At 73.9% G+C, this 57,061-nt stretch carries 50 protein-coding genes and 2 pseudogenes (1 of these 52 cut by a window edge); 30 read left to right on the top strand and 22 right to left on the bottom strand.

What is annotated here, in order from left to right:
- From AC061S_RS10960 to AC061S_RS10935, 6 genes are all read right to left on the bottom strand, one after another.
- Positions 1-1,682, bottom strand: the 5' portion of a protein-coding gene (locus AC061S_RS10960) for a methyltransferase domain-containing protein (protein ID WP_478685684.1). The gene continues 331 nt to the left of window position 1, outside the view; only the first 1,682 of its 2,013 coding nucleotides appear in the window; it begins with the start codon at positions 1,680-1,682; the stop codon falls past the left edge of the window.
- On the bottom strand, positions 1,679-2,854 hold the full coding sequence (locus AC061S_RS10955; protein WP_478685683.1) for a glycosyltransferase: 1,176 nt from the start codon (positions 2,852-2,854) through the stop codon (positions 1,679-1,681). The genes AC061S_RS10960 and AC061S_RS10955 overlap by 4 nt, the downstream gene beginning before the upstream one ends.
- Entirely contained in the window at positions 2,851-3,756 is a 906-nt protein-coding gene (locus AC061S_RS10950) for an alpha/beta fold hydrolase (RefSeq protein ID WP_478685682.1), read from the bottom strand. The genes AC061S_RS10955 and AC061S_RS10950 overlap by 4 nt, the downstream gene beginning before the upstream one ends.
- Positions 3,757-3,764: 8 nt before the next feature.
- The gene (locus tag AC061S_RS10945) at positions 3,765-4,145 is read right to left on the bottom strand and encodes an acyl carrier protein (protein ID WP_478685681.1); all 381 of its coding nucleotides are present in this window, start codon (positions 4,143-4,145) and stop codon (positions 3,765-3,767) included.
- A complete protein-coding gene (locus AC061S_RS10940) occupies positions 4,135-8,745 on the bottom strand; it encodes a beta-ketoacyl synthase N-terminal-like domain-containing protein (RefSeq protein ID WP_478685680.1) in 4,611 nt (1,536 codons plus the stop codon). The genes AC061S_RS10945 and AC061S_RS10940 overlap by 11 nt, the downstream gene beginning before the upstream one ends.
- Positions 8,746-8,878: 133 nt before the next feature.
- Positions 8,879-16,555: an SDR family NAD(P)-dependent oxidoreductase gene (locus AC061S_RS10935; protein WP_478685679.1), complete on the bottom strand. Its 7,677-nt coding sequence runs from the start codon at positions 16,553-16,555 to the stop codon at positions 8,879-8,881.
- Between the two features lie 504 nt (positions 16,556-17,059).
- On the opposite strand from AC061S_RS10935, the gene AC061S_RS10930 reads away from it, so the two are divergent.
- From AC061S_RS10930 to AC061S_RS10915, 4 genes are all read left to right on the top strand, one after another.
- Positions 17,060-17,953 (top strand): LysR family transcriptional regulator, encoded by an 894-nt coding sequence (locus AC061S_RS10930; protein ID WP_478685678.1) that lies wholly within the window; start codon positions 17,060-17,062, stop codon positions 17,951-17,953.
- A 152-nt stretch (positions 17,954-18,105) separates the two neighbouring features.
- Positions 18,106-19,410 (top strand): putative Ig domain-containing protein, encoded by a 1,305-nt coding sequence (locus AC061S_RS10925; RefSeq protein ID WP_478685677.1) that lies wholly within the window; start codon positions 18,106-18,108, stop codon positions 19,408-19,410.
- A gap of 435 nt (positions 19,411-19,845) precedes the next feature.
- Positions 19,846-21,189, top strand: coding sequence for an adenylosuccinate lyase (gene purB, locus AC061S_RS10920; protein ID WP_478685676.1), 1,344 nt, complete (start codon positions 19,846-19,848; stop codon positions 21,187-21,189).
- On the top strand, positions 21,176-21,592 hold the full coding sequence (locus tag AC061S_RS10915; RefSeq protein ID WP_478685675.1) for a GNAT family N-acetyltransferase: 417 nt from the start codon (positions 21,176-21,178) through the stop codon (positions 21,590-21,592). Before purB ends, AC061S_RS10915 begins: the two co-directional genes overlap by 14 nt.
- Here AC061S_RS10915 and AC061S_RS10910 read toward each other — a convergent pair.
- A complete protein-coding gene (locus AC061S_RS10910; RefSeq protein ID WP_478685674.1) occupies positions 21,540-22,958 on the bottom strand; it encodes an MFS transporter in 1,419 nt (472 codons plus the stop codon). The genes AC061S_RS10915 and AC061S_RS10910 overlap by 53 nt on opposite strands.
- Positions 22,959-23,262: 304 nt before the next feature.
- Between AC061S_RS10910 and AC061S_RS10905 the strand changes: the two genes are divergently transcribed.
- The 6 genes from AC061S_RS10905 to AC061S_RS10880 all read left to right on the top strand — a co-directional run bounded on the left by AC061S_RS10905 (position 23,263) and on the right by AC061S_RS10880 (position 25,320).
- Entirely contained in the window at positions 23,263-23,418 is a 156-nt protein-coding gene (locus AC061S_RS10905) for a DUF6131 family protein (RefSeq protein ID WP_327250797.1), read from the top strand.
- Positions 23,419-23,455: 37 nt separating this feature from the next.
- Positions 23,456-23,692: a DUF6213 family protein gene (locus AC061S_RS10900; RefSeq protein WP_478685673.1), complete on the top strand. Its 237-nt coding sequence runs from the start codon at positions 23,456-23,458 to the stop codon at positions 23,690-23,692.
- A gap of 104 nt (positions 23,693-23,796) precedes the next feature.
- On the top strand, positions 23,797-23,976 hold the full coding sequence (locus AC061S_RS10895) for a CsbD family protein (RefSeq protein WP_478685672.1): 180 nt from the start codon (positions 23,797-23,799) through the stop codon (positions 23,974-23,976).
- A 2-nt stretch (positions 23,977-23,978) separates the two neighbouring features.
- The gene (locus tag AC061S_RS10890; protein ID WP_478685671.1) at positions 23,979-24,356 is read left to right on the top strand and encodes an STAS domain-containing protein; all 378 of its coding nucleotides are present in this window, start codon (positions 23,979-23,981) and stop codon (positions 24,354-24,356) included.
- A 63-nt stretch (positions 24,357-24,419) separates the two neighbouring features.
- On the top strand, positions 24,420-24,785 hold the full coding sequence (locus AC061S_RS10885; protein ID WP_478685670.1) for an STAS domain-containing protein: 366 nt from the start codon (positions 24,420-24,422) through the stop codon (positions 24,783-24,785).
- Between the two features lie 13 nt (positions 24,786-24,798).
- Positions 24,799-25,320 (top strand): ATP-binding protein, encoded by a 522-nt coding sequence (locus tag AC061S_RS10880; protein WP_478685669.1) that lies wholly within the window; start codon positions 24,799-24,801, stop codon positions 25,318-25,320.
- A gap of 69 nt (positions 25,321-25,389) precedes the next feature.
- Here the strand turns inward: AC061S_RS10880 and AC061S_RS10875 are convergent, their stop codons facing one another.
- The 3 genes from AC061S_RS10875 to AC061S_RS10865 all read right to left on the bottom strand — a co-directional run bounded on the left by AC061S_RS10875 (position 25,390) and on the right by AC061S_RS10865 (position 29,196).
- A complete protein-coding gene (locus tag AC061S_RS10875) occupies positions 25,390-26,328 on the bottom strand; it encodes a SigB/SigF/SigG family RNA polymerase sigma factor (RefSeq protein ID WP_478685668.1) in 939 nt (312 codons plus the stop codon).
- 112 nt (positions 26,329-26,440) lie between these two features.
- Positions 26,441-28,942 carry a SpoIIE family protein phosphatase gene (locus AC061S_RS10870; RefSeq protein ID WP_478685667.1) on the bottom strand — a complete coding sequence of 834 codons (2,502 nt, stop codon included), beginning with the start codon at positions 28,940-28,942 and terminating at the stop codon, positions 26,441-26,443.
- 50 nt (positions 28,943-28,992) lie between these two features.
- The gene (locus tag AC061S_RS10865) at positions 28,993-29,196 is read right to left on the bottom strand and encodes a hypothetical protein (RefSeq protein WP_478685666.1); all 204 of its coding nucleotides are present in this window, start codon (positions 29,194-29,196) and stop codon (positions 28,993-28,995) included.
- Positions 29,197-29,500: 304 nt separating this feature from the next.
- On the opposite strand from AC061S_RS10865, the gene AC061S_RS10860 reads away from it, so the two are divergent.
- Positions 29,501-29,854, top strand: coding sequence for a PRC-barrel domain-containing protein (locus AC061S_RS10860; protein WP_478685665.1), 354 nt, complete (start codon positions 29,501-29,503; stop codon positions 29,852-29,854).
- Positions 29,855-29,880: 26 nt separating this feature from the next.
- Here AC061S_RS10860 and AC061S_RS10855 read toward each other — a convergent pair whose 3' ends face one another.
- The gene (locus AC061S_RS10855) at positions 29,881-30,042 is read right to left on the bottom strand and encodes a hypothetical protein (RefSeq protein ID WP_478685664.1); all 162 of its coding nucleotides are present in this window, start codon (positions 30,040-30,042) and stop codon (positions 29,881-29,883) included.
- 54 nt (positions 30,043-30,096) lie between these two features.
- Positions 30,097-30,585 (bottom strand): hypothetical protein, encoded by a 489-nt coding sequence (locus AC061S_RS10850; RefSeq protein WP_478685663.1) that lies wholly within the window; start codon positions 30,583-30,585, stop codon positions 30,097-30,099.
- Positions 30,586-31,463: 878 nt separating this feature from the next.
- Between AC061S_RS10850 and AC061S_RS10845 the strand changes: the two genes are divergently transcribed.
- The 19 genes from AC061S_RS10845 to AC061S_RS10755 all read left to right on the top strand — a co-directional run bounded on the left by AC061S_RS10845 (position 31,464) and on the right by AC061S_RS10755 (position 50,364).
- Positions 31,464-33,239, top strand: a complete 1,776-nt coding sequence (locus AC061S_RS10845) for an enoyl-CoA hydratase-related protein (RefSeq protein ID WP_478685662.1) — start codon at positions 31,464-31,466, stop codon at positions 33,237-33,239.
- Between the two features lie 101 nt (positions 33,240-33,340).
- Positions 33,341-34,429, top strand: coding sequence for an NADH-quinone oxidoreductase subunit B family protein (locus tag AC061S_RS10840; RefSeq protein ID WP_478685661.1), 1,089 nt, complete (start codon positions 33,341-33,343; stop codon positions 34,427-34,429).
- 75 nt (positions 34,430-34,504) lie between these two features.
- Positions 34,505-36,289 (top strand): nickel-dependent hydrogenase large subunit, encoded by a 1,785-nt coding sequence (locus AC061S_RS10835; RefSeq protein ID WP_478685660.1) that lies wholly within the window; start codon positions 34,505-34,507, stop codon positions 36,287-36,289.
- The gene (locus AC061S_RS10830) at positions 36,286-36,831 is read left to right on the top strand and encodes a hypothetical protein (RefSeq protein ID WP_478685659.1); all 546 of its coding nucleotides are present in this window, start codon (positions 36,286-36,288) and stop codon (positions 36,829-36,831) included. Before AC061S_RS10835 ends, AC061S_RS10830 begins: the two co-directional genes overlap by 4 nt.
- Positions 36,828-37,481, top strand: a complete 654-nt coding sequence (locus AC061S_RS10825; RefSeq protein WP_478685658.1) for a DUF5947 family protein — start codon at positions 36,828-36,830, stop codon at positions 37,479-37,481. Before AC061S_RS10830 ends, AC061S_RS10825 begins: the two co-directional genes overlap by 4 nt.
- Entirely contained in the window at positions 37,478-38,170 is a 693-nt protein-coding gene (locus tag AC061S_RS10820) for a DUF6084 family protein (RefSeq protein WP_478685657.1), read from the top strand. Before AC061S_RS10825 ends, AC061S_RS10820 begins: the two co-directional genes overlap by 4 nt.
- Positions 38,167-39,579 carry a hypothetical protein gene (locus tag AC061S_RS10815; protein ID WP_478685656.1) on the top strand — a complete coding sequence of 471 codons (1,413 nt, stop codon included), beginning with the start codon at positions 38,167-38,169 and terminating at the stop codon, positions 39,577-39,579. Before AC061S_RS10820 ends, AC061S_RS10815 begins: the two co-directional genes overlap by 4 nt.
- Positions 39,576-40,136, top strand: a complete 561-nt coding sequence (locus AC061S_RS10810) for a hydrogenase maturation protease (RefSeq protein WP_478685655.1) — start codon at positions 39,576-39,578, stop codon at positions 40,134-40,136. Before AC061S_RS10815 ends, AC061S_RS10810 begins: the two co-directional genes overlap by 4 nt.
- Entirely contained in the window at positions 40,133-40,237 is a 105-nt protein-coding gene (locus AC061S_RS10805; protein ID WP_478685654.1) for a DUF6893 family small protein, read from the top strand. Before AC061S_RS10810 ends, AC061S_RS10805 begins: the two co-directional genes overlap by 4 nt.
- A gap of 116 nt (positions 40,238-40,353) precedes the next feature.
- Complete coding sequence (locus AC061S_RS10800) at positions 40,354-40,758, top strand: hydrogenase maturation nickel metallochaperone HypA/HybF (RefSeq protein WP_478685653.1); 405 nt, start codon at positions 40,354-40,356, stop codon at positions 40,756-40,758.
- Positions 40,759-40,761: 3 nt separating this feature from the next.
- On the top strand, positions 40,762-41,688 hold the full coding sequence (hypB, locus tag AC061S_RS10795; protein WP_478685652.1) for a hydrogenase nickel incorporation protein HypB: 927 nt from the start codon (positions 40,762-40,764) through the stop codon (positions 41,686-41,688).
- Entirely contained in the window at positions 41,688-44,090 is a 2,403-nt protein-coding gene (hypF, locus tag AC061S_RS10790) for a carbamoyltransferase HypF (RefSeq protein WP_478685786.1), read from the top strand. Before hypB ends, hypF begins: the two co-directional genes overlap by 1 nt.
- Entirely contained in the window at positions 44,059-44,355 is a 297-nt protein-coding gene (locus tag AC061S_RS10785) for a HypC/HybG/HupF family hydrogenase formation chaperone (RefSeq protein WP_478685651.1), read from the top strand. Before hypF ends, AC061S_RS10785 begins: the two co-directional genes overlap by 32 nt.
- A complete protein-coding gene (hypD, locus tag AC061S_RS10780) occupies positions 44,352-45,494 on the top strand; it encodes a hydrogenase formation protein HypD (RefSeq protein WP_478685650.1) in 1,143 nt (380 codons plus the stop codon). The genes AC061S_RS10785 and hypD overlap by 4 nt, the downstream gene beginning before the upstream one ends.
- Positions 45,487-46,551 (top strand): hydrogenase expression/formation protein HypE, encoded by a 1,065-nt coding sequence (gene hypE, locus AC061S_RS10775; protein ID WP_478685649.1) that lies wholly within the window; start codon positions 45,487-45,489, stop codon positions 46,549-46,551. Before hypD ends, hypE begins: the two co-directional genes overlap by 8 nt.
- An 82-nt stretch (positions 46,552-46,633) precedes the next feature.
- The gene (locus AC061S_RS10770) at positions 46,634-47,473 is read left to right on the top strand and encodes a class II glutamine amidotransferase (protein ID WP_478685648.1); all 840 of its coding nucleotides are present in this window, start codon (positions 46,634-46,636) and stop codon (positions 47,471-47,473) included.
- A 170-nt stretch (positions 47,474-47,643) separates the two neighbouring features.
- Positions 47,644-48,798, top strand: a complete 1,155-nt coding sequence (locus AC061S_RS10765; protein WP_478685647.1) for a carboxylate-amine ligase — start codon at positions 47,644-47,646, stop codon at positions 48,796-48,798.
- 335 nt (positions 48,799-49,133) lie between these two features.
- Entirely contained in the window at positions 49,134-49,676 is a 543-nt protein-coding gene (locus tag AC061S_RS10760) for a type 1 glutamine amidotransferase domain-containing protein (protein WP_478685646.1), read from the top strand.
- Between the two features lie 244 nt (positions 49,677-49,920).
- Positions 49,921-50,364: a DUF5133 domain-containing protein gene (locus AC061S_RS10755; protein WP_478685645.1), complete on the top strand. Its 444-nt coding sequence runs from the start codon at positions 49,921-49,923 to the stop codon at positions 50,362-50,364.
- 18 nt (positions 50,365-50,382) lie between these two features.
- Here AC061S_RS10755 and AC061S_RS10750 read toward each other — a convergent pair whose 3' ends face one another.
- The 10 genes and pseudogenes from AC061S_RS10750 to AC061S_RS10705 form a co-directional block, all read right to left on the bottom strand.
- On the bottom strand, positions 50,383-50,868 hold the full coding sequence (locus AC061S_RS10750) for a DUF6328 family protein (RefSeq protein ID WP_478685644.1): 486 nt from the start codon (positions 50,866-50,868) through the stop codon (positions 50,383-50,385).
- Between the two features lie 120 nt (positions 50,869-50,988).
- Positions 50,989-51,994: pseudogene (locus AC061S_RS10745) on the bottom strand (glutathione S-transferase family protein).
- Between the two features lie 497 nt (positions 51,995-52,491).
- Positions 52,492-53,490 carry a non-homologous end joining protein Ku gene (gene ku / locus AC061S_RS10740; RefSeq protein WP_478685643.1) on the bottom strand — a complete coding sequence of 333 codons (999 nt, stop codon included), beginning with the start codon at positions 53,488-53,490 and terminating at the stop codon, positions 52,492-52,494.
- 57 nt (positions 53,491-53,547) lie between these two features.
- Positions 53,548-54,129, bottom strand: a complete 582-nt coding sequence (locus tag AC061S_RS10735; RefSeq protein WP_478685642.1) for a DUF2231 domain-containing protein — start codon at positions 54,127-54,129, stop codon at positions 53,548-53,550.
- Positions 54,126-54,311 (bottom strand): hypothetical protein, encoded by a 186-nt coding sequence (locus AC061S_RS10730; RefSeq protein WP_478685641.1) that lies wholly within the window; start codon positions 54,309-54,311, stop codon positions 54,126-54,128. The genes AC061S_RS10735 and AC061S_RS10730 overlap by 4 nt, the downstream gene beginning before the upstream one ends.
- 105 nt (positions 54,312-54,416) lie before the next feature.
- On the bottom strand, positions 54,417-54,821 hold the full coding sequence (locus AC061S_RS10725) for an ATP-binding protein (protein WP_478685640.1): 405 nt from the start codon (positions 54,819-54,821) through the stop codon (positions 54,417-54,419).
- A complete protein-coding gene (locus AC061S_RS10720) occupies positions 54,787-55,359 on the bottom strand; it encodes an STAS domain-containing protein (RefSeq protein ID WP_478685639.1) in 573 nt (190 codons plus the stop codon). The genes AC061S_RS10725 and AC061S_RS10720 overlap by 35 nt, the downstream gene beginning before the upstream one ends.
- A gap of 115 nt (positions 55,360-55,474) precedes the next feature.
- A complete protein-coding gene (locus AC061S_RS10715; protein ID WP_478685638.1) occupies positions 55,475-55,681 on the bottom strand; it encodes a hypothetical protein in 207 nt (68 codons plus the stop codon).
- A 37-nt stretch (positions 55,682-55,718) separates the two neighbouring features.
- Positions 55,719-56,642 (bottom strand): D-alanyl-D-alanine carboxypeptidase family protein, encoded by a 924-nt coding sequence (locus AC061S_RS10710; protein WP_478685637.1) that lies wholly within the window; start codon positions 56,640-56,642, stop codon positions 55,719-55,721.
- A 312-nt stretch (positions 56,643-56,954) separates the two neighbouring features.
- A pseudogene (locus AC061S_RS10705) lies at positions 56,955-57,061 on the bottom strand (IS982 family transposase); the annotation flags it as partial.

The raw sequence follows: 57,061 nt of genomic DNA, 5'->3' as shown, positions 1-57,061 counted from the left end.
AGTGCCTCGCGCAGGTTCGAGGAGGGGATCAGGTGCTGGTGCTGCGGCTGGAACCAGGGCAACCAGGCCGGGCCGAGCAGCCGGGCCATCCGGGACTCGGGGTCGGGGAGTTCGATGGCGAGGTAGCCGCCGGGGGCGAGGACGGCGGCCGCCGTGTCCAGTTCCGTGAGCGGGTCCCGGGTGTGCTCCAGGTAGTGGTACATGCTGACCACCTCGTACTGGCCCGCCAGTTTCACCGCGAACTCCGGGAACTGGCCCTGGTATCCCGTCTCCACCCAGCCGCGCCGCTCGGCCTCGCGGACCCCGTCGCCCATGTCCAGACCGTCGAACCGGGTGTCGGGCCAGACGGCGCGGGCCGCGTTGCAGAAGTGGCCGTGACCGGTGCCGACATCGAGCCAGGACACCGGGTCGGTGTGCGGGCGGAGCATTTCGGCGCGGCCGCGGTAGGCGGCGCCGAGCCGGCCGAAGACGGTGGCCGCGCCCTCGCCGCCGCGGCCGTCGTAGAAGTCGCGGTAGTAGAACTCCAGTCCCTCCGGCGACAGTCGGGGGTTCTGGAAGACGTGCCCGCAGGCTCCGCACTGGTCCAGGGTGAAGCGGCCGGGCTTGCCCTGGAGCAGGTCGGGTACCCGGACCCGGACGGTGAGCCGGCGGGAGCCGCACCAGGGGCAGTCCGGCCGGCGCGGTTCGAGGAACCGGTCGGTTCCGGCGGCCAGGTCGGCCCGGTACGCCTCAGCGGCCTCTGCCCGCACGGCCTCGGCGCGCACGGTGGTCTGCTCCGTGTCCCGTGTGGCGGCCCGGCCGTTCGCGGGAACGGCGGCCCCGGGTCGCGGCGTACGGGTCGTCGCGGCGGCCGTACGCAGGGCCGCGCCGAGGGAGCGCGCCGGCCGGGCGGCCGTGGCCCGGGCCAGGTCGCCCGGGCGCAGGGGTGCGCCGGGCCGGCCCAGGGCGAGGTAGGGCTGGAGCCAGTACAGCCCCGCCGCGGCGGCGCCCCACCGGCCCTGGCGTACGGCGACGCCGGCCAGCAGGGCCAGCCCGGCGAGCTGTGCGGCGGCGAGCGGCCCGGCCGGCAGCCCTTGGGCCCGCAGTTCGGCCGCCCGCGCCGGTCCGCGCGCGCCGGCGGGTGGTCCGCAGCTCAGAGCGGGTGCGATGGCCAGTCCCGTGGCATCGGCGGCGTACTCCTTCACGCGCCGGGTCACCGTCATGAGTTCCGCCGGAGTGGCGGCCGGGCCCGCCGGGTCGATCCCGGCCCGCGCGAGCACCTCCTCGGCGACGAGCACGGCGAACCCGGCCCCGCGTCCCTCGCCGAGCCGGTCCTGCCGGTAGGCGGTCGGGTCGACCAGGCGCAGCAGGCCGAGCACCCGCTCGGTGGGCAGGTCCCCGGGCAGCAGGTCCAGGACCCGCAGTCCCTCCCGGTCGGCGTGCGCGCAGGCGGCGAGGAAGGTGGCCGCGTCGGGCTCGACCCCGCGGGCGGTGAGCAGTCGCCACCCGGCGGCGCGCGGCACCCCGGCGTCCGCGGACGCGGCCATGGGCAGCACCGGGACCGCCCGCAGCCGGCGGGCCGCGCGCACGGTGCCCGCGCCGAGGGCGGCGAGCAGGAGGACGGAGGTCCACCGGACGCGGGACAGGAGCAGGGGAACGGAAAGAGGGATCCGGGCAGGGGAAGGGAGCGGGGAGCGCGTCATAGGAGTTCCTCCAACCGGTCGGCCGCGGCGGCGGCCCCGCCCGCCGCGGCGAATGAGGCCTGGATCCGCCGGGCGCCCCGGCGGTGGCCGGGTTCGTCGAGTACGGCCGTCAGCGCGTCGCGCAGTTCCTCGGCCCGGGTCCTGCCGAACCGCACCCGCACCCCGGCCCCGGCCTCCACGACCTGCCGGGCGACGATCGGCTGGTCGTCGCGGATCGGGGCGACGACCAGCGGCAGCCCGTGCGCGAGGGTCTCGCAGACGGTGTTGTGGCCGCCGTGGCAGACGACCGCGTCCAGGTGCGGCAGCAACTCGAGCTGCGGCACCCGGTCGCGCAGCAGGACGTTTCCGGGGACCGCCCTGATCAGCGGGGCGGGGGCCGCCAGGACCAACTGGACGTCCGAGCCGAGCCGTTCGGCGGCGCCAAGCACCGCCCCGTAGAACCGGCCCCCGGCCTCCTGGTTGAGGGTGCCCAGTGACACGAGCACCCGTCGGCGCTCCGGATCCAGCCGCTCCCAGGGGAATCCGGGAGCGGGCGGGCGGGCCCCGAAGGCGGGACCCACGAAGGCGTAGTGCGGAGGGAACTCAGCCTGTCCTCCAATGAGTTGGCGGCTGGAGAACACCAGGACCAGCCGCTCCGAGAACCGCGGATCCCACGGCGCTCCGGCCGGATCGGGGTCTGCACCGCACTCCGCCAGCAGTCCGGCGATCTGTGCGGCCACCCACTCCCCCACCTTCGGGAAGTCCGCGAAGGGGAGGGTGAGTTCGGCCGAGGTGCTGGCGGAGGTCACCCAGGGCACCCCGAGCCGCCGCGCGGCCACCGGACCGGCCAGGGCCTGCTGATCGGCGACCAGCACGTCCGGCTCGAAGGCGCCGACCGCCCGGACCACGCCCGGGAGCATCGCCTTGGCCAACGGGACCAGGGCCTCTTCCCAGAGGAACCGCAGTGCTGCGACCCCGCGCAGATCGCGCCAGCGGGCGTGCAGCAACGCGTAGTCGCCGCCCGCTTCCGCGCCCGCGGAGAGGATCCGGGCGTGCTCGGGCAGCAGCCGGGACAGCGGCCCGGGCGGGCCGGTCCAGGCGACCTCGTGGCCGCGGGCGGCCAGTTCGGCGCCGACCGCCACCGTCGGATTGACGTGCCCCGCGAGCGGCGGCACCGTGAAGAGCACCCTCATCGGACCAGCGCTCCCGCCCGCGGCCGCGCCGTAACCGCGAGCGCGCCCGCCCCGCCTGTGCCCGTGGCCGTGCCCGTGGCCGTGCCCGTGGCCGCGCCCGATGCCGTGGCATCGAGGTGGGCGAGTACGGCCGCTCGCAGCGCTCCGCTGCTCTCCTTCAGCACGTCGTGCCCGAGGCCCGGGAGGATCTCGACCGCGGTGACGTGCGGGGCGTGGCGGGCCAGTTCCAGGGCGCCCGGCACCAGTTCGGAGTGCTCGCCGCAGACGATCAGGACGGGACAGCGCAGTCCGGCGTAGTCGGCCGGGGTGAAGGTGCGGCTCGCCGCGATGTCGTCGATGAGGGTGGTGCGGTTGAGCAGCTCGTCGGCGATGGCCGTGAGGTTGGCCGCCTTGCGCAGCCGCAGGGTGAGCAGCTCGGCGGGTACCGCGCTGTCCTCCAGGCTGAGGGCGGCCGCCGACAGGGTGTCCACCATGTTGTCCACCCAGGCCCCGCTGAGCGGGGGTTCGAGCAGGGTGAGTCCGGCGACCAGGTCGGGGCGGGCCAGGGCGGCGTGCAGCGCCAGGGTGCCGCCGTAGCTGTTGCCGACCAGGTGCACCGGGCGGCGCCCGAGGCCGAGCGCGCCGGTCAGGGTGAAGAGGTCCCGTACGGCGGTGCGGCTGTCGTAGCCGGTGGCCGGCCGCTCGGTACGGCCGTGGCCGCGCAGATCGTAGAGGAGCACCTCGTGCCCGGCCCGGGCCACCGGGACGGCCAGGGGGCAGTAGAAGGAGGACAGGTTGTCCACGACCAGCCCGTGCAGGAACACCACTACGGGGCGGTCGGCGGCGTCGGGGCCGGCCGTGTGCGCGGTGGCCGGCAGCTGTTGGACGTGGAAGCGGACGGTGCCCGCGGGGACGAAGGCCATGGCGGGGATCAGCCGTCCGATCCGGTCGCGGCGCCGGCGCGGGCGCCGGATGCCGAGGCGTGCGGGAGCGGCGTGCGGGTAAGCGGTGTGGGGGTGAGGGAGGCTCGGGTGAGGGACGCGTGGGTGATCCGGCCGATGTGCGTGACGAGTTCACCCACGGACATGGCGAGGATGCCGTCCATGTCCTTCTCGGACAGGAAGCCCATCAGGTCGACACCGGCGCCGTAGCGGTGGTGGAGGAGTTCGGCGAGGGCGACGAACTCGATGCTCTCCAGGGCGAGGTCCTCGTTGAACGTCGTCTTCATCGTGACCTCGTCCGCGAGGAGGTGCTCGTCACCGACGATCTCCACGAGCATGCCGGTGATCTCGGCGAGGATGTCAGCTGCCATGACTGGTCTCCGTGAGGTGGAAGGGGACGGGGGACGGAGTCGCGGGACGGTCGGTCCAGGCGACGACGTGGCCGGCGTGGTCGAATGGCGCGTCCGCGAGCAAGGTGGTGCGGACCGGGTACGGATGCCCGTCCGGAGAGTGCACCCAGAGCTCCCCGGAGCCCGGGTCGCCGGTGGTCCGCCAGTCGCGCGGGCGGCCTCCGAGTCCGGTCCCGGCGGCCTTGGCGGCCGCCTCCTTGGCGCACCACAGGGCGGTGAGCGCGGCCGGCAGTCCGGTGCCCTCCCGGGCCGCCAGCCTTTCGGCGAGGGCGAGTTCGCCCGGCGCCAGGGCGATCCGGATGAGCGCGTCCGGGTCGGTGGTCACCTGTTCCACGTCGATGCCGACCGGCCGGTCGGGGTGGGCGAGGGCGACCGCGATCCGGTCCTTGTGGGCGATCGTCAGGCGGACTCCCCCGGCCAGGGTTCCCCCGGCGAAGGGCCGCCCGGCCGCGTCGTTGCCGATCGGCACCTCGGCCGGGAAGACCGGCCCGGCTCCGCCGTCCCAGAGGAGGTGGCGCAGTGCGTCCTTGGCGGCGATCCGGCCCAGCAGCCAGGGTGCCCGGGCGCGCGGCGCCAGCCGCTCGTAGGCCGCGCGCTCGGCGGCGCCGAGGTAGCGGCGCATGACCAGCTCCTGCGAGGCGGGGTCGGTCCAGCGGCGCCGGGCCAGGCACCAGCCCTCGGGGCGGGGTTCGCCGATGCCGCAGACCTCCGGGGTGAACTTCATCGGCCAGACCCGCTCGTCGGCGCCGAAGCGGCGGTACGTCCAGCCGTCGATCCGGGCCCATACCCGGCCGTCGGCCCGGAACAGCTCGATGTCGCCGCGCACGGTGACGTCGCGCACCTCCCGGATCCGGGCCGTGGCCCCGACGAGTTCGTACGGGGCGGGCGGCGGCCCGGAGAAGCGGATGCCGTCCACGGTGGCCGGGAACACCAGCCGGTCCACGGGGAGCCGCAACTGCATCCAGTGCCCGAAGAGCTGCCCGGCCGCGTCGAGCAGCGCCCCCGGGTCGGGCAGCGCCCGCAGCACGCCGAGGATGCCGTCCGAGCCGACGGACCGCACCTCGTGCACCCCGGCGAAGCGGGGGCCGTGGAACATCCACCGGTCCCGGTAGAGGGCCTCGGCGCTGACGGGGGCCGGCTGCGGCTCGCGCAGCGGGGTGGGATCGGGGCCGGGCAGGGGCTCGTACCGCGCGCCGAGCAGCACGAACACGTCGGCGTACTCCCCGAGGGTGACGCGCACGCGGCCCGGCCCGGCGGGCCGTACGGTGACCTCCAGGTCGAGGGCCGGCTCCACGGGGAGCCAGCGCAGGGCCCGTACCCGCTCGTAGCCGATGACGGCCAGGCCGGGCGGCGCGTCCCGCAGCGCGGCCTCGGCCGCGAGTTCCAGCATCGTCGTCATGGGGACGACGGGGAAGCGGTCGGAGTCCTCCGTCCACCCGTCGGGCTGAAGGTAGACGCAGTGGTCCCGTACGTAGGGCAGCGTGGCGAGGGAGAGGCGCAGGGTGTGGCTCCGGGGCTGGGTCTCGGTCTGCGCCTCGGTCTGCGCCTCGGTCCGTCCTCCGGCGGGGGCCGCGTCCAGGGCGGAGAGCAGGAACGGGCGGGCTTCCGCGGCCACCGGCGCGGGCGGGGTCGGCGGCGCGGGCCAGGCAAGATCCGAAAGAGACGGCCTAGGCGGGGCGGGGGTGGCCGGGGCGACGGGAGTGGCCGCCGGGGTGGTGGCCTGCGGGAGGAGGCCGGTCAGGGTGGCGCGTGCGGCCTCGCCGAGGCGGACCAGCGGCGAACCCAGGTCCAGGAGCACTCCGCGCCCGGCCGCAGGTGCTGCCGGTGGTTCGATCGCGGCCCGGTCCGGGGCTCCCGTTCCCTCGGGGGTCAGGCGGTCCCAGCGCGGGGCGTGCCCCTCGGTCCACAGGGCGGCGCAGGTGCGCCGCAGGGCGGCCAGGCCGGAGAGCCGGGGCGAGGAGGCCGCCACCGAGAAGTGGGGGCGGTCGCGCAGGGTGTCCTCCACGAAGCCCGGGAGGCTGCCCGGACCGAGCGTGACGAAGCCGCGGACGCCCGCGTCCTCGTACAGCCGGAGCGTCAGCTCGCGGAACCGGACCGGTTCCAGCAGATGGCGGACCACGAGCGCGCGCACCTCCTCCGGCTCCGGGGGGAACGGCGCGCAGGTGGTCGCGGACCAGAGGGGCACGCTCCCCGGCTGGAGCGGCAGTTGGGCGAAGGCGGCGCGGACCTGTCCGAGGTAGGGCTCCCACATCGGGGTGTGGAAGCCCGAGCGGAAGGGGAGTTCCTGGCCGAGGACGCCCTCGGCCTTCAACCGCTCCAGGGCGGTGGCCACGTCGGCGGGAGCCCCGCAGACGACCGACTGGTGGGGGCAGTTGTCGTGGCTGACCACCACCCCGTCCAGTCCGTGCAGCGCCGCCTCCGCCCGCCGGGTGCCGCATCCCAACGCCGCGTAGACCAGGTCCGGGACCTTCACCGAACCGGGCCGCAGCGAGTTCAGGAAGGTGTCGGCCGCGTCCTGCCGGTACATCCCGGCGGCCACCATCGCCGCCCACTCCCCCAGGCTGTGGCCCGCCAGTACGTCGGCCCGGATGCCGAGTTCGGGCAGCGCCCGGGCGAGGAAGCGGCCCGTCGCGATGGCGTCGAGGGCCCGCTCCGTCAGCTCCTCGCCCCTGGTCAGCCGGGGCCGCTCCAGCCCGAGCAGGTCCGCCACGTCGTCCAGCGCCGGGGCGAACTCCGGCTCCAGGCCCGGGAACAGGAAAGCCAGCCGGCCGCCCAGCGGCTCGGGCGTGAACCACACCTCCCCGCGCCCCCGCCATGCCCGGCCGCGCGCCACCACCTTCGCGGCCAGCGCCAGCCGCTGGGGCGTGGGACCGACGACGGCGAGCCGGCAGGGCCCGTCGCCGCCGGACACCGGGGAGCCGGAAGCCAGGAGGCCCGAGAGCTCCGCCGCGTCGGAGGCCGCCAGCAGGAGCACCTCCTCCCGCGCGGGCGTCCCCACCGGCGCGGCCGGAGCGCTCAGGGGCAGGAACCGGCGTACGGGCGGGGCCGGTCGCGCGGGCGCCGACCGACCCGAGGGGGCGGCCCGGCGCGCGGCGCCGGGTGCCTCCTCCAGCACGACGTGCGCGTTGATGCCTCCGAAGCCGAAGGCGTTCACCCCGGCCCGGCGCGGCGCCGGCCCGCGTTCCCACGGCAGGGCCGTCGTCACCGGCCGCATCCGGGTCCGGGCCAGGCCGGGGTGCGGCTCTTCCAGGTGCAGGGTCGGCGGCAGCACCCCCTCGTGCACCGCGAGTGCGGCCTTGATCAGCCCGGCCATGCCGGAGGCCTGCATGGTGTGGCCGAGCATCGACTTCACCGAGCCGAAGCCGATCGCGCTCCCGGCATCGAGGGCGGCATCGAGGCCGGCCTCGAAGCCTGCGTCGAGGCCGGTGTCCGTCCCCGCCCCCGTCCCGACCCCGGTCCCGCCGACTGCGTACGGGCCGAACACCTGGGCCAAGGTGTCCAGTTCGGCGGCATCCCCCACCGGGGTCCCCGTGCCGTGCGCTTCCAGCAGACCCAGCGCGCCGGGTGCCCGCGGGTCGAGACCCGCCTCCCTCCAGGCCCGTTCCAGCGCCCGTACCTGGCCCGCGACCAGCGGGCTCATCAGGCTGGCCGCCCTGCCGTCCCCGGCCACGCCGGTGCCGCGGATCACCGCGTAGATCCGGTCGCCGTCCCGCTCCGCGTCGGCCAGCCGCTTCAGCACCACCACCCCGGTGCCCTCGGACAGCAGGGTTCCGTCGGCGCGCCGGTCGAAGGGGCGGATCCGCTCGCTGGGGCTCAGGGCCCGGAGCTGCGTGAACACGCTCCACAGGGTGGCGATGTGGCAGTGGTGGACCGCTCCGGCGACCACCACGTCGCAGCGCCCGCCCGCCAGCAGTCCCACCGCCTGGTCCACCGCCAGCAGCGAGGACGCGCAGGCCGCGTCCAGGGTGTAGGCCGGTCCGTGGAAGTCGAGCCGGTTGGCGGTCCGGGCCGCCGTGAAGCTCGGCACGAGTCCGATCGAGGCGTCGGGCCGTTCGGGACCCAGGGCCTCCTGGAAGGCGGAGCGCACCGCCGCGATCCGCCGCTCTCCCAGTTCGGGCGCGAGTTCCCGCAAGGTCTGCGCCAACTGGTGTGCGGTGCGCACCCGTTGGTCGAGCCGGGCGGTGGCCACACCCATGAAGCCGCCGCGGCCCAACACGACGCCGATCCGCGACCGGTCGGCGGGCAGGCGGCTCTCGCCACCCGCGTCGGCGATGGCCTCGGCCGTGGCGTGCAGGGCCAGCATCTGGTCCGGTTCGGCCCCTTCCACGGTGGCCGGCATGATGCCGAACCGGGTCGGGTCGAAAGCGGCGAGCCCGTCCACGAAGCCCCCGCGCTTGCAGTAGAACCGGTCGCCGGAGACCGGTCCGGTGGCGCCGGCCGGGTCGTAGTACACCTCGGGGTCCCACCGCCCGGGCGGGACGTCGCCTATGCAGTCCGTACCGGCCAGGAGGTTGCGGCGGTACGCGGCGAGGTCCGCGGCGCCCGGGAACACGGCGCCCATCCCGACGATCGCCGCATCGGTGGGCCGGGGACCTCGATGATGCCGCCGCTGCCCGGATCCCCGGCCCTGACCCCGGTCCCGGTCCCGGTCCCGGCCCTGCCCCTGCCCCTGCCCCTGTCCCTGTCGAGGGCGGTCAGCCACGCCGCTCACTCCCCTCGTGCCCGTCGGCCGCCATCAGGACCACCTGTACGTCGGTCCCGTGCGCGAGTTCGGCGAGGAACGCGGCGCCGCCCGCCTCCGGGTCGATAAGCGGAATGCCCCGGCGGGCGTACGCGCGCGCCAGTTCGGGGCCGACCATCCCGCCCGCCTCCGCGGCCCACGGGCCCCAGTCGACGGACAGCACCCGGCCCGGGAAGCTCTCCGCCCAGCTGTGCGCGAGTCCGTCGAGGGCGTCGTTGGCGGCGGCGTAGTCGGTCTGGCCCCGGTTTCCGTACACGCCCGCCACGCTGCCGAACAGGGCTAGGAAGCGGGGAGCGGGCGCCGCGCCGTGCTCGGCCGCCGCGGCGGCGAGGTGGCGTGCGCCGGTCACCTTCGTGGTGAACACCGCGGCGAAGGCGGCCGGTTGCTTATCGCGGAGCAGGCCGTCGTTCAGGGTTCCGGCTCCGTGCACGATCCCGTCCAGTCGGCCGTGGCGGGCCCGCACGGCGGCCACGACGGCTCGTACCGCCCGCTCGTCCGTGACGTCCGCGCAGTGGTAGCCGACGGACGCGGCCGCGGTCGCGAGGGCCGCCAGGGTGGCCCGTACCTCGCGCTCCGCGAGGATCCGCGAGGCCGCGGCCTCGATCTCCGCAGGGGTGCGCAAGCCGGTGGCGATCAGTGCGGCGCGCAGGGCGACCCGGTCGGTGGCGTGCCCGAACTCATCTGCTTCGGAAGCTGGTTGAGGCGTACGCCCCATCAGCTCTACGTGGCATCCGGTGGCCCGGGCCAGTGCCAGGGCGGTCCGGGCGGTGATCCCGCGAGCCCCGCCGGTGAGCAGCACCACCGAGCCCGCGTCGAGGGGTGGTGTCCCGTTGCCGGGGACGAGCGGTGCGGGTACCGGCCGGAGGGTGACCCGTAGGCCCTCGGCGGTGTAGGCGACGGAGGCGGGGTCGGCGGCCTCGATGGACGCGGGGGCGGCGGTCGGCTCTGCCCGCTCGGCCGGATCGCAGCTCAGCTCGGCGAGGAGCTGCTCCGCGATCCGCTCCGGGTCCTCCTTGGAGTGGATTTCCACGGCGCGGATCAGCCTGCCGGGGTATTCGAGGGAGGCGCTGCGGGCGAAGCCGTGCACTCCCGCGCCGGCGGACTCGCCGCGGGCGGTGACCAGGAGGAGCCGCTGCACCCCGCCGGTGAGGGCCCGACGCAGCCCGGGAAAGCTCTCGGGCAGGACGGGCACCGCTCCCGGCCGCAGGGCGGAGAGTTCGATGACGGCGTCGAACCCGGCGACACCTTCTGTCAGTTGCAGTACGTCCACCCCGCGTGCCCGCAGGGCGCTGGTGAGCGCGGCCCCGACCCCCTGGCCGTCTCCGACGACCCCGACCCTCTGACCCCGTAGGACCTCCGGGTCCCCGGGCGCGGGCGGCAGCGCGTGCGACTCCACCCGGAGGCGGCCGAGTGTGGGCGGGGCCGTGGCCGTGGCCGTGGCCACCGCCGCGGCGGCCGGGGACTCGGGGTGGGCGGTGTGGCCGGAGACCCAGTCCACGATGCCGCGCAGGGTCTTGATCCGGGACAGCTCCTCGATCGCGGACTCGGCGGAGCCGCCCGGATCCTGGGGCAGGCCGATCCGGTCGGCCAGGGCGCCGATGATCTCGACCCGCTTGATGGAGTCGATGGACAGGTCCGCCTCCAGGTCCAGCTCGGGAGCGAGCATGTCCCGCGGGTACCCGGTCCGGGTGTGGACGATCTCCACGATCACGTCCATCACCTCCTCGGCGGACCGCAGCCCCCCACGAGCCGCGTCCCCGCTGCCGGCAACGCCCCCGCTGCCGCTCCCCCCGGTCAGGCCGCCCCCCATGGCCACACCGCCGGGCATCCCGGAGCCCGGGGCCGCACCTCCGGGCATCCCCGAACCGGAGGCCGCAACACCCGGCATCCCCGAACCGGAGGCCACACCGCCGGGCATCCCGTTGCCCGGGGCCACGCCGTCAAGCGCCTCCCCGCCCAGGACCGTCGGCCACGAGCCGGTCCCCCCGACACCGTGTTCCGCGCCCACCGGGGCCTCGCCGTAGGCTCCGGACCAGGCGCCATCGACACCCCCGGACGGGCTTCGGCCGTCCGACCGGGGCTCGGCCCGGAGCGCAGCCGGAGCTGCGCTCCGGAGCATCCCCGGGGCGCCCCCTGCGCCTTCCGTGCCCGCGAGCCCCTGTCCGCCGACCCGGCCATCCGAGGCCGCCCCCACGCCCTGCGGGTCCGTGTGGCCGTGGGCGGCGGCGAGAGGGGAGGGCGGGATCGCGAGGGCCGGACCGGCGACGGCGAGGCCCCTGGGCGGGGCCGGGTCCGGGCCGGTCCAGGTCGGTACCGTCGCCGTCGGCGTGGACGCCAGGTAGCCGATCATGACGTCCCGCTGCGCCTGTACCAGTTCCCGCGAGCCGCGCAGGTACTCCAGGACGGCTTCCTCGCGGCGGTCGGCCGGGGCAGGGGCGGTGCCGTGCCCGTTGCTCGCGAAGCGACCGTTCTCGCGCCCGCCCGCTGGGGCCTCCTCCCGGGCGGGGCGCCCGGCCGGGTCGGTCCCGGCCGGGCTGCCGGCCGGCAGCCAGTGCCCGCCCGCGGCAGGAGCCGGCAGGCTGCCGAAGCCGCCGTTCAGGTGGGCCCCCAGCCGGTCTGCGCCACCGCTCGCGTGGATCCCCAGCCGGTCTGCACCACCGCTCGCGTGGATCGCGAGCGGGTCGGAGCCCCCGTTCGCATGAGCCGTCAGAGGGGTGGAACCCCCCGCCGGGCCGGTGCCGTTCGTCGGCTGCGCCATGTGATGGGCTCCCTTTCCTTCGGATACCGCGACGTGGACCCGGCGGGCCGGGCGGAGGCCGCCGGGGACGGGGTTGCCGTCCCGGGTGCGGACCAGGTGGCCGTCCACCAGCCAGCCCGGGCGGCGCGGAGCGCGCTCGGGGAGCCGGGAGGTGCGGCCGCGGAACAGGGCTTCCGGCGCCACCGGCACGCCCGCCGCGGCCAGTTCGGCCAGGGCCGTGACCAGGCGGAGCAGCCCGTGCTCACCCGGTACGTCCAGCGGCACCACCGTGTGCGGCCGGTCGCGCAGGATGCGGCCGACCAGGCCGGAGAGGACGCGGCCCGGCCCGGCTTCCACGAAGGTCCGTACTCCGGCCGCGTACATGTGCTCGACCTGCTCCACGAACCGGACCGGCTGGGCGACCTGACGGGCCACCAGGTCTCGTACCGCGTCGGCGGTCGTCGGGTACGGGCCGGCCGTCGTGTTCGACCACACCGGAACGGTGGCGTCGGCCAGTTCCGTCCCGGCGAGTTCCTCGGCCAGGGACGCGGCCGCCCCCGCCACGACCTCGCTGTGGAACGCGCAGGCCACGGGGAGCGGGGTCGCCGTCAGGCCCGCCTCCCGGAGGGCGGCCACCGCCTCGGCCACGGCGGCGGACGGCCCCGAAATCACGCACTGGCGGGGTGCGTTGTGGTTCGCGACCACGCACCCGGCCCGTGCGGCGATCTCCCGCACCTCCCCCGGTGCGGCGGTCACCGCCGCCATCGACCCCGGATCCGTCCCGGCGGCCGCGACGATGGCCTCGGCCCGGCGCGCGCTCAGCCGCAGCAGGCTCTCCTGGTCCCACACCCCCGCCGCCCACAGTGCGGTGAGCTCGCCGTACGAGTGCCCGGCCACGCAGTCCGGCCGGACGCCCAGCTCTCCCAGCAGCAGGTGCGCCGCCGAGCCCGCCAGCCCGAGGGCCGGCTGGGCCACCCGGGTGTCGGTGACCGCGGCCCGCTGGGCGGTCCGCCCCTGCGCGGTGAAGGCAGCCGGGGGGAACATCGCGGAGACCACCGCGCTCGGCGCGGGGTCCAGCAGCTCCCGCAGCAGGGGGAAGGCCGCGAACAACTCTCGCAACATGCCAGGGCGTTGGCTGCCCTGGCCGGGGAAGAGGAAGGCCACCTGTCCGGGCGTCGCCGGTTCCTCCCGTACGTGGACCCCCGCGCCCGGGGTGAAGGCCCGCGCCCGCTCCAGCCGGGCCGCCAGCTCGTCCAGGTCTGCGGCCACGACCGCGACCCGTACCGCACCCGTCCCGGCCGCCGCCTCGGCGGCGAGGTCCCGCAGCGCCCACGGACGGCCGGCCGCGTCGTTCTCCTCCAGCCTGGCCGCCAGCCGGGCCATCGCCCGGCCCGCCGCCCGCCGGTCCTCGCCGCGGAAGCAGAACAGCTCGGCCGGCCATTCCTCCAGTCCGTGGCGGGGCTCCTCGGCTCCGGCGTAACCGGTCAGCACCGCGTGGTAGTTCGTACCGCCGAACCCGAACGCGCTCACCCCCGCGATCCGCCGCTCCGCGGGCGCCGGCCACGGCCGGGCTCCGGTGTCGAAGGAGAAGGGGCTGGTCTCCGCGTTCCAGGCCGGGACCGGTGCGTCGAGGTGCAGGGTCGGCGGGCGTACGCCCGAGTGGACCGCCCGGACCGCCTTGATCAGTCCGGCCAGCCCGGCCGCGCACTTGGTGTGCCCGATCTGCGATTTGACCGAACCCAGCGCGCAGACTCCGGGAGCGGCACCCGACTCGGTGAACAGTTCGGTCAGCACCGCCAGTTCGGTGGTGTCGCCGACCACGGTGCCGGTGCCGTGCGCCTCGATCAGGCCGACCTCCGCGGGGCTGATGCCGGCCCGTGCGTAGGCCCGTTCCAGGGCCCTGCGCTGCCCCTCCGGGCGGGGTGCGGTCAGGCCGAGGGAGCGTCCGTCGCTGGCGGCTCCGACCGCCTTGATCACGGCGTACACCCGGTCGCCGTCCCGCTCCGCGTCCGCGAGCCGCTTCAGTACGAGCGCCCCCACCCCCTCCCCGAGGGCGATCCCGTCGGCGGCCGCGTCGAAGGGGCGGCAGCGGCCGCCCGGGGAGAGTGCGCGGACGGAGGAGAACAGCAGGTAGTCGTTGATGCCGTTGTGGACGTCGGCGCCTCCGCACAGCACCATGTCGCTGTCCTTGTCGCGTAGTTGGCGACAGGCGAGGTCGAGTGCGGCCAGCGAGGAGGCGCAGGCGGCGTCGACCGTGCAGTTCGCGCCTCCGAGGTCCAAGCGGTTGGCGACCCGGCCCGCGATGACGTTGGCGAGTACACCGGGGAAGGAGTCCTCGGTGAGTCGCGGGAGGTGTTCGTCCAGTTCGGGCGGGAGTTCGCCCAGGTATCCGGGGTACAGCGCGCGCAGCCCGTACGCCCCCGCCAGCTCGGTCCCGGCTTCCGCGCCGAACACGACCGAGGTCCGGGACCGGTCGAAGTCCCGGTCCTTGCCGTACCCGGCGTCCGCCAGGGCCCGTGCCGAGATCTCCAGGGCGAGCAGTTGGACCGGTTCGATCCCGGCCAGGGAGGCGGGCGGGATGCCGTACGCGAGGGCGTCGAAGGGCATCGGGCCGAGGAAGCCGCCCCAGCGGGACGGGGTGCGTTCGCCGGCCCGCGCCGGGTCGGGGTCGAAGTGGAGCGCCGGGTCCCAGCGTTCGGCCGGCACCTCGGTCACGGCGTCGCTCCCGGCCAGGATACGGGCCCAGTAGGCGGCGAGGTCCGGTGCGCCGGGGTAGGCGCAGGCCATGCCGACGACGGCCACGTCCAGCGGCTCGGGCCGGGAGGCGCCGGCAGCGGCCGCCGTCTCACCCTCGGGCCGCTCCGGACCGGACAGCTCCCGGGCCCGGCGCCGGAGCAGTTCGGTCGCCCCCTCGGTGACGTCGGCGTGCAGGGCGGCGATGGTGGTGGTCCCGGAGCGCAGGGTGGCCGCCTGGCCGAGCATGAACAGCCCCTCGGCGCCCTGGTGTTCCTCGTCCACGGGCTCCAGTCCGGAGCCGTCGGCACCGCGTCGCAGTCCCTTGCTGGCGATCCGGAGCCTTCCCAGGTTGAGCCGCTCCAGCTCCTCCCACACCTCGCGCGGCTCGGCGCCGCCCTCCGCGAGCCGTTTCCGGGTGGCCTCGAAGGTGTCCACGTACGGGGTGACCGCGCAGCGCGTGGCGTGCCCGGGCGCGGTGTGCAGCAGTACGGTGTCGGCGCACTCCAGCGCCGCCCGCTGGAAGCGGGGCCGGACCGCGCCCGCCGCCACCGCCTCCTCGGTGAACAGGTACGCGGTGCCCATGAGAACCCCGATGCGCGCACCCCGTTCGGCGAGCGGAGCCGCGGCGGCGGCGGCCATCGCGGCGGAGCGGGCGTCGTGGATCCCGCCGGCGAACAGCACGTCCAGTGCGGCCGGTTCGGGGCAGGACAGCAGCAGCTCGATCTGCTCCTCCCACAGCGGGAACGAGGCGCGGGGCCCCACGTGGCCTCCGCATTCCATCCCCTCGAACACGAACCGCCGTGCCCCGTCGGCGAGATACCGCTCCAGCAGCCCGGGCGAGGGCACGTGGAGATGGGTCCGGGTCCCGGCGGCCTCCAGCGGGGCCGCCTGCCCCGGGGTGCCGCCCGCGATGATCGCGTACGGCGGACGCACCTCGGCGACGGCCGCCAGCTGCTCGGCCCGCAGTTCGGCCGGGGCGAAGCCGAGCATCCCCACGCCCCAGGGCCGCTCCCCGAGCCGCTCGGCGGTCTCGGCGAGGAGCCGGCGCACCTGCGGCCCCTCCATGACCGCGAGGGCCAGGTAGGGCACCCCGCCCCCGGCGGCCACCGCCTCGGCGAAGGCCGCCTGGTCGCTGACCCGGGTCATCGGCCCCTGCGCCACCGGGAGCGGTCGCCCCGGGCCGTGGCCGCCCCCCAGCGGCCGGGCCCGTACGACGGCCGCCAGATGCCCCGCGACGGCCGACCGGATGCCCTGGAGGATGCCTCCGGCCGTCCGGTAGCGGGCGGCCAGCCGGGCCGCCGAGGCCCCGTCCTGCCCGATCGGGAGCAGGTGCGTGCGCAGGTCCCGGGCACCCAGCAGGGTGGCGACCGGTCCCTGCGGCGGGGTCAGGTCGGGGCGTGCGTAGACCCGGTGGTCCCGCAGGATCCTGGTCTCGGATCCGTCCATGGCCCGTACGGCCGCGGATACTTCGGCGGGCAGCCCGGCCTCCCCCTCGGGTGTGAGGGCCAGTTGTACGTCGACCAGCACCCCGGCGGCTCCGCCCGCGACGGCCGCGGCCGCCGTGTGCGGCCCGATCCCGCCGTACGCCCGGACCGGCAGCCCGAACGCGGGCTCCGCGAGCAGCTGTTGGAGGAGCACGAAGGTGGTGGTCCCGCCCACTCGGCCGCCCGCCTCGTGCCCCTTGGCCACGAGCGCCTCCACCCCGGCGGCCGCCGCGGCCACGGCCTGTGCCGGATCGGTGATCTCGGCCCACACCCTTGGCCGCCCGGCGGCGGCCGCCCAGCCGGCCACCTCGTCCGGGGTGTGGCCCGCGGGGTCGGCGAGCAGCACGGTGTCCACTTCGGCCGGCAGCTCCCCGGGTCCGATCGGGCAGCCCGCGGGCACCCGTACCCCGTAGCGGCCTGCTCCGAGGCGGCGGGCGATCTCGGCCATACCGCGCCGCGCGGAGTCGGCGTCCCGGCCGAGGTCGAGCAGGCCCAGGGCGCCGGCGCGCTCGGCTGCGGTGACGATCCGCGGGTTGGGCTCCTCGAACGGGCTGACCGCGACGACGAGGTCGCGGTCGTCGGCGCGGAGCCGCGCGGTCCGTGGAGCCGGCGGGGGCTGCCGGGGCGGAAGGGCACGCGAGGGCTGGGGGGACGGCTCGGGCTGGGGGGACACGGACGCTCCTCTTCCAGTGCTGTGTGACATGGCGCAGTGCGGGACGGAAGACGGGGGAAGAAGCGGGGAAAGGGGGAAGGCGGTGGCCGGGCCGCCCTCCTGCTGGTGGATCCGAGGTGGGCGGCGCGCGAAACGGCCGGGTGATCCGGCGGGGGCAGGGTTGAGCGGTGGTCAAATTCCCTGGTGCCGGGATGCATCGTGCGGTCGCGGCCCTGCACTGTCAACGGTCATCCGGAGCCGTTCACTTCGCACCGCGGACGGGCCTCACCCATCCGGGCGGCCCCCCGGCCACGCCGTCGGCGCGCCCCCTCCGAGGCCATGGCCTGCGGCGTTGCGCTCGGGCGGCCCGCCCCGGGCCCACCGGCCGGCGTACCGCAGCGGCGCGGGCTCATGCCGCATGGGTATGAGTTGTCACCGGTCCGGCATGAACACCTTTGCGAAGCTTGACGGTTGTTCACCTGACGCAGTCTTACAGGCTCACCCTTGCCCGGTTACCGTCCGGTCATGACCCCCACCCTCGCCCAGCTCCGCTACCTCGTCGCCGTCGCCGACTGCCGTTCCATCACCGGCGCGGCGGCCTCCGTCTTCGTCGCCCAGTCCGCCCTGTCCCGTGCCGTCCAGGCCATGGAGCGCGACCTCGGCGTCGATCTCCTCGCCCGCCGGGGAAGGGGGGTGGACCTCACACCGGAAGGGGCCCGGGTCGTCCGGCTGGCCCGCACCGTGCTCGACGCGGTGGAGGCCATCGACGACATCGGCACTCCCCACGGACTGGGCGCCAGGGCCGCCCTGTCCATGGTCACCACCCCCACCCTGGCCCTCGATCTGGCCTCCGAGCTGGTGCATACCTTCACGGAGCGGCACCCCGGTCTCGACGTCAGACTCCACCAGTACGACAGCCGCGAGGCCGTGGTGCAGGAACTGACGCAGGGCCGGGCCGAGTTGGCACTCGTGGATCTCCCCCTCGACAAGGAGCTCTCCACCCACCACATCCAGGAGCGGGAGGTGGTGCTCATCTCCCCCGTCGGGTCCGCACTGCCCGACCCGTTGCCGTTCCGCGCGCTCGACGGGCTGCCCATGGTGCTGCCCACCCCGGGGACCGGCCGGCGCACCGAGATGGAGGCCATGTTCAGCTGTCTGGGCGTGCGCCCGGTGCCCTGCCTGGAGGTCGACGAACGCCTCGGCTGGGTGACGGGGGTGACCGACGGCCGCGGCTCCCTCATCTGGTACCGCGACGTGGTCGCGCGGGCCTTCGGCAGCCGGGCGGAGATACGTTCCTTCACCCCGCCCCTGCTGCGCCCGGTGGGCATCGCGCACGCCCGGCGGCCGCTGAGCCGCGCGGCCCGCGCCTTCATCGCGCACGCCCGGCACAAGGCACCCGTGCGCGAACCCTCCCGGTGACCGCCCCCGGCCGCGCGGGCCGCGCGTCCCGCGCGGGCCGGCCGAAGGGCACCGCTCGGCAGCCCGGACATGCCCGCCCGGCATTGAACGATGCTCAAACGGGGGGTGATTGACCCTGGCGCCGGAACCTGACACCCCCTCACATGGTGGGCATGTTACGACTACTCCTCACACCCCCGCGGGCAGCCGCCCTCGCCACCGTGACCCTCGCCGCGGTCCTGCCGGCCGCGGCCTGGCTGACCGGACCCGCCGCCGGGCCCGCCGCCGCCACCGCGACCCCTGCGACCGCACCCCTGACCGGCACCGCCGCGGCTCCCGAGCGCCAGTGCACCCTCCCCGGAGGCATGGCCGAGATCAGCGGGCTCGCCATGAGCCGCAAGCACCCCGGCGTCTTCTACGCCGTCAACGACAGCGGGAACACCAACCAGGTCTTCGCCATCGACTGCAGCGGCGCCACCGGCCTGCTCAAGGCCACGTACGCCGTCTCCGGGGTCGCCAACACCGATTGGGAGGGGCTGGCCGTCGGCAAGGACTCCGCGGGCCGCCCCACGATCCTGGTCGGCGACATCGGCGACAACTTCGGCAGCCGCGCCGAGATCACCGTGCACTCCTTCGCCGAGCCCGACCAGCTCGCCAACGCCTCGGTGACCCCCGTGACGTACCGGTTCGCCTACGCCGACGGGAAGCACGACGCCGAATCCCTGCTCGCCGATCCCGTCACCGGCCGGATCCACATCGCGAGCAAACTCATCGGAGCGGCCGGTCAGCTGTACCAGGCCCCGCTGCCTCCGGTGCCCGGGCAACTCGGCTCCCTGACCGCCGTCCGGCCGGGCCCGGTGTTCGCCACCGACGGCGCGTTCTCCCCGTCGGGGGCCTCGTACGCCCTGCGCAGCGGCGGTCCGCTGGGGGCCAACACGGCCTCCGTGTACGACACCGCGGGCACCAAGCTCGCCGACGTGGCCCTGCCCGCGCAGTCGCAGGGCGAGACGGTGACGTACCTCGACTGCACCAGCCTGCTCGTCGGCTCGGAGAACGACACCCAGATCTGGCGCGTCCCGCTGCCCCCGGAGGCCACGCCGGGCTGCGGCGGCACGCCGACACCCACGCCCACCCCCACGCCGACCCCCACGCCCACGTCGACGCCGACCCCCACACCGACTCCGACCCCCACACCGACCCCGACTCCGACCTCGGCCGCGCTGAAGCTGGCCAACCCCGGCCCGCAGTCCTGCAAGTTCAACCAGAGCTGCACCATCCAGCTCACCACCACGGGCGGGAAACCCCCCGTCCGCTACTCCGCCACCGGACTCCCCTGGGGCCTCACCCTCGACGCCGCCACCGGCCGCATCACCGGCAAACCCTGGGCCACCGGAACCCTCCAGATCACCGCCACCGCCACCGACACCACCACGGCCACCGCCACCACCACCTTCCCCCTCACCCTCACCTGGTTCTAAAGGAGCCGGAAACACGATCTCGGCCGCGGCTCCGCCGGTGCCGGAGTCGTCGCGAGCCGGGCCGCACGGGCCGTCCGCCGGGCAGACGCCGAAGACGCGGGCGGCCCGATCCCATCCCGGCGGGCCCCGGGTTCCCGCTGCCGCCGATGGATGCGGCCGTGACGCGGCGGGTCCGGAACGTCGGCCGGCTCCGGGACCGGCCGGTCGGGAAACTCATGGTGGGGCGCCACGGCCAACGCCCACGACAGCCCCAAGGCGGTCGCCGACGAGATCAGCACCAGCAACGACGAGCACGGCGTGGCCGCGGTCCTGGAGCGCCGCCTCCCCCTCTCGCCGGGACCCTCATCCATCCGGTAATAGCCAATCACCCCCTTCATCTATTACCGTACGGGGCGCGGAAACGGTGCGCCCTCGGGCAACGGGAAGGGGTGTGCCTTGATCCAGCGCTATGCGCTGCCGGAGATGGCGGCACTGTGGACCGCGGAGTCCACGTACGAGACGTGGGTCCGGGTCGAAGTGCTGGCCAGCACCGCGCAGGCCGGGCTCGGAGTCGTCCCGGACGGGGCCCTGGCCGACATCCGGCGGGCTCCGGTGCCTCTCGTCGCGCGGATCCGGGAGCTGGAGGCCGACCGCGACCACGAGATCCTCGCGTTCCTGGCCGCCTACACGGAGACGATGCCGGCCCGATCGGCGTGCTGGGTCCATCACGGCATGACCAGCTACGACCTCGTCGACACCGCGCAGGGGTACCTGCTCGCCCGCTCCATGGACCTCGTCCTGGACGCGGCCCGCTCCTTCACCCGGATCCTGACGGACCGCGCCCTGGAGCACTGGGACACCGTGTGCATCGCCCGTACCCACGGGATCCACGCCGAGCCGACCGGCTTCGGACAGAAACTGGCCGTCCACGCCCAGGCCATGAGCCGCTGCCTGACCCGGCTGGCGGATGCCCGTACTGCGGTGGCCGTGGGGACCCTCTCGGGCCCCGTCGGAACCTACTCCCACATCTCCCCGCGAGTGGAGGAGTACGTGTGCGGGGAACTGGGGCTGGGGGTCGAACCGATCCCGACCCAGGTGGTCGCCCGCGACCGGCACGCCGAGCTGCTGTCCGCGCCCGCCGTCACCGGCGCCGTCGTGGAGCAGTTCGCCCTGGAGATGCGGATGCTCCAGCGCACGGAGGTGCGCGAGGTCGACGAGCCCCGCACCAGCGCGTACCAGGGCTCCAGCGCCATGCCGCACAAGCGGAATCCGACGGCCAGCGAGCGGCTGTGCGGACTGGCCCGGGTCCTGCGGGCCAACGCGGGCGCCGCGTACGAGAACATCGCGCTGTGGCACGAACGGGACCTGGCGCACTCCTCGGTGGAGCGGATCGTCCTGCCGGACAGCCTGACGATCGCGCACTATCAGTTGGTCTCGGCCGCGACCCTCATCCGGGGCCTGGAGGTCTTCCCCGAGCGGATGGCCCGCAACATCGACGAGACCCACGGCCTCGTCCACTCCTCCGAGGTGTTCCTCGGCCTCGTCGCCGACGGCGCGGAACGCGAGCACGCGTACCGGCTGGTCCAGGCGGCCGCCGACGAAACCTGGCGTACAAAGATTCCGTTGGCCGACGCCCTGGCGGCCCGCGGGGTCACCGTCCCCGCCGGCCTCCTCGACCCCCGGCGGTTCCTCGCCAACCGGAACCACCTCAAGTCCCGGCTCGAAGAACTCAGCGAACGACTCGACCGACACCTCGGCGAGGAATCCAGCAAGGAGCTGTACCAGCATGTGGAAGTGTGAACAGGTCATCGGCAGCGCCCTCGACGTGGCGGAGGCGGCCGCGCTGTACCGGGCGTCCACCCTCGCCGAACGCCGCCCCGTGGAGGACACCCAGCGATTCACCCGGATGCTGGCCGGCGCCAACCTCGTCATCGTCGCCCGCGACGATGACGGCCGCCTCATCGGCATCTCCCGCTCGATCACCGACGGCGCGTACTCCACGTACCTCAGCGACCTCGCCGTCGACGCGGCGTACCAGGGCAAGGGGGTGGGCAAGGACCTCATCCGGGCCACCCGGGAGGCCGCGCCCCAGGCCAAGCTGATCCTGCTGGCGGCCCCGGCGGCCGTGAACTACTACCCGCACATCGGGTTCACCGCGCACAACTCCGCCTGGACGATGGACGGTCCGGCCGCCCAGGCCTGATCCGCACCCGTACGCGCGCGGCGGGAGCGGGCGGGGCGGGTACGGGCGGGGCGGGTACGGAGTCCAGACGGCGGACGGCGGAGCGCCGCTGGACCACCGACAGGGCCGCGATCCCCGCGCCGAGGGCCAGCCAGCCCGCCGGGCCTGCCGTCATCACCACGCCGGTCAGGAGCAGTGGACCGGCGGACTTCTGAACGGACTGGGCCATGCCCGCCACTCCCAGGTACGAGGCCCGCGCCTCCTCGGGGGCGAGCGAGACCGCCAGTTCCCAGGAACTCACCGACCGCAGCAGCTCCGCCACCGTCACCAGGACCGCCGCGACGAGCAGGACCACCGACGCGGCCAAGGCTCCGGCCCCCGCGGTGAGGGCCAGGAGGGTGCAGCACGCGAGCATCGTCAGCCCGTACACGGAGACGGCCGACGCGGCCCGGCGCGGTTCCTCGAACCTCGCCGACACGCGGAGCTGGAGTACGACGACCAGCACGGTGTTGATGACGAGGAAGGCCGGGACCAAGGCGTGCGGTGCGTCGGTGTGGACCACCAGCCACAGCGGCAGGCCGACGGCCAGGACCGAGTCGTCGAGGTGCATCGGGATGTCCAGCAGGACGAAGCGCAGGTAGCCGCGGTCCCGCCACGGGCTCGGCGCCCGCGTCCGGCCGGTCGGCGCCTCCTCCGGCGCCGCGCCATCCTCCGACGCCGGGCCCTGCGTCGGCGTGCCCCCGGCCGCCACAGCCCCGGTCGTCACAACCCCGGCCTCCGCGCCCCCGGTCGGCACGCCCCCGGTCGCCGCATCGGCGCCCGCATCCCCGCTGCCCGCGGCCACCCGCCCCTCGGCCCGCGGTTCCCGGGTGCGCCGGACCAGCTCGGCGGCCGCGAGGAAGGACAGCGCGTTGGCCAGGATCAGCGCCTGGTACGCCGCCGGGGTCCCGACCGCGAGACCGGCCGCGGCGATGCCCGCGCCCACCGCGTAGCCGGCGTTCGCCGTACTGCGCGACAGCGCCTGATAGGTGCCGCGCCGCTCCCCCGCCACCCGTGTGGCGAAGAGCATCTCCAGCGCCTTGGCCGCCCGGTCGCCGAGGTAGGTGACGGCGACCAGGGGCAGCAGCACGTCGAAGCGGGTGACCACTAGCAGTGCGCCGAGGGTTCCGAGGCGCAGCAGGTGACAGCCGATCAGCAGTGACCGCACCGGGAAGCGGCCCGCCAGGTGTCCCGCCAGGGGCGAGCCGACGATGCCCGCCACGGCCGCGGCGCCCAGCAGGAGTCCGACCCGGCCGGCGTCCAGGCCTATGACGAAGGTGAAGTAGAGGACCGAGGCGGCGGCCCACACGCCCGTGCCGGTGCGGTCGAGGAGCTGGGCGAGCAGCATGATCCGGGCGTCCCGGCCCCCGGGCGGCCGCCGCAACTGCGCCACCAGCCCGGGCCGTCGCGGCTCCTGCCCCGGCCCCGACCGCCCCCGCCACCCCTGCGAACCCTTCCGGATCCCCGTACCGCGCCGCCGCATCCCGTACCTCCGAGCCCCCCGCCAAAGTATCTCGATATCGAGATACCAGCGGAAGCCTGCCCGAGATGAATCTTGACGTCAAGATACTTCAGGTGCGCGACAGAGCCGTCGACGCGCGCATTCCGGCGCCGGATCGGGGCAGAAGCAGCCTGCGAGATGGGAGAACATCATGATTGCGCTTGGCATCGTCCTGTTGATCATCGGCTACCTCCTCGGCATTTCGATCCTGTGGACGCTGGGCATCATCCTGGTCGTCATCGGGGTCGTCCTTTGGGTGCTCGGCTCGGTCGGGCACGCGGTCGGAGGACGGCGCCACTATTGGTAGCGCGGACGCGTACGGACGCTTCCCGGGAGACGGTTCCATGATCCAGATGTCCATACCGCTGATACCCGCGGATGACGGCGTCCTGCTGATCCCCGCCGATCACGTCACCGGCCTCCTGCGCGGCCTCGCGGCCGACTGGCTGGAATCGGAGCACACCGGAGACATGCGCGGCGACGAGCAGACCGTCCGGGACTTGGCGAACGTACTGACCGAACTCGCCGATCAGATCGATGTCGAATGCATCGGGTTCGCTTCGGCCGCTCCACATCCATAGGGCGGCTGCGATTTCGGGCAATTCGCCACATCTTGCAGGCCGACGCCCCCTGACGCATGGTGGCAGCAGCACCACCCGCACCCCCTCAGGAAGGAACGCCGGTCATGGGCAAGGCAAAGGCAAAGGCGAAGCAGGCCAAGGGAAAGCTCAAGGAGAACCTCGGCAGCGCGATGGACGACACGCGCATGCAAGCGGAGGGAAGCACCGAGCGGATGGCCGGTAAGGCCGAGGAAATGGCCTCCCAGGCCAAGGACAAGATGAAGAAGGCCAAGGGACAGCACTGAGGATGCCCGAAGAGCCCGAAGAGTCCGACCCCGCGCAGCCGCCTCCGTCACCCACGGAGGCGGCTGCGCGGGGGACCGTGGTGGTCCGCCTGTCCGGCGAGATGGACATCAGCCGGGTGGACGAGGTGCGCGCCCTGCTGCTCGAAGCGGTGACCCGCGCGGATGGCCCCGCCGACATCGTCGTCGATCTCAGCGGTCTCACCTTCTGTGATTCGACCGGACTGAACCTGCTGCTCCGGGCCCGCCTGCAGGCGCTGGAATCCGGTCACACCCTGCGCCTGGCCGCGCCGAGCGCCCAGGTGCTCCGCCTGCTGGAGATCACCGACTCCCTCGCCCTCTTCCCCATCGGCCTCGCCCCGCCCGGGTTTGACGCCCCATGACGGGGTAGGCGCGAGACGTATCCGGTATCGAGACCCGAAACCACCGGGGGAAGGGGGTGCCTGATGCCCTCGGCGGACGATGACCGCTTCGCGGTCGACGTACGCCCCCTCGACGGGGCCACCGTCCTGACCTTGGCCGGTGAGCTCGACCACGACACCGCCGAGCCCTTGCGCACGGCCCTCGAAGCCGCCCGGGCAGGTGGTGGGCGACGCCTGCTGGTCGATGTCAGCGGGCTGGATTTCTGTGATTCCACGGGATTGAACGTGCTCTTGCACAGTCGGCTCGCGGCCCGGGAATCCGGTGGCAGCCTCGAACTGATCGGCCTGCACCGGCCGGTCGCACGCATGTTCCACATCACGGGCGCCGACGGGCTCTTCCCGCAGCACCCCGATGTGGAGGCGGCACTGGCGAGTCGCCGGTGCGCGTAGCGGAGGAGCACGGATGAGCGAGCGCCGGTCACCCGAGTGGTCCCGGCGTCTTCTGTTGCACGGCACCACGGATGTCGTCGGCCGGTGCCGCGACTTCACCCGCCGGGCCCTGACCGAATGGCAGTGGCTGCCGGAGGCCGGCAGCGGAAACGGGACCGGGAGCGGGAACAGCACTGAGGACGAGGCCGCCGAAACCGCAGGCGACGTCCTGCTCCTCGTGTCCGAAGTCGTGGCCAATGCCTGCATGCACGCGGGCGGGCCCAGCTCTCTGCTGCTGCACTGCACCGCCGAGCGGCTGCGCATCGAGGTCACGGACGGCAGTCCTGCCGTGCCCGTCTTCCAATTCCCCGCCGATCCGGCCCGGCCCGGCGGCCACGGGCTGCTCATCGTCGAGCGGCTGGCCCACGCGTGGGGGGCGGATCCCGTGGCCGGCGGGAAGTGCGTATGGGTGGAGGTCGCCACTCCTCAGGCCCTCCGGGGGAACGCGGAGGCGCCCTCGCGGTGGCCGGGCAGGTCTCCCCACCCGGGTGGCTGAGCGTGCCGGTGACGCCGGACACCAGGGCCCGGCATCACCTGCTCAGCATCACCTGCTCAGCGCTGGGCCCTACGCCTCGGAGCCGGCCGGCGCGCGCGTCCGCAGCTGCTCCGCGGTCGCACCCTCCGGGGCCTTCTCGTCCTCGTCGTCCTCGTCCACGTCCACCAGCATCCCGGTCCGCAGCCTGGCCATGATGCGGCTCAGCAGCCGTGAGACGTGCATCTGGGAGAGCCCCAGCCGGGCGCCGATCTCGGCCTGGTTCAGCTCCTCACCGAAGCGCAGCGAGAGGATCAGCCGGTCGCGGTCACTGAGCGTGGCGAGCAGGGGTTTCAACGTCTCCAGGCATTCGATGAGGTCGTACGCCGCCTCTTCCTCCCCCAGCGGCCACCCCCGGGTGCCGCCGTCCGCCTCGGGTCCCACCGGGGCGTCCAGCGATCCCGCCACGTAACCGTTGGCCGCCCGGCGGCCCTCGTCGAGCGCCTCCGTGCTGATGCCGAGGTGCTCTGCCAGTTCGGGGTCGGTCGGGTGCCGTCCCAGTCGCTGTTCGAGCACGTCGTGGGTTTTGGCGATGTCGAGCCGGAGTTCCTGGAGCCGCCGCGGGACCTTCACGGACCAGCTCGTGTCGCGGAAAAACCGCTTCATCTCGCCGGTGATGGTCGGAATGGCGAACGTGGTGAATTCGACCCCGCGCTCGACGTCGTACCGGTTGATGGCCTTGATCAGGCCTACCGTGCCGACCTGGACGATGTCCTCCAGCGGCTCCGAGCGGTTGCGGAACCGGCGGGCCGCGTACTTCACCAGACTGAGGTTGAGCTCGACGAGCGTATTGCGCACGTACGAGTACTCGGCCGTCCCCTCGCGCAGCTCCTTCAGCCGCCGGAAGAGCGCGATGGACAGCGTCCGCGCCTCGCCGGTACTGACGGTGAGCGGGTCCTCGGGGAGGTCTGGCGTCTGGCCACGGAGTTCGACGCGGAACGGATCCATGATGTCGCCGGAAACGGGTGCCATGAGTTCCTCCGACGGGCTGGTGGGTACCGGCCGCCCCTGAGCGGGGCGGCGAGAACCGTCGTGGTCTTCCCGGAGGGATATACCCACATAGGCGAAGGATGACCCCCTTTTTCTACGGAACATCCGCGTCTTGGAGATCCGCGTCCGGAACGTGAATGTCCAGGACGCAGATGTCGTCGCGATGGGTCGCGGACAGCGCGGCGAGCCGGCGGGCGAGGGTTTCGCCGTGGCCCTCCCCGAGGAGTCGCAGGGCCGTCGCCACGAGGCGGTCGAGTCCGGCTTCGATGTTCTCGCCCGGCTCCTCCACCAACCCGTCGGTGTAGAGCAGCAGGCGGTCGCCGGGCAGCAGGTCGATGACGGCCTGCTCGTAGGAGGCTTCGAAGGTCGCACCGAGCAGGGCGCCCTGCGGCTGTTCGAGGAACTCCGCCCGGCCGCCGCGGATCAGCAGGGGCGGCAGGTGGCCTGCCCGTACCCAGATCAGCCGCCGGTCCCAGGGCTGGTAGCGGGCCATGACCATGGTGGCGGTGGCAGTGGCAGTCCCCGACGGGTCCGAACCGCTGTGCAGCAGCAGGGTGTTGAGTCGGCGCAGGACATCGGGCAGGGCCGACCCGGTGACCGTCATGCCCTTGGTGGTGAACCGGAGCTGGGCCATGGTCCCGACGGCGGCCAGACCGTGTCCGGCCACGTCTCCGACGACGAACAGAGCGCTCTCGTCGGGGAGTTCGATGGCGCTGTACCAGTCGCCGCCGACGTTGATCCCGCTGTCCGCGGGGACGTAGGCCACGTCGATGCAGAGGCCCGCCAGTTCCAGGGACTGTTCGGGGATCGGCAGCAGGGTGTCCTGGAGGCGTGCGGCGAGCGCGCGTTCGGCCTGGAGCATGCCCCGCTGGAGGAGGACGGCCCGCTCGCTCTCGCGCAGCGCGACTTCCACGTCGTGCTGCGCGGTCAGGTCCTGGAAGAAGCCGTGCACCTCGACGGGGATGCCGTCGGCGTCCGTCTGCGCCTCGGCGACGATCCGCAGGTGCCGGACTCCCCGCGCGGTGGTGATCCGGAACGGCTGGTCGATGGCCTCCCCCTCGCTCAGCAGCCGTTCGACGGCGGCACCGAGCTGCGGAAGGTCGTCGGGGACGAGGTGGCGCGGCAGCTCCTCCAGCGTCATCGGGCCCCGGGCCGGATCCCGTCCGAAGATGGCATAGACCTGCTCGGACCAGCTGACGGTGTCGGTGACCAGGTTCCAGTCCGCCCAGCCCAGGTTGCCGAGGCGCTGCATGTCGGCCAGCCGGCGCGTCTCGCGCTGGCTGCCGTCGTGGCAGACCCAGGACACGACCAGGTGGTCTCCGAGCCGGGACGCCCGGACCGAGTAGACGGACTGCCGGGGGACGCCGGCGATCACTTCCTCGTAGGTGAAGGGCTCCCCTTCGTACCTGGTTCCGGTGGTGAGCGTCTTGAGGTAGCCCTCCCAGAGCGCGGTGCCCGCCACCGTGGGGTACGTCTCCAGGATCCGGCGGCCCACGAGCTCCTTGCCCCGCCGGCCGGCGACGTCCACGGACTCGGGCGCGGCCGCGTCGATGCGGTAGTCCTCCACCTCCCCCGCCTCCGAGCGCAGGGGGGTGAGCAGGGTCGCGGGTCCGCTCATGGTGTCCAGGATCAGCTGGACGGACGCCGCGTACTCGCCGTCGGACCCCACGCCGTCCGCGGGGGCTCGTTCCCGAGCCCCCAAGGGCCCCGCGCACAGCCGGGTCGCCTGGCGCAGCAACGCCCGGGTGTCGGCGGCGAAGGGGCCGGGCCGTGTGCGCAGGAACCCGACGGCCGCGATCGGAGGTCCGTCGCCGGGCACCGGGATCCAGGCTCGCGAAGGCCACCGCTCCGGCGGGTCCCCGATCAGCAGATAGCGCCGGGCATCCTGCTCGGGGTCCTCCAGCCAGAGGGCGCGGCGGCCGGCGATCGCTTCGAGGCCGGCGACCCCGCTCAGTGGAGGAATGTGGCGCCACTGCTCGGCCAGCGCCTCGTCGATTCCGGCACTTCCGGTCAGGTCCAGGCTTCCGGCGGCGGCCACGGCGTAGATCATCACCGCGTCCACGTCGGTGGCCCCGCCGAGCACGGTCACCAACAGCTCCGCGATGTCGTCGCCGCCGTGCGCCACGGCCAGCCCGTCGGCCACCCGTGCCAGGAGCGCACTGAGCTCGGCCGCACCGTGGTGGCGGCCGGCGAGATAGCGCCGCCTGCTGAACGCCGAGACGCCCGGCTCCTTCTCCGGGTCCGGCTCCTTCTCCGCGCCCGGGCCCTTCTTCGGGCCCGTGGCCGAAGCTGTGGGCAGGGAGATCCGGGCGGTCCCCGGCTGTCGGCGCACACGGACCTGTCCCAGCGTGAGCCAGCACTCCTCCATGAGGGTGCGGCCGCGCCGGCCGGCCCGTTTGAGAAGCAGCTCGTACGCCTCGCCGGCGGAGACTCCCGCCTGGGCCATCACTACGCCCTTGGCCCGCTCGACGACGGCCGTGGTGGCGGCGACCCCTTCCAGGTCCACGACTTCGGAGTGGAGTCTGGCCACCACCCTGGCGAGCGCCACCACCTCGGGTGCGGCGCCCTCACCCACCGGTGCGGCATCGCCCTTCACATCTTGAGCATGGCACGCCCGCCCCGCGGGCGCCCAGGTGCGACCCGGCCTCACTCACCGCGCGGGCCCACCCACCGGGTGCCCTTCCCGTCCGGCTTCTCGGGCTGCTGGGGACGGTCCAGACGGCTGGCTTCGTCCGTGTCGGCCGCCGGCGTGGTCCTGTCGTCGCGGCGCTCGGCGTGCGCCTTGCGGCGCCTGTCCCGTTTCCCCTCTCCTTCCAGCGGTACTCCTCCTGCGCCACCCTGCTCGTCCATGGCCGTCCTCCTCCTCGCTCGACGGAAGTCCCGCACGGGCGGCTGCCCCGCTCCGGGCTCCGCAAACCGACGTGCACTCACCGCACCGCCCAGGCGTCGGCCGCGCGCGGCCGGGTAGGCGCCCGGTGCGGGATGCGGCCTCGGCCTCATGGCTGCGACGGGGGCCGCATTCCGTCGTGTCGTCACGGGACGGCGACGGCCGTACGGGCGCCGGGAAGCGCGCGACCGCCGGGCGGGGCGTACGCGGACCCTTTCCGGGAAGGCGCGGGAGAAGGAAAGGCCACGCACGGAGAGGCTCGGAACCATGAGCGGGCAAGACATCTGGGGCCACGAAGACACCACCGGCTATGCCAAGGGGATCGACCTCGTCGGCTACAAGGTCGAGGCCACCGACGGCAGCATCGGAAAGGTCGACAAGCACTCCGAGGAGGTCGGCGCCTCCCTCATCGTCGTCGATACCGGGATGTGGATCTTCAGCAAGCACGTCCTGCTCCCGGCCGGCGTCATCACGCGGATCGACACGGTCGAGCAGACCGTCCACGTCAACAGGAGCAAGGAACAGATCAAGAACGCACCGGAGTTCGACGAGTCGAAGTACGACACCGGGCCCAGCTATCTGGAGCAGTTCGCCCGGTACTACAACCAGCCCCACATGTGAGTCCGCCCGCCTCCCGTCCCGGCGCGCTACTCCCCCTCGAAGGCCTCCGCCAGTACGTCCTCCGGGCGGATCGCGCGCCGTACGAGCCGCTCGGCGGCCTCGGCGGGCCGCAGTCGGCGCCGTGCGGCGTAGGCGCACAGGTGCAGCTCCGCCTCGTGGGGCCGGAGCGACGCGGTGGCGGCGAGCATGCCGCAGGCCGTATCCACACCGGGTCCGCCCACGCACGCACCCGCACCGGCAGGTCACGTCCCGGGACAGGGGTGTCCGTCGTCGGCGCGGGCCCGGCGGATGCCCTCCGCGCGCCACCACAGGACCCGGGCGTCGAGGCTGCCGCGCAGCGTGGCGTTCTCGGCGTCCGGGCCCAGGGCCGGAGGGGGTGCGTAGCGGGAGGCGGCGGAACCGGGGGTCCGGACGCCGATGGTGGTCAGGTGGGCGGCACGCCGTACCGTCCAGGCGCGTACGAGCTCCACCAGGACGGCGGATTCGCCATCGGCGAACCGGCCGACGTCCAGGACCAGGAAGCGGACCAGGGGCGGCAGGACGGCCAGCGCGCGCCCGATCGCTTCCGCGTCGCCTGCGGCGGGCTCCGCCCGGCCGTCGGGGCACAGCGTGAGGATGGCGAGCGGACCCAGGAACTGGACGTGCGTGGGAAGGGCTTCATCGGGCGTCCCCTGATAGGGGTGGCAGCCCGGAGAGCCGGGGGCCCGTGGGTCCGCGGGGGTCCGGAGCACGGCGGATGCCGTGGACAGGTCCGGCGTTCGAAGCCGCGAAGGCACCGGACAGGCGTGCCGCGGCCCGCCCGGCAGGACGGCGGGTCGGCGGAGGCTCAAAGCGACGGAACCAGGCTGGTCCATCCCTCCCACCCTCCCACGGCACGGGGCCGTGCGGGGCCCCGGAGCGGCACGAATGTCCGGAGGGCCGGACGGGCTACGGGAACCAGGAGCCGTAGCCGGCGCGGCCCAGGTGACCGGTGTACCGGATCACGTGACCGGTTCCGGTGCCGGCACGGGGCCCGGGAGCGGTCCCGGCGGAGGGTGCCGATCGGGCCGCGGTACGGGCGGCGGATCGGGTTCGGGCTGCGGAGGCGCCGGCGGCACCGGATCCGGCCCGGGCGCCGGCACCGGTCCCGGCAGCGGCCCGGGTCGCGGCCCCGGGCCGGGGCCCGGCGCGGGGGTCGGGTTGGGTGGCACCGGATCGTTCGGCGGTGTCCCCATCGACGCTCCCGCCCCTCGTACCGGATGGGGACGGGCGGGCCGGCGGCCTTCGGGATGCGTCATGCTGCGTCCGATCGTTCGTCCGGGAACCGGCGGCGACGCCGGTCGGCACCCTCCGTGGTGCCCGTTGCGCACGTCGCTGCTGCCCGGCAGCAGGCGCCGCATCCCGCGCCTACCCGCATCGCCGGGCCGTAGACGCCCCCTCGTCGGCCGCGGGCGCCTGCCGCCGAGCGGCCCTGCGGGAAGGCGCGTACGGGTGACAGCCGCCGCGGGTTGCACGTGCTCACCGCCGGGCGTAGCGAAGCATCTCTGGCGGCCGGTCACGCACCGGCCCCGCACCGCCGATCCGGCCGGACACCCCGTGCCGCGGCTCCGGTCCGTCGCAGGGAGTCCCCGTGCACGTCCTGCTCGTCGCGAGCGCGTTCAACAGCCTCACCCAGCGGGTCCACGCCGAGCTGCGCGATCACGGCCACAGCGTCTCCGTGGAGCTGGCGCTCCCCCGGGTCGACCTTGCCGGGTCCGTCCGCCGGCACCGGCCGGACCTGATCGTCGCACCGATGCTGACCTCGGCCGTGCCGGAGGAGGTCTGGTCCGCGCACACCTGCCTGATCATCCATCCCGGGCCGGTCGGGGACCGGGGTCCCTCCTCGCTCGACCGCGCGGTGCTGGACAGTGCCCCGCGGTGGGGCGTCACCGTTCTGCAGGCCAACGCGGAGATGGACGCCGGGGACGTGTGGGCCGCGGTGGACTGCCCCGGGCCGGACCCGGCCGGGTCCAAGAGCGCCTGGTACCGGGGCGAGGTCGCCGACGCGGCCCTGGCGGCCGTCCTGCTCGCCGTGGACCGCTTCGCGTCGGGAACGTACACCCCCGTGCCGCAGACCGAGGGCTTCGCGCGCCCCCTGGTGCGCCAGGACGACCGCCGGATCGACTGGCTCCGGGACGACACCGGGCGGGTGCTGCGCACCCTGCGCGCGGCCGACTCGCGGCCCGGCGTACGGGACGACCTGCTCGGCGCCACCTGGTACCTGCACGGCGGCCACCGCGAGGACCGGCTGCGCGGCCTCCCGGGGGACCTGCTGGCCACCCGGGCGGGGGCGGTCTGCCGGGCCACCACCGACGGGGCCGTGTGGATCCCGGAGCTGCGGGCCCACCGCGCCCCGGGGGAACCGGCCGCCCCCAAGCTCCCCGCCGCCCTCGCGCTCGGAGACCTGCTGCCCGGGCTGCCGGAACTTCCCGCCCCGGCGGAAGACCACCGGGGAACCCGCGCCTGGTCCGACATCGGCTACCACGAGGAGGGCGGGGCCGGGTTCCTGTCGTTCGCCTTCCCGGGCGGCGCGATGGGCACCGCGCACTGCCGGCGTCTGCTGGACGCCTACCGCGCGGCGTGCACCCGCCCCACCTCGGTGCTCGTGCTCGGCGGCGGCCGGGACTTCTTCTCCAACGGCATCCACCTCGGCGTGATCGAGGCCGCGCCCGATCCCGCCGAGGAGTCCTGGGCCAACATCAACGCCATGGACGACCTGGTGGAGGCCGTCCTGACCACCACCGACCGGCTCGTGATCTCCGCGCTGGGGGGCAACGCGGCCGCCGGAGGAGCCATGCTGGCCCTCGCCGCCGACGAGGTGTGGTGCCGCTCCGGCGTGGTCCTCAATCCGCACTACCGGCTGATGGGCCTGTACGGATCGGAGTTCTGGACGTACACCCTGCCGCGCCGGATCGGCTCGGCAGGTGCGGAACACCTGGCCGCGGAGGCCCTGCCGCTGAGCGCCGCGGCGGCCCGGCGGCTCGGTCTGGTGGACCGTACGGTCGACTGCCCGCCCGGGGACTTCGCGGACCGGGCTTCGGCGCTCGCCGCGCGGCTCGCCGGCCACCCGGCCACCGGCTCCCGGATCGCCGCGAAGAAGGCGCGCCGTGAGCTCGACGAGGCGCGGCGCCCGCTGGCCGCCTACCGGGCGGCCGAGCTGGAGCGGATGCGGCGGACCTTCTTCGACCCTGATTCCCCGTACCACGCGCTGCGGCGGGCCTTCGTACGCAAGGAGCGGCCCGGCGCGACCCCGCCGCTCCTCGCGCGCGCCGTACCGGCCCGGCACGGTGCGCCGCCGTCCGCGCGGCCGGACCCCGTCACCGGACCGGGTGTACATGACGGGGCACCGGACCCCGGCGGGTGCTAGCAAGAAAGGTGGGGCCGATGAGCCCCCCGCGGTGACGGGCCTCCCCTGCGGGCCCGACCGCCGCCGCTCCTCTCCCTCCCCCTCCCCAAGGAGGCCTCCGCATGGACGCAGCAACGCCGGCCCCGGCGGCAGACGACCCGGCAGCGGACAACCCCGCGGCGGACGATCCGCTGATCCACATCCTCTGGATCAACGCGGGCCTGAGCTGTGACGGCGACTCCGTGTCCCTGACCGCCGCGATGCAGCCGAGCATCGAGGAGATCGTGACGGGGACGCTCCCGGGGCTGCCCCGGATCGCCGTGCACTGGCCGCTGATCGATTTCGAGTGCGGTCCCGTCGGCGGCGCGGACACGTTCATCGAGTGGTTCTTCAAGGGCGAGCGCGGCGAGATCGACCCCTTCGTGCTGGTGGTCGAGGGCTCCATCCCCAACGAGAAGATCAAGGCCGAGGGCTACTGGTGCGGGTTCGGCGACGATCCGGCGACCGGGCAGCCCATCACCACCAGCGAGTGGATCGACCGGCTGGCGCCCAAGGCCCTCGCCGTGGTGGCGATCGGCACCTGCGCCACGTACGGCGGCATCCACGCGATGGAGGGCAACCCGACCGGCGCCATGGGCCTGCCCGACTACCTGGGCTGGGACTGGAAGTCGCACGCCGGGATCCCGATCGTGTGCGTGCCGGGCTGTCCGATCCAGCCGGACAACTTCTCGGAGACCCTGACCTACCTGCTCTACCAGGCGGCCGGCTCCGCCCCGATGATCCCGCTGGACGACAAGCTGCGGCCCACGTGGCTGTTCGGCAACACGGTGCACGAGGGCTGCGACCGGGCCGGCTACTACGAGCAGGGCGAGTTCGCGGAGACCTACGACTCTCCCAAGTGCCTGGTGAAGATCGGCTGTTGGGGTCCGGTGGTCAAGTGCAACGTGCCCAAGCGCGGCTGGATGAACGGCATCGGCGGCTGTCCGAACGTGGGCGGCATCTGCATCGCCTGCACGATGCCGGGCTTCCCGGACAAGTTCATGCCGTTCATGGACAAGCCGCCGGGCGCGACGGTCTCCACCAAGGCCAGCGGCGCGTACGGCGCGCTGATCCGCAGGCTCCGGGCGATCACCCTGCACACCGTCGACCAGGAGCCCAAGTGGCGCCACTCCGGCGAGAAGCTGACGACGGGCTACCGCCCGCCCTGGTGAACCCCGGCCCGACGGTCACCCGCCCGCTCCGCACACCTCCTCCACCCGCGCTGATGAAGGGTCACGGCAGACACGATGGAACCGAAGACGAAGGCGGCCGGCGACGGCAGCGGCCTGGTCGAGATGGCATGGGATCCGATCACCCGGATCGTGGGCAGTCTCGGCATCCACACGAAGATCGACTTCAAGCAGAAGCGGGTCGCCGAGTGCTACAGCACCTCGTCGGTCTTCCGTGGGTACAGCGTCTTCATGCGCGGCAAGGACCCTCGTGACGCGCACTTCATCACCAGCCGCATCTGCGGGATCTGCGGCGACAACCACGCGACCTGCTCCGTGTACGCCCAGAACATGGCCTACGGGGTGAAGCCTCCGCACCTCGCCGAATGGATCATCAACCTCGGCGAGTCCGCGGAGTACATGTTCGACCACAACATCTTCCAGGAGAACCTGGTCGGGGTCGACTACTGCGAGAAGATGGTCCGCGAGACCAACCCCGGGGTCCTGGAGCTGGCCGAGCGGACACCGGCCCCGCACGCGGGCGAGCACGGCTACCGCACCATCGCGGACATCATGCGCTCGCTCAACCCCATCGAGGGCGAGTTCTACCGCGAGGCCCTCCAAGTCAGCCGCTACACACGGGAGATGTTCTGCCTGATGGAGGGGCGCCACGTGCACCCCTCCACGCTCTACCCGGGCGGTGTGGGAACCATCGCGTCGGTCCAGCTCTTCACCGACTACATGAGCCGCCTGATGCGGTACGTGGAGTTCATGAAGAAGGTGGTGCCCCTGCACGACGACCTGTTCGACTTCTTCTACGAGGCCCTGCCCGGCTACGAGGAAGTCGGCCGCCGGCGCGTCCTGTTGGGCTGCTGGGGCGCCCTCAACGACCCCGAGTACTGCGACTTCACGTACGCCAACATGACCGACTGGGGACGGAAGATGTTCGTCACCCCGGGCGTGGTGGTGGACGGCAAACTGGTCACCAACGACCTCACCGAGATCAACCTGGGCATCCGCATCCTGCTGGGCAGCTCGTACTACGACGACTGGCAGGGGCAGGAGCAGTTCGTCACGCACGACCCGCTCGGCAACCCGGTGGACCCGCGCCACCCGTGGAACCAGCACACCATCCCGGCTCCGCAGAAGCGCAACTTCGACGACAAGTACAGCTGGGTGATGTCGCCCCGCTGGTTCGACGGCAAGGACCACCTGGCGCTCGACACCGGCGGCGGCCCCATCGCCCGGCTCTGGTCCACCGCGCTGTCCGGGCTGGTCGACGTGGGCTACGTCAAGGCCACCGGGCACAGCGTGGTCATCAACCTGCCGAAGACCATGACCAAGCCCGAGACGACCTTCGAGTGGCAGATCCCCAAGTGGAGCAACGCCCTGGAGCGCAACCGGGCCCGTACCTACTTCCAGGCCTACGCCGCGGCCATCGCCCTGCACTGCGCCGAGAAGGGGCTCGCGGAGGTGCGCGCCGGACGCACCCAGACCTGGGAGAAGTTCGAGGTGCCGGACCAAGCGGTCGGCGTCGGCTTCACCGAGGCCGTCCGGGGCGTCCTGTCGCACCACATGGTGATCCGCGACGGGAAGATCGCCAACTACCACCCCTATCCGCCGACCCCGTGGAACGCCAGCACCCGGGACACCTTCGGCACCCCGGGACCGTACGAGGACGCCGTGCAGAACACCCCCATCTTCGAGGAGAACACCCCGGAGAACTTCAAGGGCATCGACATCATGCGGGCGGTCCGCAGCTTCGACCCGTGCCTGCCGTGCGGGGTGCACATGTACGTGGGCGGCGGCAAGACGGTCAAGACCATGCACGTGCCCACCGGCCTGAGCGGACTGGGCGGATGAGCGCCGCGCGCACGGGAACCCGGGTGGACGCCCGGGAGGCGGGGCGCCGGGTGGACGAGGTGCTCGACCGGCTCGCCGCCACGGGCGACCGGGCGGCCTGCGCCGCCGCCGAGGAACTGGTCCGGGGCCTCATGGAGTTCTACGGGGCCGGGCTCGCCCGGATCACGGAACGGCTCGGCGACCACGGCCTGGCCCCGCTGCTCGACGACGAGCTCGTGGCGAGCCTGCTGGCCCTTCACGACCTGAACCCCGAGGACGTGCGCGTCCGGATCGGGCGGGCGCTGCGGTCCGCACCGGAGCCCGTGGAGCTGCTCGGCTTCGACCCGGCCTCCGGCGTCCTGCGGCTGAGCGTTCCCGCGGCCGCCGGCGGCTGCGGCTGCGGCGGTGCGGAGGCCGGCTCCTCGGCCGTACCGCAGGGCGTGGCGGACGCCCTGGCGGCCTTCGCGCCCGAAGTGACCTCCGTGGAGGTGGAGAAGGCGGCCCCCACACCCGCCCTCCTGCAGATCGGCGCCCGCCCGCAGACCCCGGCACGGGTGCGGTGAGCGCGCCGGCCCCGGCCGCGCGCGGCCTGCGCCGGTTCGCCGGCGTGCGCCCGCCGCGCCCCGAGACCTGCGAACTGTGCGGGGTGCCCGTCGCCGAGGACGGCCACCGCCACCTCGTGGAGACCGAGCGGCGGGCCCTGGTCTGCGCCTGCACCGCCTGCGCGCTGCTCTTCGACCGGCCGGGGGCGGCCGCCGGCCGGTTCCGCGCCGTGCCGGACCGCTACCTCACCGACCCGGCGCATCCGCTGGGCGACGGCGCCTGGGAGGCCCTCCAGATCCCCGTCGGGGTGGCCTTCCTCTTCCGCAACGCCGCACTGGACCGCCTGGTCGCGCTCTACCCCAGCCCCGCCGGGGCCACCGAGAGCGAGCTCGACCCGGAGACCTGGCAGCAGGTGCTCGGCGCCGGACGGCTGGCCGCCCTGCTGGAACCCGACGTGGAGGCGCTGCTGCTGCACCGGGCGCAGGGCCGTACCACCTGCCACCTGGTCCCCATCGACATCTGCTACGAGCTGGTGGGCCGGATGCGGATGCTCTGGCAGGGCTTCGACGGGGGCGCGGAGGCCCGGGAGGCGCTGCGCGTCTTCTTCGAGCGGGTGGAGCGGCGGGCCCGGGCGATCGCGCCGGATCCGGTGGAAGCGGGGCGGCCGTGACGGACTTCGCCTTCGCCTGCACCGGGGTGCGCGCCGATCCGTACGCCGCCGGACCCACCCTGGTGTTCCGGCTGCGGCTGACCGCCTCGCCCGGGGTGCGCGTGCACGCCGTCGCCCTGCGCTGCCAGCTCCGCGTCGAACCCGCCAAGCGCCGCTACGGCCCGGCCGAGGCGGACGGCCTGGCCGACCTCTTCGGCGCTCCCTCCCGCTGGGGCTCCACCCTCCAACCCGTGCAGTTCGCGCAGGTCTCGGTGATGGTGCCGAGCTTCACCGGGGAGACCGAGGTCGACCTCGTGGTGCCGTGCAGCTACGACATGGACATCGCGGCGACCCGGTACTTCGCCGCGCTCCAGGGCGGTGAGGTCCCGATGCTGATGCTGTTCTCGGGGACCGCGTTCACCGGGGCGGGCGGCTTCCACGTCGAACCGGTGCCCTGGGACCGCGAGGCGGCCTACCGGATGCCCGTGGCCGTATGGCGGGAGATGGTCGAGCAGCACTTCCCCGGGTGCGGCTGGCTGCGTCTGCCCGCCGACACGATGGCCGAGCTGCTCGCCTTCCGCTCGCGGCACGCCCTCCCCTCCTGGGAGGCCACCGTGCGCACCCTCCTGGACACCGCGGCCGGCCCTGAGCCCGGCCCGGTCCGGCTGGGGGCGCCGCCGCCGCTCGTCTCCGAGAGGACGGCACCATGACCACGACCGCCCACGCCCCCGCCGACGCCCCGGACTCCCGCTTCGCCACGGCGCGGCAGGTGGCCGACGCCGTCCTCTTCGAGGGGTACGTCCTCTACCCCTACCGGGCCTCGGCGGCGAAGAACCGGATGCGCTGGCAGTTCGGCGTGATCGTGCCGCCCGCCTGGGCCCCCGCGCACGGGGAGCACTCCTTCCAGCGGACGGAGATCCTGCTGGAGCCCCGGGGCGCGGCGACGCTCTCCGTGGAACTGCGCTTCCTGCACGCGCAGCGGCGTACGGTCCAACGGGCCCTCGCCGACGGCACGTTCGAGGAGGTCGCCGAACTCCAGCTCGCCGACCGCGTCCTGGTTCCCTGGGACGAAGGGACCGAGGAGCGGGTCGAGGTGTCCGTCGCCGTGGCCGGACTGTCCGGAGCCGAGGCCGTCTTCCCCGTCTCCCGTCCCGCCCGGGAGGAGGTCGAGCCGGTCCTCGACGCCGACGGACGCACGGTCGGCCGCCTGGTGCGGCGTACGGAGCGGATCGACGGGCTGCTGCGCCTGCGCGCCGCCGAACTCGAAGGCCCGTACCGGGTGTCGAAGCTCACCGCCGTGGTGGAGAACACCAGTCCGTGGGCCCCGGCGGATCCGTCCGCGACCCGGGAGGAGGCGCTGCCCCGCTCCCTCGTCGCCGCCCATCTCCTGCTGGCGCTGGACTCCGGTTCCTTCCTGTCGATGACCGACCCGCCCGAGTGGGCCAAGGGGGCGGTGGCGACCTGCGAGAACCGGAACACCTGGCCGGTGCTGGCGGGCGAGCCGGGCCGCACGGACGTGGTCCTGTCCTCCCCCATCATCCTGGAGGACCACCCGGCCATCGCCCCCGAGAGCGCCGGGGCCATGTACGACGCCACCGAGATCGACGAGATCCTGGCGCTGCGCACCGCGGCCCTCACCGAACAGGAGAAGCGGGAGGCCCGCGGGACGGATCCCCGGGCGGCCGCCGTGATCGAGCTGGCCGATTCGATGCCGCCCGAGGTACTGGAACGGCTGCACGGGGCCGTACGGGGCCTGCGCGACATCACCGGCGAGACCGGCTCCGCGGACCCCGACGCCCTGTTCCGGCCCGAGACGCCCTGGTGGGACCCCGCCGGGGCGGACTCCGCGGCACCCGTCCCCGAGCACGTGACGGTCGACGGAGTCCGGGTGGGCGTCGGAAGCCGTGTGGTGCTGCGCCCGGGGCTGCGGCGGACCGACGCCCAGGACCTGTTCCTCCAGGGCCGCGCCGCCCGGGTGGAGGCCGTCCTGCACGATGTCGACGGGGGTGTGCACCTGGCCGTCACCGTGGAGGGCGACCCCGGCGCCGACATCCGCCGGGAACAGGGCAGGTTCCTGTACTTCCAGCCGGACGAGGTCACCCCCGGGGAGCGGGCGTGAGCGGCCGCACCCTGATCGCGGGCATCGGCAACGTCTTCCTCGGCGACGACGGCTTCGGCGTGGAGACCCTGCGGGCCCTGACGGCGCACCCGCTGCCGCAGGGCGTGGAGGCGGTGGACTTCGGAGTGCGCGGGGTCCACCTGGCCTACCAGTTGCTGGACGGCTACGACACGGCCGTCCTCGTCGACGCCACCGCGCGCGGCGGGGCGCCCGGCACCCTGTACCTGATCGAGGTCGGCGAGGAGGACGTGGGCGCTACCGAGGACGTGGGCGCTCCCCCGGGCCGGGCCGCTCTCGACGGCCACGACATGTCTCCGGCCACCGTCCTCGCCCTGCTGGACACCCTGTGCGCCGGGACCGGCGCCGAAGCACCCCGTCGCGTACTGGTCCTGGGATGCGAACCCGCCTGCGTCGAGGAGGGCATCGGGCTGAGTGCGCCCGTGGCCGACGCGGTGCCGGAGGCCGTGCGCGCGCTCCTGGACCTGGTCCGCCAGGAGGAGCCGTACGCGCCCGGACCGGGCGACCCGAACCGCCGAGAACTGAGGAGCACACCGTGAAGAAGGCAGTCGTCGGCGGAGCCGCCGCCCTGGCCCTGGTCGCCGTCCTCAAGCAGGTCCTGCCCGACATCAGGCGCTACCTGCGCATCCGCCGCATGTGAACCGTACGCCCCGGCCTCCGAATGGAGTACGGGGCGTACGGGCCCTCGGCGTGCCCGGCCGTGCCGCCCCGGTCCTGCCGGTGTAATGAGCCCCGGCAGGACGGAGACGGAAGCCGATGCACGAGATGTCGATCGCCATGGCCGTCGTGGGTCAGGTGGAAGAGGCGGCCCCGGAGGCCGGCGGTGCCGTGAGCAGAGTGGAGCTCCACGTAGGCGAGTTGGCCGGGGTGGTCCCGGATGCACTCGCCTTCTGCTTCGAACTGGCCTGCGCCGGAACCGTCCTGGAGGGCGCCGAGCTCGTCGTCCGCCCCGTCGAGGCCCGCGCCCGCTGCGCTGCCTGCACGGGCGAATGGGCCGTGGGAATGCCTCCCGAACTGTGCTGCCCCGGCTGTGGACGGGCCACGGAGGTGGAGCTGCTCTCGGGACGCGAGCTGCGCATCCTGACCGTCACCTGGGAGGACGCGCGGGCCGCCGAGGCCGCCGCGGTCCCCAGCCGCGCACCGATCTCCGAGGAGGCCTGACCCATGTGCCGAGTGGTCGACCTGCAACAGGCGGTACTCGCCAAGAACGACGGGGCCGCGCAGGCCCTGCGCGCCGAACTCGCCTCCCGCGGCACGACGGTGGTCAACATGCTGTCCAGTCCGGGCAGCGGCAAGACCGCGCTCCTGGAGCGGGAACTGCTGCTCGCGAGGGAACGGGGGGTGGCCGTGGCCGCCCTGACCGCGGACCTGGCCACCGAGAACGACGCGGTACGGCTGGCCCGTTCGGGCGCGCCGGTCAAGCAGGTGCTCACCGACGGGCTCTGTCATCTGGAAGCCGCGATGCTGGGCCGCCACCTGCACGGCTGGCTGCCCGAGGAGACGCGGCTGCTCTTCGTCGAGAACGTCGGCAACCTGGTCTGCCCGGCCTCGTACGATCTCGGGGAGTCGCTGCGCGTGGTCCTCGCGTCGGTGACCGAGGGCGAGGACAAGCCGCTGAAGTACCCGACGGCCTTCGGGCTGGCCCAGCTCGTCGTCATCACCAAGACCGACATCGCCCGGGCCGTCGAGTTCGACGAGGCGGCCTTCCGCGCGAACGTCCAGCGGGTCAATCCCGGGGTGGAGGTGGCACTCACGTCGGCCCGCACGGGCGAGGGCGTGGGCCTCCTGCTGGAGCGGGCACGGGCGGTCGGAGCGGGGGCGGCTGCGCACATCCCGGTGATGGCCCGCGGCTGCGCTCCGGCGCAGGGCGCCGGTGACGGACACGGCCACGCACACGGACACGCACACGCACACGGCGACGGCGACGGCGACGGCGACGGACACAGCCACGGATCCGGCGACGGCGACGGCCACGGCCACGCGCACGGGCCGGGCCACGACCACGGGCACGCTCACGCCGCGGGCCGCGACCAGGGGCACGCTCCGATGCCGCCCCCCGCACCGGCGCCGGCGTGGGGGCAGACCCGCTGATGGAGTCCGTACAGCGCCGCCGGGTCACCGTCCAGGGCGTGGTCCAGGGCGTCGGCTTCCGGCCGTACGTCTACGCCCGGGCGACCGGGCTCGGCCTGGCCGGGCACGTCACCAACACCCCGGAGGGCGTGGTGACCGAGGTCGAGGGTGCTCCCGCCGCCGTCTCGGCGTTCTGCGAGCGCCTCGCGGCCGACGCGCCCCCGCTGGCCGTGGTGGACGCCGTGGACCACTGCGAGGTCCCGGTGGTCGGCGGCGCCGGATTCGCGATCATCGCCTCCCGGAGCGGCGGCCCGGTCCGGACCCTGGTCTCCCCGGACACGGCCACGTGCGCCGCCTGCCTCGCGGAGCTGGCGGATCCGGCCGACCGCCGCCACCGCCACCCCTTCATCACGTGCACGCACTGCGGCCCCCGCTTCACCATCGTCACCGGACTGCCCTACGACCGCGCCCACACGACCATGGCCGGCTTCCCGATGTGCCCCGACTGCGCCCGCGAGTACGCCGATCCGGCCGACCGCCGCTTCCACGCCCAGCCCGTGGCCTGCCCGGCCTGCGGGCCCCGGCTGCGGCTGCTGGTCGCCGCGGGCGGGCGGGCCCCGTACGAGCTCACCGGGACGGATCCGGTCGCCGGGGCCCGGCGGCTGCTGGCCCGGGGCGCGATCCTGGCGGTCAAGGGGCTCGGCGGCTACCACCTGGCCTGCGATGCCACCCGTCCGGGAGCCGTGGCGGAGCTGCGGCGGCGCAAGTCCCGCGGTGACAAGCCCTTCGCCGTGATGGCACGCGACCTCACCGAGGCGGAGCGGCTGGCGCACATCGGCCCCGAGGAGCGCGCGCTGCTCACCGGGAGCGTCCGCCCCATCGTGCTGCTCCGCAGGCGCGCCGGCGTCGCCGGACCGGCGGAAGAGGTCGCGCCGCGCAGCCCCGACCTCGGCGTCATGCTCCCGTACACCCCTCTCCACCAGCTGCTGTTCGGGCTGCCGGGCGATCCCCCGGGGCCCGGACTGCTCGTCATGACCAGCGGGAACCTCGCGGGTGAGCCCATCGTCACCGGCGAGGACGAGGCCCTGGAGCGGCTGGCCGGCCTCGCGGACGGCTGGCTCACGCACGACCGGCCCATCCACGTTCCGTGCGACGACTCCGTGGTGCGGGTATGCGACGGTGCCCCGCTGCTGGTCCGGCGCTCGCGCGGCTACGCCCCACTGCCGGTGGCGCTGCCGCTGCCGGTTCCCGCCACGCTGGCGACGGGGGGCGATCTGAAGAACGCCCTCTGTCTCGGGGAGGGCCGCCGGGCCTGGCTGTCGGCGCACATCGGGGACATGGACGACGTGGCCACCCACGTCGCGTTCGAGCGTGCCGAACGGCAACTGGAATCCATCACCGGAGTGTCTCCCGTCCTGCTGGCCACCGACCGGCATCCCGGGTACCGGTCGGGCCGGTGGGCGGCCCGCACCACGGGGGGCCGGCCGCTCGTACGCGTCCAGCACCACCACGCGCACATCGCCTCCGCGCTGGCCGAACACGGCCTGGACGGCGGCCGCCGGGTGATCGGCGTCGCGTTCGACGGCACCGGCTACGGTGACGACGGCGCGGTGTGGGGCGGCGAGGTGCTCCTCGCCGACTACGCCGGGTACACCCGCTTCGCCCACCTCGCGTACGTGCCGCTGCCGGGCGGCGACGCCGCGGTGCACCGGCCGTACCGCATGGCCCTGTCCCACCTGCAGGCCGCGGGCATCCCCTGGGATCCGGACCTGCCGTGTGCGAGCAGCTGCCCGGAGGAGGAATTCCGGCTCCTGTCCCGGCAGTTGGAGCTGGGCCTGAACTGTGTGCCGACCTCCAGCATGGGGCGGCTCTTCGACGCCGTGTCCTCCCTGGCGGGCATCTGCCAGCGCTCCGGGTACGAGGCCCAGGCCGCCATGGAGCTGGAGTCCGCCGCACTGCGGGCGGCGGGAGAGGCGGCCGCGGATCCCGGCCCCGACGCGTACGGCTTCGCCCTCGACCTCCCGGCGCCCGGCCTCGAAGGCCCCGTCACCGCGGACCCGGCGCCCTTGCTGGCAGCGGTGGTGGCCGACCTGCGGGCGGGCGCGGATCCGTCCGTGGTCGCGGCCCGGTTCCACGCCGGCGCGACCGCGCTCGTCGCCGGACTGTGCGTCCTGGCCCGCGAACGGCACGGGCTGGACACGGTGGCGCTGACCGGCGGGGTCTTCGCCAACACCCTGCTGTCCTCGGCCTGCGCCCGCGCGCTGCGCGAGCGCGGCTTCACCGTACTGCGGCACCGCCAGGTCCCGCCGAACGACGGCGGGCTGGCACTCGGCCAGCTCATGGTGGCGGCCGCCCACGGCGCCACCGACCCCCCACAGCGAGGAGAGGCCCATGTGCTTGGCCGTACCCGGCAGAGTGCTTGACATCGCGGAGAAGGACGGCACCCGCATGGCCACGGTCGACTTCGGCGGCGTACAGAAGGAGGTGTGCCTGGAGTACCTGCCGGACCTCCAGGTCGGCGAGTACGCCATCGTGCACGTGGGATTCGCCCTGCAGCGCCTGGACGAGGAGTCCGCCAAGCAGACCCTTGAACTGTTCGCCGAACTCGGCATGCTCCAGGAGGAGTTCGGAGACCCATGGGAGCTGGCCGCCGACGGCGGCGAGAGCGGCGAGGGAGGCCCCCGGTGAAGTACATCGACGAGTTCCAGGATCCCGCCCTCGCGCGGCGGCTCCTGGACGAGATCCACTCCACGGTGACGCGGCCCTGGGCGCTGATGGAGGTGTGCGGCGGCCAGACCCACACCATCATCCGGCACGGGATCGACCAACTACTCCCGGATCAGGTGGAGTTGATCCACGGTCCTGGTTGTCCCGTCTGCGTCACCCCGCTGGAGGTCATCGACAAGGCACTGGAGATCGCCTCCCGGCCGGGCGTGATCTTCTGCTCCTTCGGAGACATGCTCCGGGTGCCCGGGACCGGCCGCGACCTGTTCCGGGTCCGCAGCGAGGGCGGCGACGTGCGGGTGGTCTACTCCCCGCTCGACGCCCTGACCATCGCCCGGCAGAACCCCGACCGGGAGGTGGTGTTCTTCGGCATCGGCTTCGAGACCACGGCCCCGCCGAACGCGATGACGGTCCATCAGGCGAAGCGGTTGGGGATCCCCAACTTCAGCCTGCTGGTCTCCCACGTACGGGTTCCCCCGGCCATCGAGGCCATCATGCGCTCCCCGAGCTGCCGGGTGCAGGGCTTCCTCGCCGCGGGGCACGTGTGCAGCGTGATGGGGATGGCGGAGTACCCGGAGCTCGCTGCCCGGTACCGGGTGCCGATCGTGGTGACGGGGTTCGAGCCGCTGGACATCCTCGAAGGGGTACGGCGGACCGTGCTCCAGCTCGAACGGGGCGAGCACACCGTGGAGAACGCCTACGAGCGCGCCGTCCGGCCGGAGGGGAACCCAGCCGCCCTCGCCATGCTGGAAGACGTCTTCGAGGTCACGGACCGGGCCTGGCGCGGGATCGGGGTCATCCCGGACAGCGGCTGGCGCCTGTCGGAGCGCTACCGGGAGTTCGACGCCGAGCACCGCTTCTCGGTCACCGGGATCACCACGCAGGAGCCGGCCGAGTGCCGTAGCGGCGAGGTGCTCCAGGGACTCATCAAACCGCACGAGTGCGAGGCCTTCGGCACATTGTGCACGCCGCGCAACCCCCTCGGCGCCACGATGGTCTCCAGCGAAGGCGCCTGCGCCGCGTACTACCTCTACCGCCGGCTCGACCTCCAGGCCGCGCCGGCCTCTCCTGCGACGCCACTGGAGGCGAGCCCCGTTGGCTGAGACCGCGCCACTGGACATCACCGGCTGGACCTGCCCGGCACCGCTGCGCGACCATCCGCGGGTGGTGATGGGCCACGGCGGCGGCGGCGCCCTGTCCGCCGAGCTCGTCGAGCACCTCTTCCTCCCGGAGTTCGGCGGCACCGCCCTCGCCCAGCTCGGGGACTCCGCCGCGCTCTCCCTCGGGGGCGTGCGGCTGGCCTTCTCCACGGACTCCTACGTCGTGCGCCCGCTGTTCTTCCCCGGCGGCTCCATCGGCGACCTCGCGGTCAACGGCACGGTCAACGACCTGGCCATGTCGGGGGCCGAACCGGCCTACCTCTCCTGCGGGTTCATCCTGGAGGAGGGCGTCGAGATGTCCGTCGTCGCGCGGGTCGCCCGGGCGATGGGCGACGCGGCGCGGGCCGCGGGCGTGGAGGTGGTCACCGGGGACACCAAGGTCGTGGAGAGCGGGCACGGGGACGGCGTCTACATCAACACCGCGGGCATCGGCATCATCCCGGCGGGGGTGGACCTGCGCGCGCAGCGGGTCGTCCCGGGCGACGTGGTGATCGTCAGCGGGGACATCGGTCTGCACGGCGTGGCCATCATGAGCGTCCGCGAAGGCCTGGAGTTCGGGGTGGACGTGGAGAGCGACTGCGCGCCGCTGGGGGGCCTCGTACGGAGCATGCTCGCGGTCACCCCGGACCTGCACGTCCTGCGCGACCCGACGCGCGGCGGTCTGGCCGCCGCGCTCAACGAGATCGCCACGGCCTCCGGAGCCGGCGTCCTCGTCCACGAGGCCGAGGTGCCCGTACCGCCCGCCGTCGCCAACACCTGCTCGATCCTCGGCCTGGACCCGTTCTACGTGGCCAACGAGGGCAAGCTCGTGGCCTTCGTACCGCGCGAGCACGCCGAGGCCGTCCTCGACGCGATGCGGGCGCATCCGCTGGGCCGCGGGGCGACCGTCATCGGCGAGGCGGTGGAGGCCCACCCGGGCATGGTCGTGGCCCGCACCCGGCTGGGCGGCACCCGCGTGGTGGACCTGCCGATCGGGGAGCAACTTCCGCGGATCTGCTGAGCGGCAGTCGGCCGCCGCCGCGGTGGCGGCCGACTGCCGCGGGGTTAGGCTCGGAATGAGGCCGCGAAAGGGATGGTTGCGCATGTGCCGGTGGCTCGCCTACTCGGGTTCGCCCATGCTGCTCGACGCCGTACTCTACCGTCCGGAGCACTCGCTCATCAACCAGAGCCTCCATGCCCGGATGGGCGTCGAGACGACGAACGGCGACGGCTTCGGACTCGGCTGGTACAGCGGGAACGGGGACGGCACACCGGCGGTCTTCCGGGACATCGCCCCGGCTTGGAACAACCGCAATCTGCGCGAGCTCGCGGCCCACGTACGTTCGCACCTGTTCTTCGCGCACGTGCGCGCCTCGACGGGCTCGGCCGTCCAGCAGACCAACTGCCACCCGTTCCGCCACGGCCGGTGGCTGTGGATGCACAACGGGGCCATCGCGGACTTCCACCGGCTTCAGCGCGACCTCTGTCTGGCCGTCGACCCGGCGCTCTTCTCGTCCATCGAGGGGTCCACCGACTCCGAGGTGATGTTCTACCTGGCGGTGACCTTCGGGCTCGACCAGGACGTCCCCGGGGCGGTGGCCAGGATGGCCGGGCTCGTGGAGCGGCTCGGGAAGGAGCACGGTGTCGCGGAACCGCTCCAGATGACCCTGGCCATCAGCGACGGCGAGCGGCTCTGGGCGTTCCGCTATTCCAGCCAGGGTGCCTCCCGGTCGCTCTTCTACAGCAGCCGCGCCGAGACCGTCCGCCACCTCCACCCCGAGGTGGAGTACCTCCGCGAGATCTCCGACGCCTCGCGCATCGTGGTCTCCGAACCGCTGGGGGACCTGCCCGGCGTGTGGAACGAGCTTCCCGAGGCCAGCTACACGGTGATCCCGTCCGTCCAGGACCGGGACTACCTGCCGTTCGTCCCGGAGTACGACTGACCGCTGACCGCTGACGGCCGCGCGGCCGGACCCCGTAAGCCACCCCGGTCCCCGCCGTCACGGGTCCCCTGCGTGAGCCGCGCTCCGAGGGGTAGGTGCCCTTCATCAGCCCCGGGACGCCGAGGCCCGATCGACCGGCTGATCCGCCTCGATCCACGGAGGGGCCTTCGATGTCACTGACCGTATCCACATCCGCAGCCACATCCGCAGCCGCGTCCGGACGGGTCCGGGCCTTGACGATGGGCGTCGAGGAGGAGTTCCTGCTCGTCGACCGCGGCAGCCGGGCCCCGGTGGGGCGCGGCCCCCGGGTCATAGAAGCCGCGGCGCACGCACTCGGCCCGCTGGTCCAGCCGGAGTTCTTCACCGCCCAGGTCGAGGTGTGCACCAACCCCACCACGAGCGCCGCGGCGCTCCGGGCCGAGCTGTCCCGGCTCCGGGCCGAGGTGATCCGTGCCGCGGCCGCCGAGGAGTGCCTGCTGCTGGCCGCCGGCACCCCCGTCGTACCGCCCGAGCATCCCCTGACGGTCACCCGCAACGAGCGCTACCGCAGGATGGAGTCGCGCTTCGCCTGGGTCCTCGGCGACTACGACCAGGCGGTCTGCGGCTGCCACATCCACATCGGCATCGACTGCCGGGCGCAGGCCCTCGACCTCGCGAACCGGATGCGTCCGTGGCTGCCCGTGCTCCAGTCCCTCGCGGCCAACTCCCCCTTCGACCGGGGCAGGGACTCCGGTTACGCCAGTTGGCGCGCCGTGGAGCACGCCCGCTGGCCCACCGTCGGACCCGCCCCGGTCCTCGACGAGGCCTCGTACGAGCACTGCGCCGACGAGCTGGTACGCAGCGGCACGGTACTGGACCGGGGGATGATCTACTGGTACGCCCGCCCGTCCGAGCACGTGCCGACGCTGGAGATCCGCGTCGCCGACGTGAACGCCCGGATCGATGCCGTCGTCCTCCTGGCCGTGCTGGTACGGGGCCTCGCCGCCACCCTGCGCATGGAGGCGGCCGAGGGCGCAGGGGCCCCCGAGCCACATTCGGCGAGGCTCCGCGAAGCCCACCGGCTCGCGGCCGCCCACGGCCTGCACGGCAACGGCCTCGACCCCGTCAGCGGCGTCCCGGTGCCCGCCTGGACCCTGGTCTCCCGGCTACGGGAACGCGCGGCCCCGGGGCTCGCGGCGTCGGGCGACGCCGCCCTCGTCGACGACCTGCTCGACGAGGTCCGGACCGAGGGAAACGGGGCGGCACGGCAACGGGCCGCGTACCGGCGTGACGGACGGCTCAGCCGGGTCGTGGACAGCCTGGTCGAGGCCGTGGCCGCGGTCTGAGGGGCCCCGCCCGACACCCCGGCCCGGCACCCCGGCCGGGGTGGATTGGGGAGCGCGGGAGGGGGCAGGCGCCGGGCGTGCGGCCGGTCCCGCACGCACGGACCCCGTGGGAGGTCCACGGGACGGAACCCGGAGGTGAGGCGCATGGACCGGACCACCGAACCGCGGCCCGAGGGCCCCGGACCCACGCCGGAAGGGCCTGATCCACTACCTCGCGATCCCGTGCCCGCGCGCCCCGGCCCGGAGCCCGGCGACCCGCGACCGGCTCCGGAGCAGCCCTCGCCCGGCGAACGGCCCGTCGTGCCCGAACCCCCCGACTGAAGGAGGCGAGTCCGGTGCGCATCGCCTTTCTGACCGCGCCCGAGGGCGTGGAGGAGATCGAACTCACGGAGCCCTGGAAGGCCGTCGAGCGGGCCGGCTGGAATCCGCAGCTGGTCTCGACGGGACCGGGCCGGGTCCGCGCCTACCGCCATCTGGACAAGGCCGGCAGCTTCCCCGTCGACCACATCCTCGCGGGCGACACCGCGGACGCCTTCGACGCCCTCGTCCTGCCCGGCGGGCTGGCCAACCCCGACGCCCTGCGCCTGGACGAGCGGGCCGTCGGGTTCACCCGTAGCTTCTTCGAGGCGGGCAAGCCCGTCGCGGCGATCTGTCACGCGCCGTGGATGCTGGTGGAGGCGGACGTCGTCCGGGGCCGCACGCTGACCTCGTGGCCGAGCCTGGCCACCGACATCCGCAACGCCGGGGGCACCTGGGTGGACGAACCCCTGCGCGTCTGCGAAGCCGCGCCCGCGACGCTCGTCACCAGCCGCAAACCGGACGACCTCGACGCCTTCTGCGCGGCGATCGTGGAGCGGTTCGGGAACGGACGGCCCTGACGGACACGGCCGCGGCGTCGGCCGTCCCGGCTCCGCGTCGGCCTCACGGGTCACGGCACCTGTTCGAGCCCTGAACCAGCGCGCCGCGCGGCCCGTGGTCAGACGGCGGGCGTACCTTCCCTACGCGGACCACCGCACCGCACCCGCCGCCCCGGACCGGAGGAACCTCGTGCCGACACCCGGAGAACCCACTCCGCCGACCCGACAGGCCCCGTCCGCCGCCGGGACACCCCACCCGGTCGCCGTGCCGACGGGCACTTGGGCCGTCGGGATGCTGATGGCCACGACCCCGTGCTCGGCCCGCGACGCGCAGCGCATCCTCGCGACGGCCGCCGACCTGGCCGACGTCGCCCCCCAAGACCTGGCAGCCGCGCTGACCGCCACCGCGTACGGGACCGAGCTGCCCGCCCGCCTCGAACGCGCCGTGCGCCGAGCCGTCGAAACCGCCCGGTCCCGCGGACCGGCAGCGGGGCCCCGTGGGGCGGGGATCGCACCGAATCCCGCCCGGACCGAGGAGGTCCTGACGCGGCTGCGCGGATGCCAGGCCCGCCTCGCGGCCTCGCCCCAGGACCCCGCGGCCATCCGGGCCATGGACGACACCGCGTACACCCTGTGCGTGCTCATGGGCCGGCCCAGCGCCTATGAAGCCATCAGCGCGGCGGAGGAGCAGCTCGCCGCAGCGGGCTGAGCGTGCCGACGCTCCCCGTCAGCGCTTGGAGGTGTAGCGGATCCGGGCCCACAGGGGCAGCACGAACCAGCAGAGCACGTACCAGGCGAACACTCCCCCCACGAGCCACGGCGCGAGGGCGTTCTCGGTCGCGACCCTCAGGACGAGGAGCAGGGCCGAGGTGCTCGTGGCCAGGAGCAGGATGAGGCCGGTGAACGTCAGGCGGGCGGCCCACGCGACCGCCTCGGGCTTGATCCGGCGCCCCGAGACGATGCGGTGGAACGCGACCGGACCGATCAGCGCGCCGGTCGACAGGGAGCCGAGGACGACGGTCACCACGTAGATCGTCTTCTCGGTCTGCGCGAGCCCCGCGAAGACGGGGCTGAAGACCACCGTGAGCAGGAATCCGAACAGGATCTGCACGCCCGTCTGAGCGACCCGGATCTCCTGGATGAGCTCCTGCCACTGCCGGTCGGCGCGTTCCTCCGTGGACTCGTCCCGTCCCGCCTGCGTATCGCTCGGCATCGCGCCTCCCTGAAGGGCCTGTTCCCGAGGGGTCTCTCCGGACGGCGTCTACCCACGGGTCTGCGCATCATGTCGCGGGGTGCGCACCCCCACCGGGCGCGCCCCGCGGGGCGCTCGCCCTCACCCGTGCCCGGCGCCTTGTCCGACCCGCTCTTCGGGAGCGACCGGTCCGGGTGCGGTGCCGTCGCCGAACGGGCGTCCGCCCAGAGCGGCGCGGCCGTGCGCGGAGTGCCAGGCCGTCGGGTCGGGCCCGGCCGGGACGATTCCCGTGGGGTTGATGTCGGTGTGCACGAGGTAGTAGTGCCGCTTGATGTGGTCGAAGTCGACGGTGTCGCCGAAGCCGGCGGTCTGGAACAGGTCGCGCGCGTAGGCCCACAGCACCGGCAGCTCCGTCAGCTTGTGACGGTTGCACTTGAAGTGCCCGTGGTACACGGCGTCGAACCGGACGAGTGTGGTGAACAGCCGTACGTCGGCTTCGGTGATGGTGTCCCCGACGAGGTAGCGGGACCGTTCGAGCCGGACGGACAGCCAGTCGAGCCGGGCGAACAGCCGTTCGTAGGCCGCGGCGTAGCCCCGCTGGGTCCCGGCGAACCCGGCCTCGTAGACCGCTGTTGTTGACGTCCTTGTAGACCACTTCGTTGACGGCGTCGATGTGCGGCCGGAGCGCGGGCGGGTAGAGCTCCGGCGCCCCGGGCCGGTGGTACGGCTTCCACTCCACGGCCATGTCGATCGTGATCTGCGGGAAGTCGTTCGTCACCACCTTGCCGGTCGGGACGTCGACGATCGCCGGCACGGTGATGCCCCGGTCGTAGTCGGGATCACGCGCGAGGTAGGCCTCCTCCAGCCGCTCGATGCCGAGCACCGGGTCACGCCCGCCGGGATCGAGGTCGAAGGTCCAGCTCCGCTCGTCGTGCACGGGTCCGGCGACGGCCATCGGCAGGGCCCGCTCCAGCCCGAGGAGCCTGCGTACGATCACCGCCCGGCTCGCCCACGGACAGGCCCGGCTGACCACCAGCCGGTAGCGGTCGGGCTCGATCCGGTGGCCGTTGCGCCCGTCGGCGGTGATCCGGGTGCTGAGGTAGCGGCCGTCTCGGGTGTACTCCTTGCCGGGACTTACGTAACTCACCCCTGGCGCCTACCCCCGATCGGCAGGTGAACCCCTCCGGGGGCAGCCCCCCTGCCCGCGGACGTACGAACGCGCCGGCGCCGCCCGGGCCCGGGGCGGTGAGCGGGGCTCGGGCGGCGCCGACGTCCGGGAGGGGCCGCCGCTTACCGGGTCGGGGGCGACGGCGGGGGTTCGGGCGACGGCTCCGGGTCGGGAAGGGGCATCGGGATCGGCCTCGGCGTGTGCGGATCGCCGGGGACGGGACGGGTGGGCGGCACCGGGCTCGGTCCCGAGCCGGTCGGACGGGTCGGCGACCCGGCCCGTACGTGCGCGCCGGTGGGGGTGGTTGCGTTCGTCATGGTGACTCCGGCTCGTGGGAGACGGCTTGCTCACTGCGGCGCCTGCCCGTTCTCGTCCGTCCCAATCCCGGCGTCTGCCCGGGCCGCGCTGCGCCATGCCCGGTTTCGGCCGGTTCGACTCGTGGTGCGTGCGGTGGCGCGGCTGCCGTACTCCCCGGGTCAGGCCGCCCGACGGGATCCGGAGCCGGTGGCCGTGGCGGAGCCGGTGAGCGCGTCGCGGAGTGCGTCGCGGAGTGCGTCGCGCGTCATGGTCGAGCGCCCCGGGATCCCGGCCGCCGCGGCCTTCTCGCAGAGCTCCGCCTTGGTCAGGCCCGCCAACTCCTCCGCCCCCGGCGTCCCGCCGACGCGCTTCTTCGCGTGCCGCGCGGACTTCCCCCGGGAGCCGGTGGCCCGCTCGACGCTGGCACGCAGCGCCTCCGCGAGGTCGACCACGTTGGTGGACTCGGCCGCGGGCTCCGCCTTCTCCACGCTCTCGCCCGCCCGCTTCGCCTTGATGAGAGCGGCGACCTTCTCCCGGAACGTGTCGTGGAACTCCTCGGGCTTCCACTCCATGCCGAGCGCCTCGACCAACTGCTCGGCCATGCGCAACTCCTTCTGCGAGGCCTTGGCCTTGCGCGGCAGGGAGTCGATCTCCTTGCGGGGGTCTCGGATCTCGTCGGCCCAGTGGAGCGTGTGGCAGGTGAGCAGGCCGTTCTCCGCCTTCACGGCCACGAGGTACTCGTGGCTGCGCATCACGAACCGGGCGATCCCGGCCTTCTCCGCCTTGGCGAGGGCCTGCTCCACGAGGCTGTAGATCTTCCCGTACTCCTTGTCCTTCGGTGCCAGGTAGTACGTCGCGTCGAAGAAGATCGGATCGACCTCGGCCAGATCCACGAACCCCTCGATGTCGAGCGACTTGGAACGGCCCGGCGCGATCTCGTCCAGCTCCTCCGGCTCCACGAGCACGTACGCGTCACCGTCGTCGAAGCCCTTGACGATCTCCTCGAAGGGCACTTCCTCGCCGGTGCGCTCGTTGACCCGCTTGTTGCGGACCCGGTCCGAGGTGCCGCGCTGCAGCTGATGGAAGTGGATCGTGTGGCTGTCGGTCGCCGTGTACAGGCCGACGGGCAGGCTGACCAGCCCGAAGGTCAGCACGCCCGCCCACACCGGTCGCGCCATGACCACACCACCGCTCTCGTCTCGCGCGCCCGCCGCGCTCGGGTCGGGTCCCGCCCGTCATGTCGCGGCCGGTTCGCCGGCCGGGTCCGGTCCGTGGGCCACGTGTCCGCCCAGCGCACCGCTCACGGCGAGGGCCGCCAGACCGGCGACGGACCAGCCCCGGCCCTTGAGCGCGTGCCCTCGGACCCTCGCCGAGAGGGACATCGTGTAGCAGGCGATCACGGCCACGTTCGAGACGGCGTGGGCCAGGCCGACCCGGGCCCGCGCCGGCGGCAGCTCCGCCCAGTCCACCCAGCCGGCGAGGGCCGCCGGCCCGGCCCCCGCCAGGCCGACCGCCGTGAGCGTCGCGGCGGCGGGCTGTCCTCCGGGCACCGCGTCCAGCACCCCGGCCGACAGCCAGCAGCCGACCGGGAGCTGGACCAGCACGGGATGCAGGGGATGCCCGAGCTGCCTGCCGCGCAGGAGGTCGCGTACGGCGCCCAGCGGAAGCCCGCGGATCCCGTGCTGGAGCACGCGGACGGCCGGATCCAGGGCGGGTGTGCGCTCGATGGCGGCCAGGGCGTTCAGCCACCCGGCCGACACCGGGTCGAGGGCCCGGGCAGGGCCGCCCGAGCGCGCGGAGCCGATGTGTCCGTTCATCCGAGTCGCCTCCGTCCCTCTTCGCCCGCGGTGCCGCTCCCCTCCGTCGGCGGGGTGCGGTGGGGCCGCTGCCGGAACAGGCGGTCCATCTGGCCGCGCAAGGCTTCGAAGTCGTCCCAGCAGGTCCGCGCCGTCCCTTCGGAACGGTCCGTCTGCTGCTGGCTCTGGTGCGTCCCCTTCACGGTTCTCTCCTTCGGCCCGCGGTCGTCCGTACGCCCCCTCGCTCGCGTCCGGCGCCTACCCGGAGCGGCGGTACGCACGCACGGACCGGCCGGCGTGTCTGGAGATCATTCCGGCGGGAGCAGGCGGACACCGGTGTGGATGGTCTTGCCGCCCGGCCGGTGCCGGATCCGTACGCCGCTGCCGAGCTGATGGACCAGGGCCCAGCCCCATCCACCGCCGCCCTCCAGATCGGGCGGCCTCAGGCGCGGCTCCGCGTCGCTGTAATCGGTGACGTCGATCACGATCTCGTCGGGCTCCAGTTCGAGGTCGAGAACGCAGCCGTCCGCCGTGTGGCGGATCGCGTTGGTGACGAGCTCACTGACGAGCAACAGCGTCGTGTCCTTGACCTCGGGTGCCACGAAGCGGCCACCGCGCGAGGCGTCATCGAAGAAGTGCCGGGTGAGGTCGCGGGCCGTGGCGGCCGCGGTCGTCCCGTCAAGATCGCTGTGCTGTCTCAGATGGAGAGTCATCCCCGCTCCCGCGGCCTCCAGTCTCGATTCCCCGGACCCGTCCGCCTGGATCGGCGGTGACGACCGCCCGGGAACGGACGGTTTCCACATGGGTGCGCGTACCCACTCCACGCGGGTTCACCACACTCGGCGGCCGCGCCACGTCCATGCCGCAGGCACGCCCCGCGTCGGCGCTCGCGTCGACGTCCAGACGCAGCAGCCCGGCCATCACGTCACGGCCGCCCGCTTCCGCGGCGACGGGCGGTCGGAGGCCGTCGACCAGCGCCAGGAGGCTCGTCGGCTGTCGCTGCCAGTGCCAGGCGTGGAACTGGACGCCCCGCTCCTGCACCGTACGGACGAAGTCGAGGAGGTGGTGCAGGCCGGACACGTCCATGAACCCCACTCCACGCAGGTCGCAGATGACCACTTCGGTGTCGGCGCCGAGTTCGGTGCCGAGCCGGTCGAAGGCGGCACCCGTCTCCTCGTCCAGCTCCCCTTGGGGCATCAGGTGCACGGTCCGGCCGCGGGAGATCGTCGCGATTCCGAAAGCGTTCCCCATGGGGTCACCTCACCTCGCCGGGACCGGTTCCCGCTCCGCGCTCCGCGTTCCCAGGGACATGACCCCGATCCGACCTGATTCGATGGTCGACCCACGTGCCCCTGAAACGCAACCTTCACCGGGTGGCGGCCCGCTCGACGCGCTCCGGATCGGCCGGAGGCGCGCTGGAACCGGTACCCGTCCGCGAAGGGACTCCCGGCGGGCGCCCGTGCTCATCGACCATGGCACCCTCGTCGGGCAGCAACTCGGGGCGGCGGCCCTGGGGGTCGTGACCCCGGGGGTGGTTCGGGCGCACCTGCTCCGCGTGTCCTTGCTCGCTCATGGCTGCCTCCTCGGCCGAGTCCGCCCCTTCTGACCGCCTACCCCGCTCGACCGCGGCCAGACGGAGCGGGGCGCGATGGACGGCTTCGACGAGTCGCCGGCTGTGGGCCCACACCGCCGCCCGCGCGCGCACCGGGGAGCAGCCGGTCCGCTGCGCGAGGACGACGCCGAGGACGAGCCTGCGCGTGCCGCCGACGTCCGTGTACGCGGCCCCCAGGACGTTGCCCCCGGCCGGGGGTGCTGGTGCCCGTCTTCAGCCCGATGACCCCGTGCCGGCCGAGCAGCCGGTTGGTGGTGCGCGCCTCGCCCCGGTCCCCGGGCAGACGGACCGAGGGAGTGGCGACGACGCTCCGGAACACCTCGTTCCGCATGACCGTGCGGGCCAGGACGAGCAGGTCGCCGGCGGTGCTGGTGTTCCCGATGTCCATCCCGCAGGAGCCGGTGAACCTGGTTCGGTGCATGCCGAGGTCCGCGGCGGCGGCGTTCATCCGGCGGACGAAGGCCGTCTCGGAGCCGGCGGTCCAGCGGGCGAGGAGCCTGGCGATGTTGTTGCCCGAGGGGATGAGCATGTAGGCGAGGAGCTGCCGCAGGGAGAACTCCTGCCCTTCCTCGACGGGCACGACCGATTCGATCGTGGAGCCGGCCTCGCGGGCGGCGGCCCGGTCGACACGGACCACGGGCCCGGATTCCCGCGGGCCCAGCGGATGCTCCCGCAGGACCACGTGGGCGGTCATCACCTTGGTGATGCCCGCGATCGGCACCGACCGCTGTTCGCCGACCGTACCGAGTGAGCCGACCCCCTCCACCTCCACGCTCGCCTGGCCCTCGTGGGGCCAGGGCAGCGGCGCCGTCGACACCGCGCGACGGGGGGCGGCGAAGGCCGCGTCACCGGCCCGGCAGGCCGCGAGGCGGCCCCGACCGGACAGTTCGGCGGACCGGTGGAGGGAGGCGTGGACGGACATGGCGCTCCCGGATCGGGGTTCGTGGCGGGGGTTCGCGCCCCACCGCGCCCGGAACGGTCCGGGCCCCGGTCCACCGGCAGCGGAGGGGCACACACCGGAGCATGGCCGCCCGACGCATCAGCAACCCGACCGTTCCGCATCGGCAGCCGCTCGGGCGTGTACCGGTTCGACGGCAAGGGCTCCTCGTACGGCCACGGCCCCCGTCGCCCGTTTCCGGGGGAAGGGGGCCGTGGCCGTGGCCGTGGCCGTACGCGTTTCGACGGTGGTGACGTCGGTGACGTCGCGCCGCCCGCTAGATGATTGATTCCGAGGTCAGTGGTCGTAGGCGGTCAGTGATCGGATGACGGGTCCACCGGTCTTGTGGTTGTGCCAGATCGCGGCGGTCAGGGCGAGGAGTCGTTGCAGGACTCGGACGGTGA

Source organism: Streptomyces sp. CA189, from assembly GCF_056428985.1.
The sequence above is the reverse complement of the archived record's forward strand: the minus strand, read 5'-3'. Positions and strand labels throughout refer to the sequence as shown.

What these genes read in the sequence shown, in the direction of transcription:
- AC061S_RS10955 (WP_478685683.1), bottom strand. Translation starts at nt 2,854, where the DNA reads ATGAGGGTGCTCTTCACGGTGCCGCCGCTCGCGGGGCACGTCAATCCG.
- AC061S_RS10950 (WP_478685682.1), bottom strand. Translation starts at nt 3,756, where the DNA reads ATGGCCTTCGTCCCCGCGGGCACCGTCCGCTTCCACGTCCAACAGCTG.
- AC061S_RS10945 (WP_478685681.1), bottom strand. Translation starts at nt 4,145, where the DNA reads ATGGCAGCTGACATCCTCGCCGAGATCACCGGCATGCTCGTGGAGATC.
- AC061S_RS10940 (WP_478685680.1), bottom strand. Translation starts at nt 8,745, where the DNA reads ATGGGCGCCGTGTTCCCGGGCGCCGCGGACCTCGCCGCGTACCGCCGC.
- AC061S_RS10930 (WP_478685678.1), top strand. Translation starts at nt 17,060, where the DNA reads ATGACCCCCACCCTCGCCCAGCTCCGCTACCTCGTCGCCGTCGCCGAC.
- AC061S_RS10925 (WP_478685677.1), top strand. Translation starts at nt 18,106, where the DNA reads ATGTTACGACTACTCCTCACACCCCCGCGGGCAGCCGCCCTCGCCACC.
- AC061S_RS10915 (WP_478685675.1), top strand. Translation starts at nt 21,176, where the DNA reads ATGTGGAAGTGTGAACAGGTCATCGGCAGCGCCCTCGACGTGGCGGAG.
- AC061S_RS10910 (WP_478685674.1), bottom strand. Translation starts at nt 22,958, where the DNA reads ATGCTGCTCGCCCAGCTCCTCGACCGCACCGGCACGGGCGTGTGGGCC.
- AC061S_RS10905 (WP_327250797.1), top strand. Translation starts at nt 23,263, where the DNA reads ATGATTGCGCTTGGCATCGTCCTGTTGATCATCGGCTACCTCCTCGGC.
- AC061S_RS10900 (WP_478685673.1), top strand. Translation starts at nt 23,456, where the DNA reads ATGATCCAGATGTCCATACCGCTGATACCCGCGGATGACGGCGTCCTG.
- AC061S_RS10895 (WP_478685672.1), top strand. Translation starts at nt 23,797, where the DNA reads ATGGGCAAGGCAAAGGCAAAGGCGAAGCAGGCCAAGGGAAAGCTCAAG.
- AC061S_RS10890 (WP_478685671.1), top strand. Translation starts at nt 23,979, where the DNA reads ATGCCCGAAGAGCCCGAAGAGTCCGACCCCGCGCAGCCGCCTCCGTCA.
- AC061S_RS10885 (WP_478685670.1), top strand. Translation starts at nt 24,420, where the DNA reads ATGCCCTCGGCGGACGATGACCGCTTCGCGGTCGACGTACGCCCCCTC.
- AC061S_RS10880 (WP_478685669.1), top strand. Translation starts at nt 24,799, where the DNA reads ATGAGCGAGCGCCGGTCACCCGAGTGGTCCCGGCGTCTTCTGTTGCAC.
- AC061S_RS10875 (WP_478685668.1), bottom strand. Translation starts at nt 26,328, where the DNA reads ATGGCACCCGTTTCCGGCGACATCATGGATCCGTTCCGCGTCGAACTC.
- AC061S_RS10865 (WP_478685666.1), bottom strand. Translation starts at nt 29,196, where the DNA reads ATGGACGAGCAGGGTGGCGCAGGAGGAGTACCGCTGGAAGGAGAGGGG.
- AC061S_RS10860 (WP_478685665.1), top strand. Translation starts at nt 29,501, where the DNA reads ATGAGCGGGCAAGACATCTGGGGCCACGAAGACACCACCGGCTATGCC.
- AC061S_RS10855 (WP_478685664.1), bottom strand. Translation starts at nt 30,042, where the DNA reads ATGCTCGCCGCCACCGCGTCGCTCCGGCCCCACGAGGCGGAGCTGCAC.
- AC061S_RS10840 (WP_478685661.1), top strand. Translation starts at nt 33,341, where the DNA reads ATGGACGCAGCAACGCCGGCCCCGGCGGCAGACGACCCGGCAGCGGAC.
- AC061S_RS10835 (WP_478685660.1), top strand. Translation starts at nt 34,505, where the DNA reads ATGGAACCGAAGACGAAGGCGGCCGGCGACGGCAGCGGCCTGGTCGAG.
- AC061S_RS10830 (WP_478685659.1), top strand. Translation starts at nt 36,286, where the DNA reads ATGAGCGCCGCGCGCACGGGAACCCGGGTGGACGCCCGGGAGGCGGGG.
- AC061S_RS10815 (WP_478685656.1), top strand. Translation starts at nt 38,167, where the DNA reads ATGACCACGACCGCCCACGCCCCCGCCGACGCCCCGGACTCCCGCTTC.
- AC061S_RS10800 (WP_478685653.1), top strand. Translation starts at nt 40,354, where the DNA reads ATGCACGAGATGTCGATCGCCATGGCCGTCGTGGGTCAGGTGGAAGAG.
- hypB (WP_478685652.1), top strand. Translation starts at nt 40,762, where the DNA reads ATGTGCCGAGTGGTCGACCTGCAACAGGCGGTACTCGCCAAGAACGAC.
- hypF (WP_478685786.1), top strand. Translation starts at nt 41,688, where the DNA reads ATGGAGTCCGTACAGCGCCGCCGGGTCACCGTCCAGGGCGTGGTCCAG.
- AC061S_RS10785 (WP_478685651.1), top strand. Translation starts at nt 44,059, where the DNA reads ATGTGCTTGGCCGTACCCGGCAGAGTGCTTGACATCGCGGAGAAGGAC.
- AC061S_RS10770 (WP_478685648.1), top strand. Translation starts at nt 46,634, where the DNA reads ATGTGCCGGTGGCTCGCCTACTCGGGTTCGCCCATGCTGCTCGACGCC.
- AC061S_RS10765 (WP_478685647.1), top strand. Translation starts at nt 47,644, where the DNA reads ATGTCACTGACCGTATCCACATCCGCAGCCACATCCGCAGCCGCGTCC.
- AC061S_RS10750 (WP_478685644.1), bottom strand. Translation starts at nt 50,868, where the DNA reads ATGCCGAGCGATACGCAGGCGGGACGGGACGAGTCCACGGAGGAACGC.
- ku (WP_478685643.1), bottom strand. Translation starts at nt 53,490, where the DNA reads ATGGCGCGACCGGTGTGGGCGGGCGTGCTGACCTTCGGGCTGGTCAGC.
- AC061S_RS10735 (WP_478685642.1), bottom strand. Translation starts at nt 54,129, where the DNA reads ATGAACGGACACATCGGCTCCGCGCGCTCGGGCGGCCCTGCCCGGGCC.
- AC061S_RS10725 (WP_478685640.1), bottom strand. Translation starts at nt 54,821, where the DNA reads ATGACTCTCCATCTGAGACAGCACAGCGATCTTGACGGGACGACCGCG.
- AC061S_RS10720 (WP_478685639.1), bottom strand. Translation starts at nt 55,359, where the DNA reads ATGGGGAACGCTTTCGGAATCGCGACGATCTCCCGCGGCCGGACCGTG.
- AC061S_RS10715 (WP_478685638.1), bottom strand. Translation starts at nt 55,681, where the DNA reads ATGAGCGAGCAAGGACACGCGGAGCAGGTGCGCCCGAACCACCCCCGG.
- AC061S_RS10710 (WP_478685637.1), bottom strand. Translation starts at nt 56,642, where the DNA reads ATGTCCGTCCACGCCTCCCTCCACCGGTCCGCCGAACTGTCCGGTCGG.